Genomic DNA, 57,671 nt, shown 5'->3' with positions numbered 1-57,671 from the left:
GGTACGTGGACGGCACGCCGCACCTGATCAGCCTCAACGAGGACGGCTGGCAGCTGCGGCCCTACCAGAAACTGGCCACGGAGAACTTCTGGGCCGGCGGCAGCGGCGTCGTCGTCCTTCCCTGCGGGGCGGGCAAGACGATCGTGGGGGCGGCAGCCATGGCCACCGGTTGCACCACCACGCTGATCCTGGTGACAAACACGGTGGCGGCGCGGCAGTGGAAGGACGAACTGCTCCGGCGGACCACGCTCACCGAGGACGAGATCGGCGAGTATTCCGGCTCGGTCAAGGAGGTCCGGCCGGTCACGATCGCCACCTACCAGGTGCTCACGACCAGGCGGGGCGGGATCTACCCGCACCTGGAACTCGTGGACGGGCACGATTGGGGCCTCATCATCTACGACGAGGTCCACCTCCTGCCCGCGCCGATCTTCCGGATGACGGCAGATCTCCAGGCCCGGCGCCGGCTTGGCCTGACCGCCACCCTGGTCCGCGAGGACGGCCGGGAGGGCGAGGTGTTTTCGCTCATCGGGCCCAAGCGGTACGACGCGCCGTGGAAGGACATCGAAGCCCAGGGCTACATCGCCCCGGCGGACTGCGTGGAAGTCCGGGTGGACCTGCCGCGGGACGAGCGGGTTGCGTATGCGATGGCCGACGACGCCGACAAGTACCGGCTGTGCTCGACGTCGGAAACCAAGACCGCGCTCGTCGAACAGCTGGTTGCCGCTCACGTGGGCGAGCAGCTGCTGGTGATCGGTCAGTACATCGATCAGCTCGACGAAATCGGCCAGCGCCTGGACGCCCCGGTGATCAAGGGCGAAACCCCCGTCCGCATGCGGCAGAAACTGTTCGACGCGTTCCGGGCCGGGGAGATCAACACCCTGGTGGTGTCCAAGGTGGCCAACTTCTCCATCGACCTGCCCGAGGCCTCCGTGGCGATCCAGGTCTCCGGCTCCTTCGGGTCCCGGCAGGAGGAGGCCCAGCGGCTCGGCAGGCTCCTTCGTCCCAAGAAGGACGGCCGGGCGGCGCGGTTCTACGCCCTGGTTGCCCGGGACACCCTGGACCAGGACTTCGCCGCGAGGCGCCAGCGTTTCCTGGCCGAGCAGGGTTATGCCTACCGGATCATGGACGCTAAAGACGTCGGCGCGGCGGGCTGAAAGCCGGGCACGGCCAGTACGGTCAGATAACCGCAAAAGGGCGGGCATCGCCGATTGTCCGGCCGTTATCGCAACGCTATAATCGACCCGCCGGGGGGTGTGTCGCTGGACGGACTTGACTCAGAGGAGTCCGCCAGGCCCCGCCGACAGGCTGGGCCAGCGCCGCAAGGCGCCTTCTGCGTGCATTGCCACCCACTCATTCCGGCCGACGCCTGGCACTCTCTCCCCGTTTCTCCCCTCCGGGCACCGGCACGTCCGGCAATGTGCGCGGCCGCGGTCACGGACTGCGGCGCCCGGCCCCGCAAGGACCGGGCATTATGAAGCGTTCTCAATGTTGGGAAGCGATCACTATGCACAGAAAGACACGCGCACAAATCGGCGTCGGATTGGCCGTTTTTGCGCTGGCCTTGAGCGGCACCACCGCCGCCCAGGCAAACCTCTCCGGAAGCAGCTTCGATGCCGCGGACGGCAACCTCGTCGTCGATGACGAGGCCATGGACTGGGCCAACGCAGGCATCGACTGTCCGCCCGGAACCGTCCTCGGATGTGGGCTCGACAAGGACACGGGCCAGACCGATGATTCCTTCGGCAATGGCACCAAGGAAGACGACGCCGTACCGAGCGTGATCGACGGCTCCATTCCGAACAACAAGAGCGACCTGCTTCGCTTCTATACCCGGCTCATCCCGGAAAACGGCGATGACTTCCTCTACCTCGCCTGGGAGCGTGTCCAGGAACCAAACGGCACCACCAACATGGACTTCGAGTTCAATAAGTCCAGCGTCCTCTCGGGCAACGGCGTCACTCCGGTCCGCTCGGCCGGTGACGTCCTCATTAAGTACGATCTGTCCCAGGGCGGCGTGAACCCCATCCTCGGCTACCACCTTTGGGTAACCACCGGCAATCCCCGGACGGTGTGCGAAGCTTCGAACACCGTTCCTTGCTGGGACAAGGTCCACAGCCTGACAGGGTTCTTCGAAGGCTCAATCAACTCTGTTCCGGTCACGGACCCGATTGCCCCGAACGCCCCGCGCACCCTCAGCGTCCGGACCTTCGGCGAAGCCGCCATCAACCTGACCGATGCCGGCCTCATCCCGCCGGGAGCCTGCCTGCCGTTCGCATCTGCGTACCTGAAGAGCCGCTCGTCCGACTCCTTCACCTCGGCAGTGAAGGACTTCATCGCACCGATCAGCGCCGGCGAATCCCGGTGTGGAACGATCAACGTAGTCAAGCAGGATGACGACAGCCCGGCTTCACCGCTCCAGGGCGCCGTCTTCACGCTGTACAACGACAATGCCCCTGTGGGCGGAACCCTCGGTGCCGAGGACACAGCGACAACCACCACCTGCACCACCGGTGCTGACGGCAAGTGCTCCTTCACCAACATCCTGGTGGGCAACTACTGGGTGGTGGAAACCACGACGCCTCCGGGCCACGACACCGCAGCGCCGCAGGCTGTCACGGTGACGGGCGGTTCCACGGTGACCCTCACCTTTGTCAATCCACGCGACTTCAAGATCATTGTCCTCGTGTGCAAGGAAGCCGATAACTCGCTCTACTCCAGCACGGTGACCGTTGACGGCGTGGACAAGGCCTCGCTCGCGGCGGCGCCTTCCGGCCTGACGGCTGCGCAGCTGTGCGGCCTCGGCGGAGCGGCCTACGACGACAAGAGTCATGGAAACCACCCGGCGAACGTCAACATCCCGCAGTAGGCACCACCTGAACCGCTGATACGCGGCTCGCAACAAATACCGGCTCGCAACAAGCCGCGCAATGAATCCGAGGGACTCCGGCCGCAGGCCGGGGTCCCTCGTTTGCCGGGGGCTTCATCGGCGGCGCGGCCCGGCGGCTTCAGGACCCAGCAGGTAGTCGGCCGCGGTGGCCCGCACCACCTGGCTGACGGTGTCCAGCAGCGGCGACGACGTGCGCCAGCGCTGCCAGTACAGCGGAACGTCGAAGGGACGTTCCGGTGCCAGCTCCACCAGGCGCCCTGCATCCACCTCCGGCAGGCATTGGATTTCGGGGACGAGGGCCCAGCCGAGGCCCAGGCGGACGGCGTCGAAGAAGTCCTGCGACGCCGGAACGTAGTGCCGCGGCCCCCGCGCCGGCCGCGCCGGCCGCGCCGCACGGCTGCGTGATTTCCTGAACAGGCCGTCGAGGAAAACGTCCTGGTAGGTATCCTTCCGGTCGAAGTCGACTGCGGGAGCAGCATTGAGCTGCTGCGGATCCAGCGGGCTCCCATCACCGACGTCCGGCAGCCATTGTTCGACGAAATCCGGCGCGCCCACGGCCCGGTAGCGCATGGTGCCCAAGGGTTCCACACGGCACCCCTGCACCGCTTCGGGGGTGGCCGTCACTGCCGCCATCACATCGCCCGAGCGCAACAGGCCCGCAGAATGCTGCTCGTCGTCCCGGCGCAGATCGAAGGCCACGTCCAGCCCGGCGGGCATCCTTGCCAGTGCGCGCAGAAACCAGACAGCGAGGGAGTCCGCGTTGATCGCGATGGGCATGCTGTGATGCTCCGGGGACCCGGCAGTGAGCCCCAGCTCGCGTGCTGCGTCCTCCTCAAGCTGCGCCATCTGCCTGGCCAGGCGCAGCACCACTTCCCCGGCCGCTGTCGCCTCGACCGGATTGCTGCGCCGCAGCAGGACCTGGCCGGCGCTGTCCTCCAGCGACTTGAGGCGCTGGGAGACGGCCGAGGCCGTCACGTGGAGGTGCCGGGCGGCGGCTTCGAGGGTGCCTTCGCTGACGACGGCGGCAAAGGTGCGCAACTGCTCGGAGGAAAAGCGGCTCATAAGATCATCTTAGGGATGCTAAGAATCTTTAGCTGGTCTAACCACGTGGGCGACCGTAGCGTCGATGGGGTGGAAATCAGCGGAATCATTCATGCAATCGTCCTGGGCCTCGGCACCGGACTCGCCCTCATCGTGGCCATCGGAGCCCAGAACGCCTTTGTGCTGCGGCAGGGCCTCCTCGGCCGGCATGTGGCCGCCGTCGTTGCGGTGTGCGCGGTCTCCGACGCTGCGCTCATCGCCGCCGGGATCCTCGGCATGGGGGGCTTGGTGACTGCCGCGCCGGCCGTAGTGGTGGCACTGCGGTACGTCGGTGCCGCGTTCCTGTTTTGCTACGGGGCCATGGCGGCACGGCGCGCCTTCCGTCCGCAGTCCCTGCTTCCCGGGGAAGACGACGGCGACGGGCGGGCTGATGGCGGACTGACTGCGGGAACCGGGCCTGCAGGGGCGGGGTCCGCCGCGCCGGGGTCGACAGCCCTCGCGACCAAGACCCGCGCCACGGGCCTGGCCCCGGCGCTGGCCACCATCCTGGCCCTGACCTGGCTCAACCCCCACGTCTACCTGGACACTGTGGTCCTGCTGGGCTCGGTGGCCAATGCCCAAGGCGAAGGGCTGCAGTGGTGGTTCGGCGCGGGAGCGGTGCTGGGCAGCATCCTGTGGTTTTGCTCGCTGGGCTTCGGGGCCCGCCTGCTCCGGGGGTTCTTCGCCCGGCCGGCCTCGTGGCGGATCCTCGACGGCGGCATCGCCGTGACGATGACCGCGCTGGCGGCGGGGCTGGTGCTGGGAAACTAACGCGCCGGGAAAACCAACGCGCGGAAAACCAAGGCGGTCTTCAAGCCACCAGGCGTCCCGCACGGGCCGCCGGAACGGCATCCACCGTAGCCCAGGATTCCGGGGCGGACAGCTTCGAGTCCGCGAAGCGCTCGGCCTCGGCCAGGCCGTCGAAGGTCTCATGCCCGAGGCGTCCAGACTCCGCGTCAAGGTAGTGGACGTGGTATTCGGTGGTGGAACCGGTCTTCGGTGCTGCTTGCTGTGTCATGGCTCCAGTGTGGAACCGGGCACTGACATTTTTGCCTTCCCGCCCCGGCGTGTCCGTATCCAGGCGGCAGGCCAGGCGGCAGTCCAGGCGGCCCGCAGTCCAGGAACCTGGATGTTCCTCACAACAAGCGTCCAGCAAACTCACAGTTACTGGGAGCACCATGAATGCATGAAGAAGAACGGTCCTGAAGCCAAGCTCCTTGTTGTCGACGACGAACCGAACATCCGCGAATTGCTCTCCACCTCGCTGCGGTTCGCAGGTTTTGACGTTGTCGCCGCAGCCAACGGACGCGAGGCGCTGGCCGCCGTCGAGCAGCATGCCCCGGACCTCGTGGTCCTGGACGTCATGCTCCCGGACATGGACGGTTTCACCGTCACCCGCCGCCTGCGCGCCTCGGGCAAGCACTTCCCGGTGCTGTTCCTGACCGCCAAGGACGACACCGAGGACAAGGTCACCGGACTCACTGTCGGCGGGGACGACTACGTCACCAAACCCTTTAGCCTCGACGAAGTGGTAGCCCGGATCCGCGCGGTGCTGCGCCGGACGCAGCCGCTTGAGGACGACGACGCCGTCCTCCGGGTGGACGACCTGGAGCTCGACGACGACGCCCACGAGGTGCGCCGCGGCGGCACCGTGATCGAGCTGTCGCCCACCGAGTTCAAGCTGCTCCGCTACCTGATGCTGAACCCGAACAGGGTCCTGTCCAAGGCCCAGATCCTCGACCACGTCTGGGAATACGACTTCAACGGCGACGCCTCGATCGTGGAGTCCTACATCTCCTATCTGCGCCGCAAGGTGGACATCGATCCGGACTCGGCAGGCCTCATCCAGACCAAGCGCGGCGTAGGCTACGTGCTGCGGACAGCGGAGAAGCGCTGACCTTGAGCGAACGTTGGAGGTCGGCCTCCCTGAAGTCACAGCTCGTGGCGATCATCATGGGCCTGCTGCTCCTGGCACTCGCCGCGACGGGCGCCGGAACCCTGACCCTGGTGCGGAGCTACCTGCAGGACCAGGTGGACGACAAGCTGCGGGCCGCCGTCGAACTCGCACGGCAGCAGCGTTCCTTCGACAAGCTCGAACCCAATCCCGCCGTCCCCACCGACTACTCCCTCATGCTTTTCAGCCCCGGGGCCGCCCCGTACCCCTTCGGCGGCGACAAGGACATCCACCCGGCTATCACCAGCTTCTCCCCTGATACTGCCCGCAGCTACGGCCTCCAGCCCTTCCAGGTGCGCGGCACGGACGGGAACAACTGGCGCGTGGTGGCCGTCGTCGTCGTGGACACCAGCACCGGGCAGAACGCGGTGGTAACCGTGGGCCTGCCGCTGACCCCGGTGGACAAGGTCATGGAGCATGCCACGCTGGTGGTGGTCGGCGTCGGGCTGCTGACGCTGGTGTTGGCATTCTTCATCGCCACGTGGACGGTGGGCCGGTCCTTCCGGCCGTTGGTGCGCGTGGAGAAGACTGCCGCGGCCATCGCCGCCGGGGACCTGTCCCGCCGCGTGGAGATCGAAAACCCCGCCACGGAAGTGGGCCGGCTGAGCGCATCACTGAACGCGATGCTCGCCCATATTGAGACGTCCTTCGCCGCACGTGCGGCCTCGGAGGGCCGGATGCGGCGCTTCGCCGCCGATGCCTCCCACGAACTGCGTACTCCCCTGGTGACCATCCGCGGTTTTTCCGAGCTCTACCGGCACGGCGCCCTGGCCACCCCCGAAGACGTCGGCACTGCGATGGGCAGGATCGAAAGCGAAGCCAAGCGCATGGGATCGATGGTCGAGGACCTGTTGATGCTTGCCCGCCTGGACGAACAGCGGCCGCTGCAGCTCAACCCCGTGGACCTGCGGCTGCTGGCCAACGACGCCGTGCTGGACTCCCGGGCGAACTCCCCCGGCCGGGCGTTCTCGCTCACCGGGATCGACGGCGGCGCGGCGGTTGCGGCTCCGGTGCTCGGCGATGAGGCGAAACTGCGCCAGGTGCTGGGGAACCTGGTGGGCAATGCCCTGCGCTACACGCCCGAAGGGACGCCCGTGGAGATCGGCGTCGGGGTACGGAACACCGAAGCCGGCGAGATTTCGGTCCTGGAGGTGCGGGACCACGGCGCCGGCATCCCTGTGGAGGAAAGGCCGCGGATCTTCGAGCGTTTCTACCGTGCGGACACGTCCCGGACCCGGGAGACCGGCGGAAGCGGGCTGGGCCTGGCGATCGTTTCAGCGATCGTCGCCTCCCACGGCGGTACCGTCCGGGTGGAAGACACCGACGGCGGCGGGGCCACGTTGGTGGTCAGCCTCCCCCGCCGCGACGGCCTGTCCGGGCAGGAACTTTCAGAGCGGGGACTTCCTGGCGAAGGCCACTCCGGTCGAGGCCAGGACGCCGCCGACGCCGCAACCGGGCCCGTTTCCTAGCCGATACGGCGCCCGGATCGGCGGAATTGCGGCAGTTGTCCACATAGCGGCTCCGGGCACTGGAGGGCTGCAATGCCCGGACCTAGGCTCATTGGCGTGGACCACAGCCAGCCGCATCAGCGGACCCGCCAGAGTCGAAAGGCAACGCCATGAGCGTCATTTCCGTCGATACCGAACTGCTCCAATTGAAATCAACCAGCGTCAAGGCGACTGAGGACCGGATCAGGGCAGACGTCCAAGCCATGAAGCGGGGGCTCGACGAGCTCAACGCCACGTGGAAAGGCACAGCTGCCAACAATTTCCAGAGCCTCATTGCCGAATGGACGCTGACGCAGAACAAGGTGGAAGCGTCCCTGGCCTCCATCAACCTCGCGCTGTCCATGGCCGCTGCCGCCTACCTGCAGACCGAGCAGGGAAACACCCAGAGGTTCACCTACTGACAGGGGCGCACCGCCGGCGCGGACTCCGTCGGCAACCCACGACGTTCCGCCAACAAAGCCCTGCGGGGCCGGCCATCCCCCAGGCAGGCCCCGCAGCTCCCCCGTAAGCTCCCGGACGTCCCCTTAGCTCTCGGGCGTCCCCTGGTGGAAGCGGAGCCGCCACTGGCCCCGGTCGAGCAGCCAGAGCGAGCTGCGCAGGGACGCACCGGCACGTGAACGGCTGCGGTAGTTGAGCAGCATCGAGTTTTCGCTGAGCCGGTCGGCGCTCAGCAGTTCCACCTCGATGGCCTCCCCGGGATCCTCCTCGAGGGCCATCAGCATCGCATCCCTCGTCCAGTAGCGCCCGGAGCTGCCGATCTCGGCGAAGTCCGGGTGCAGGAGGACGCCCCTCCTGCCGATGTCTGCGCGGACGTCGGGGCGCAGCAGTTCCCGCTCCAGGCCAAGCACAATGTCCTCGGCGGGGACTTCGCCGGACGAAACGATCTCGTCGTCGAGTTCGCTGAAGAGATCCGCCTGGCCGAAGAGGCCGGACTCACCAAAGAGGGCCGGCTCCGCGTGCAGGCGGGCAGGAGCGGCAGTCCGGGCGGCGGCTGCGGGCGCGGCAGTTCGGGTTGCGGCAACGGTGGCTGCACCGCCTGCACCTGCGGCGGCATCCGGCACGGCACCGCCGGCGGGCACCTTCTGCGCGGCGCCGGGGAATCCGGGGCCGACGGGCGCGGCGGTTCCCTGCTGGTAGGCGAAGGCCACGGCGCGGGCGCGTTCGTCAGCGGCCTCGTTGAGGTCGTGGCCTGCGTGCCCCTTGACCCATTCGAAGGTGTACTTGCGGCCTGCGATGGCCTGGTCGATTTCCTTCAGCAGGTCCACGTTGAGCACGGGCTTGCCGTCAGCCTTGCGCCAGCCTTTGCGCTTCCACCCTGCCATCCATTTGGTAATGCAGTTGATGACGTACTGGCTGTCGCACAGGATCCGGAGGTCCTCCTGGGGCAGGTGGGCGGTGGACCTGAAGAGGTCCAGCACCGCCATCAGTTCACCTTGGTTGTTGGTGCCGTGCGGCCAGCCCCCTGCCTGCCAACAGGAGTCGTCAACGTACCAGGCCCAGCCAGCAGGCCCGGGATTGCCGAGGGCGGAGCCGTCGGCGGCAGCAATAATCGTCATGCCTTCAATCCTGCCAGACGGGACTGACAGCGAAACCCGCTGGGGAAAGGCGGCCCCGGACAGCGGACCGGCAAAACGCCGACGGCGGCCCCCACCGAAGTGGGAACCGCCGTCGTGCGTGGTGCGCGGAAGGCGCTGGGGGCCTAGAAGCCGCCCATGCCGCCCATCTCGTCGGCGCCGGGGCCGGCCGGGGCAGCCTTCTCAGGCTTGTCGGCAACGACGGCCTCGGTGGTCAGGAACAGACCGGCGATGGAGGCAGCGTTCTGCAGGGCAGAGCGGGTGACCTTGACCGGGTCGTTGACGCCGGCAGCCAGCAGGTCTTCGTAGACCGTGGTGGCGGCGTTCAGGCCGTGGCCCGAGGGCAGGCCGCGGACCTTGTCCACCACAACGCCCGGCTCGAGGCCGGCGTTGAAGGCGATCTGCTTCAGCGGAGCGTCGATGGCAACGCGGACGATGTTGGCGCCGGTTGCTTCGTCGCCTTCGAGCTGCAGGTTGGCGAATGCCTTGGCACCGGCCTGGATCAGGGCAACGCCACCACCGGCGACGATGCCTTCCTCAACGGCAGCCTTCGCGTTGCGGACGGCGTCCTCGATGCGGTGCTTGCGTTCCTTGAGTTCGACCTCGGTTGCGGCACCGGCCTTGATGACTGCAACACCGCCGGCCAGCTTGGCCAGGCGTTCCTGCAGCTTCTCGCGGTCGTAGTCGGAGTCGGAGTTCTCGATCTCGGCGCGGATCTGCGCCACGCGGCCGGCGATCTGCTCGGCGTCGCCGGCACCTTCGACGATGGTGGTCTCGTCCTTGGTGACGACAACCTTGCGGGCCTGGCCCAGCAGTTCGAGGCTGGCGTTCTCGAGGCTGAGGCCGACCTCGGAGGAGATGACCTGGCCACCGGTGAGGATGGCGATGTCGGCCAGCTGGGCCTTGCGGCGGTCACCGAAGCCCGGGGCCTTGACGGCGACGGACTTGAAGGTGCCACGGATCTTGTTGACGATCAGGGTGGCCAGGGCCTCGCCCTCGATGTCTTCGGCGATGATCAGCAGCGGCTTGTTGGACTGCATGACCTTCTCCAGGACCGTGACGAGTTCCTTCACGTTGGAGATCTTGGAGTTGACGATCAGGATGTACGGGTCTTCGAGGACCGTTTCCTGGCGCTCTGCGTCGGTGACGAAGTAGGCGGAGATGTAGCCCTTGTCGAAGCGCATGCCCTCGGTGAGCTCGAGCTCCAGGCCGAAGGTGTTGGACTCCTCGACGGTGATGACACCTTCCTTGCCGACCTTGTCCAGGGCTTCGGCGATGAGGCTGCCGATTTCGGAGTCGCCGGCGGAGATCGATGCAGTGGCGGCGATCTCTTCCTTGGTCTCGATTTCCTTGGCGGAGTTCAGCAGTTCGGCGATGACGGCGTCAACGGCCTTCTCGATGCCGCGCTTGAGGGACAGCGGGTCGGCACCGGCGGCAACGTTGCGCAGGCCTTCCTTGACCAGGGCCTGAGCGAGCACGGTAGCCGTGGTGGTGCCGTCGCCAGCGACGTCATCCGTCTTCTTGGCAACTTCCTTGACCAGCTCGGCGCCGATCTTCTCGTACGGGTCGTCGAGTTCGATCTCCTTGGCGATGGAAACACCATCGTTGGTGATCGTGGGGGCGCCCCACTTCTTTTCCAGGACGACGTTGCGGCCACGCGGGCCGAGGGTGACCTTGACGGCGTCGGCGAGGGTGTTCAGACCCCGCTCGAGACCGCGGCGTGCCTCTTCATCAAATGCAATGATCTTGGCCATAACGGCGGTAGTCCTTTCGGGACAGTCGTTAAGAAGGAGCCCTGCAGCGGTGCCCGCGACGGACGGCCAGTTCCTTGCGGCCTCTGTACGCCGCGCAGTCCGGACCTCACCTCGGCAAGGTTTTCTTGATCCCTGGCGACTGCGGCTCCATCGACGGCGTCAACCGGCGAGGATTAGCAGTCAGTGCCAGTGAGTGCTAAGTCAATAATTAGCACTCACCCGGGGAGAGTGCAAGCACAAGGCCGGACGGATCGGGCCTGGCGGGGCCGTGTTCGCCAGGGGTGATCATCCGCAGATCAGGACGCGGCGGAGCGTGCGGCCGTTTCCTTGCCCACCATCTTGGCCGTATTGTCCGGGCCGTAGCCGAAAACCATGTAGTTCGCCGAGGTGATGTCGCCGTTGGCATCAAAGGCGATGGCACCGGATTCGCCGTCGTAATCCGGCGTCTTGCCCGCCTTCAGTGCAGTCACGCATTCCCCGTACGTGCCGCACGTGGTCCGGTCCTTCCCGGTGGCGGCCTTCGGCAGCACCCCGCCGGACACCGTGGTGAGGGACGCGGCGATGGAGGCTCCGGCGTCGTCCTCCGCAGCGGAGGCGGCAATAGCCGCCAGGTTCACGGCGTCGAACGTCTCGGCGGCGAAGGTCATGTCCTTCAGTCCCGGGTCGATGCCCACCAGTTCGTTCTGGAAGTCCGTCCCCGGGGAGGTTCCCGGCAGCACGCCGCGGGCGCCGTCCAGTCCACCGGCGCCCACTTCGCTGCCGTATTGGCGGATGGCGCCGTCGCTGAGGAGCAGTTTCTTCCCGGAGATGCCCGCGTTGAGCAGTTCCGTGAGGGCTCCCTGCGCACCGCGGCGCGCAACCACGACGACGGCGTCCGGCGCAGCGTCCCTGAGCGTCGCCACTGCGGATCCGGCCTTGCCGTCGGCGAAGCCCGCCGCGGGCAGCGCCTCCATGCCAAGCCGCCGGGCAGCATCCGACACTGCCGCGGAGACCTCCTTGCCGTAGTCGCTGTCTTCGTGCAGCACGGCAAGGCGCTTCGCACCGCCGTCGTGGGCAAGCTTCGCGAGCACGCTCCCCTGCGCGGAGTCGGCAGCCGAGGTGCGGAAGTAGTATCCGCCGCTCCGGTAGCTGCTCAAGGCTGTCGCCGTGTTGGCCGGCGAGATCACCGGCACTTTGGCGCGGGAGAGGACGTCGATCGCTGCCGGGGCGTGGCTGGAGTCGCTGGGTCCGATGACGACGTCGGCGCCGGCATCGAGCAGGGAGTGCGCTTGGGCCCCGGCGTCGCGGCCGAATTCTGCGGAGTCCGCCGTGGCGTTTGGCGGGAGCAGCTCTACGGGCTGGCCCTTGTGCCCGCCCGCCGCGTTGATCTGCTTGACGGCGAGCTTCGCGGCGGCGAGCTCCGACTCGTTCAGGAACGCTGAGTCACCCGTATTGTCCAGGAGCAGGCCGATCCGCAGCGTCCCGTCGCCGCTGGCTTCCACGGAGTCCAACCGGGCATTTCCGATCGGCGCGCAGGCGGAGACGGCAAGGACAAGGCCGGAAGCAAGTGCCAGGGCCCACATTCCACCGTTGGGCGCTGGACGCCGGCCGAGGGCTGACTGCACTAGATCAACCGGACGCTCTCTGCCTGCGGCCCCTTCTGGCCTTCGCCGAGCTCGAATTCCACGCGCTGGCCTTCTTCAAGGGCGCGGAAGCCGTCCATCTGGATGGCGGACCAGTGCACAAAAACGTCGTCCCCGGTTTCATCGACGGTGATGAAGCCGTACCCCTTTTCGGCGTTGAACCATTTGACGGTTCCCAAAGCCATGTTCCCCACACTTTCAGTTTGCGAGCCGCCTCCGGGATCTCCGGAGCGGCTTCATCCACTGTAACCAAGGTCACCGCCGCGGGGAGGTGCCAGGCCGGTGTCGGGAAGCAATGTTATTCAGGCGTAACCGGAGTGCCCGTGGGAGCCGGTGGTGGGCCCACGCCGGCGAGGGACCCGCATCGAGCGAAGCGAGATGTGGGAGCCGGTGGGGATTAGTTATACCCGGGGCCGAGGACGACGACGACCGGTACCTGGTACTCGGCGGTGTCGAGTAGCGCTGTGATGCCCAGGAGCTTGCCGAGGGCTTCGGCGTTGCCCTTCTGTTCCGGGCCGTTGTAGAAGATCGCGGAGGCCTGCTGCGGGGCGCCCTGCCAGTTGCCGACGTCGGACAACGCCCAGCCGTCGTTCTGCACCGTAGTGGAGACCCTGCTGGCGAGGCCGCTGACCCCGGCCCCGTTGTAGACCGCCACCGGGGTGGTCTTGTCGACAGGGTCGGTGCTCGTCGGCGTCTCGCTAGGCGTCGGGGTCGCGCTCGGGCTTGCGCTGGGGGCGCTACTCGCGGAGGGCGACGCCGTGGGCTGCTGCGAGGCGGCCTCCTGGCTCGGCGAGGCCGTGGGCGCGGATTTCGGCAGGAACATGAACGCCGTCAGGCCGACCACCAGAGCCAGGGCTCCGAGGACCAGGACCGGCCACAATGCCGGGCGGGAGGCCGGCGTGATGACGCGGTGGACACCCTGGCGCGAGGAGTTCTGCGGCACACGGTCGAATTCATCGCGGGGGAATTTGGTCATGATGAAGCGGTGTCCTTGCTGCTTGCTGCGGGAATCAGCCCTGCACCCAAGCGGCGGGGCTCAGGCGTCGGATCCGAGGCGGCGGGCCGTGCGGGCGCGCTGCCGTGACGTACGTAGTCTACGCAATCTCTTCACGAGCATCGGGTCGTGGGCCAGCGCATCCTCGGAGTCGATAAGGGCGTTGAGGAGCTGGTAGTAGTGCGTCGCCGAGAGGTCGAACAGCTCCCGGATGGCCTGTTCCTTGGCGCCTGCGTACTTCCACCACTGGCGTTCCAGGGCCAGCATCTGCTGCTCCCGCGAGCCGAGCGGAGAGTCGCTGCGGACTTCTGCGGTGAGGTCATCCAGCGCCCATGCACCGGCTCCCGGCGCCATGGGTTCCTGCGCGGGCTCTGCCACGACACACTCCTTCGACGCTTGCCAACACAATCCCTCCCCATGGTAACGGGCAAATAACAGGCATGTCATTTGCCGGGCCGTTTCGCCGCCGGTCCCTGCGCGGGAAGAATGGAGGCGTGGGAAGCGATGAAGCGCTGTTTGAACTCGACGCCGGAAACAGCTCCGCGGATTTCGAGGAGCTCCGCGGCCTGCCGCTGTCCGCGCTCGTGGCCCCGGACTGGGCGGAGGCGCTGGCAGGGGTGGAGCCGGAGCTCCGCGCCGTGCTGGGCTTCGTCGCGGCCGAATCGGCCCGCGGAGCCGAGGTGCTCCCGGCCGCAGCCGACCTGCTCCGTGCCTTCCGCCAACCCCTTGCCGGGGTGAAAGTGTTGATCCTCGGCCAGGATCCGTACCCGACGCCGGGCCACCCCATCGGGCTCTCCTTCGCGGTCTCGGGGGCTACCCGGCCCATTCCCCGGAGCCTGACGAACATCTACCGCGAAATGGAATCCGATCTGGGCCTGCCGCCGCGGACCCACGGCGACCTCAGCGCCTGGAGCAAGGAGGGCGTGCTGCTGCTGAACAGGGTCCTGAGCGTCACCGCTGGCAGTGCCGGATCGCACCGGGGCAAGGGTTGGGAGGCAATTACGACGGCGGCCGTCATCGCCGTCGCCGGCCGCCGCACCGCGGACGGGAAACGCAAGCCGCTGGTCGCCATCCTCTGGGGGAAGGACGCCGCCGCGGTGGGGCCGCTCCTGGACGGGACGCCGTCGATCTCATCTGCACACCCGAGCCCCCTGTCCGCCTCGCGCGGATTCTTCGGCTCGCGGCCCTTCAGCACGGCCAACGAGCTTCTTGCCGACCAGGGCGCCGGGCCGGTCAACTGGGAACTGCCCCCGCGGCCCTAACCGCGCAGGTCCTTCCGGACAGCCCTTAGGCTTAACGGGTGACTTTCCTTCCGGCCACCTCCTCCGCGAACCGTACCTCCCGCCCGCAGGTCAACCTGACCGTGCTGCGCACCGAACAGCTGTCGCCGCACTTGGTGCGAGTCATTGCCGGCGGTCCCGGATTCGCCGGCTACGTGAACAACGACTTCGTGGACCGCTACGTCAAGATCGTGTTCCCGCAGCCCGGCGTCGCCTACGAAGAACCGCTGGACCTGTGGAAGATCCGGGACACCATGCCGCGGGAGCAGTGGCCCTACACCCGCACCTACACCGTGCGGTGGGTGGACGAAGAGGCACAGGAACTGGCAGTCGACTTCGTGGTCCACGGCGACGAGGGACTGGCCGGGCCGTGGGCGCTGCAGGCCAAGCCCGGCGACAGCCTGGTCTTCACCGGCCCAGGCGGCGCCTACAACCCGGATCCCGCGGCGGACTGGCACCTCTTCGCAGGAGACGACGCCGCGCTGCCGGCCATCGCCGCCTCGATCGAGTCCCTCCCGGCCGATGCCAAGGGCCTGGCGTTCCTCGAAGTGGACAGCGAACGCGACGTGCTGGAGATCAAGGCGCCGGCCGGCGTCGAACTTTCCTGGCTCTTCCGCGAGGGAGTACCCGCCGGCTCCGGCAGCTTCCTGCTCGATGCCGTGCGCAACGCCGAGTGGCTGCCCGGACGCGTCCACGTCTTCGCCCACGGAGAGCGCGGCTACATGAAGGGCCTGCGCGACATATTCTTCCGCGAGCATGAATTGGAGCGCGGCCAGGTGTCGCTTTCCGGCTACTGGGCTCAGGGCCGGGTAGAGGACCAGTTCCAGGCTGAAAAGAAGCTCCCGGTAGGCCAGATCCTCTAGCCGTCCGACGGCGGTTGGCGGCGGCTCACCACCGCTGTGGCACCGCTGCGCGCCTTACCGGCGACGGCGGACCCTGCGCCGCTCGTTGCTGGCCAGGTTCCTGGTCAGCGGACGCGCGAGGTTGTCGCCGAGCACGATTCCCGCGGCGGTTGCCAGGACGATCGCCCCGGCATTGAGCATGCCCCCGGTCCCGGCAAGGATGTCCGCTTCCTCGATCGTCAACACATACATCGAACGGAATATGGTCAGGCCGGGCAACAGGATCAACGCGGCCGGAACAGCCACCACCAGCTGCGGCGCACCGAGCCGGAGGGCCACAATGCGGGCCAGCAAGCCGATCACCACGGCGGACAGGGCCGGCGACAACCGGCCCCCGAGCCCCAGCGCCGTGGCGCCCCACAGCACGAAGAAGCCCACCAAGCCAACTGCCGCCGTCGGCAGCAGCAACTTCAGCTGGGTCTGTTCCGTGATGCCGATCGCCACGACCGCGAGGCCGATCAGGAGCGCCTGCGCCCACAAAGGATAGGCGTCCGGGAAGGTTTGGGTGACGTCGATCGCCTGGCTGCCGAGGCGGTCGCCCAGGACGAGGGCGACGGCGATGCCGGCCACGATGGCGCCGAAGGTCAGGATCGTGGATAGGAAACGCCCGGCCGCCGTGACAGGAAAGCCGTTGATGGCGTCCTGCACCGAGGAGACGAGCCGGCCCGTGGGCAAGAGCAGCAGGATGCCGCCCGCCACCACGATCGAGGGGGCGATGTCCGCCCCGGCCCAGCGGAGCATGACGGCGATGAAGGTCACCAGGAAGGCACACGCCGCCGTCACATAGAAATCGGGAGTCCGCCAGCGCCCGAGCTGCCGGGCAAGGAGGCTGACGAGCAGGTTCGAGAGGAAGGCGAGCGCTGAAGCCCCGGGCCCCCCGCCCAGCACTCCGACGAAGGCCGCTGCGAACACACCGAAAGCCACAGTGACCATCCAGCGCGGGAAGGGCTTGCTCTTGCGGATGATGTCGTTCAGGCGGCGGACAGCTTCGTCGCGGCCCACGCCCCCGGCCACGATGTCGGAGACCAACTGGTGCACTTGGGCCAGCCCGGCATAGTTGTTGGTCCAGGAACGCACCACCCGGATCAGGGTCAAGGGGGTCTGGTCCTTGGGCGAGTAGTTGATGGCCACCGACTGGTTGGTGATATCCACCTCGATGTACTTCAGGCCAAGGGAGGCGGTCACAGCGATGATGCTGGTTTCCACTTCCAAGGCGCCGGCACCGTAACGGAACATCGTCTCGGCCAGGTGCAGCGCGAAGTCGATGGTCTTCCGGGCGGAGGCATCCACCCCGCCCACCTGGATGGTCGGGTTCGCATACGGGCTGCCGGCGAGCCGGTCCACGATGCTCAGCGGAGCAGTGGGCGGGTTTTCGCCCTGCACCAGCCGCCGGAGCATCCGCCGGGCGCTGATGTTCTGCTGGACCTGCGAGGGGCGGATCGGCTGGGTCTTGGGCAGTCCGTCCGTCTGGGGCCGGCTGCCTGCGTCCGACTTGTTTTCAGGGCGGTCGGTCAAGCGGGTCTTCCTCCAGGTTGTGCGGCCATCAAGGCCATGCAGCGGCTTGCTGCTGCGATTCTAGTAAAACTGCTGCCCGGTGCGGCGCGTGTAGAGCTGGCGGGCGATCCGCTCTCCTGCAACGGTCCAGAGTTTGTATTTCAGGGGGCTGAGGACCTGGTCGTAGCATCCCACGAAGTCCGTGACCGTCTTGCTGAAGCTGGTCTTGAACAGGCCCAGGCCGTGGAAGGGGTGGGAGCTGTCCTTGACCTTGTCCGCCGGCGGCGTGCCGCAGAAGTCGTACTCGGTGCAGCCCAGCTCCTTGACCTGGTTGATGGCGGTCCACTGCACCAGGTGCGAGTCGCCGTACTGGCCGCGCTGCTGCAGGGACCCGCCGTCCTTGTAGGTGCCCTTGCGGCCGTAGTTGATCACGAAGGCACCCACGGAGGGGACGCCGTTTTCATAGACGAACAGCAGCCGGCCCTGGTCGCGCTTGATGAAGTTGGTCCAGAAGCGGTTGTAGTAGTCGAACTCGCGGACCCGCACCTGGGACTTGGCTTCCACTGTGTTGGTCATGAGCCCGTACATGGCGCGGAAGTTCTCCTCCGTGGGGTCCATGTTGAGCACCTCGACGCCTTCGCGGATGGCCCGGCGCACGGCGTTGCGGCCGCGGGAGTGGAGGGTGCGGAGCAGCGGCTGCTCCTCAAGGGAGATGTCCAGGAGCGCCGTGGAATCGTTCGGCTGCAGGTTGGGCGTCTTGACGAGCCCGGTGGCATCGATGGCCGAACGGGCCTCGTCGGTGAGCACGATGTCCGGTTCGATCTTGATGGCGAACACTCCGGCCTTGCTGCGCTTCACGAACTCCGCGTTGGCATGGACGATGCCGGCGATGTCCGCCACTTCGGCAACGTCGGGGCCCTTGATGAGGTACCAGAGCTTGCCCAGCACCGGGAAGGACTTCTCCAGGACCAGGTTGTAGCTGGTGTAGTCCGGGCCTTCGTAGGCCAGGTGGAGGGGCTTCCAGCCGTAGTGCTGCTTCACCTCGGCGAAGGCCTCGGACTGCAGGAGGTTTCCGCCGTTCGGGTTGGCTGTCACCAAGGCATCCCAGTTGGCAATTTCCTCGGCAGTGGCAAAGCGGGCGGTGAATTCTCGCAAGGGGGCCGTGTCCAATCAGTCGCGTACAGGAGAAGCGCAGCCACAAGTCTATCGGCACCCGACGACGCCGCCCGCCGGGCGTCCCGCCTACAGCCTGATCTGGGCGGCGCTCTCCAGGAACACGGCCTTGGGCTTCTCGCCCAAGGCGCGCTGCCCGCGGGCGAGGCGGTCGGCGTCGACGAGCCCGTCAAGGGACAGGCCGGTCAGGTCCGCGATTTCCTGGATGGGCACCTGGAACGTGCGGAAAGGACCGAGCGGGGGCGGCTCGTCCTCCAGCAACCGCTTGCGGGTGGCTTTCTCCAGCTCCACTTTGTCCAGCAGGGAGGTCTGGTCCACCACGAAACCGACGGCGCCGAGTTCGGCCTCGTTGGTCCATGCGGCGATCTTCCAGAACTTCCGGGGCACGTGCACCCCGCGGTACGGCGGATCGTCGTCCCGGAAGACCGGTCCGGTGAAGACGCTCAGCCTGGCGTCGTAGGTGTCCGCGTGCCCCAGCACATGGTCTTCAAGCCCCACCCACAGCTGCTTGCCCTGGTTGAAGTCGTCGATCTGCGGGGCCGCGTTGGTGAATGCGAAGGTGTCCTGATTGGCCGTCCGGGCCGTGGCCTCGTCGCCCCACACCGGGTCCAGGCGGCGCACCAGGTGGCCGCGGTCGAAGGCGTTGTTCTTGTAGACCTCAGGGCCGGCCTGTTGTTCCTTGGGCACCCTGGAATCGAAGTGCCAGGTTCCTTCCCGGGCCAAGGCCTCCAGCTCCTTGCCGTTGATGTTGACCCCGACAATCGCCGCAAGTTTCCGGTCAGGACGGAGCCGCACCGAGAAGTGCGTGTAGTCCAGAAGAATCGTCGTCACCGACGGACTGGGCAGCTCAAGGCCGGCCCGCAGGAACCCGCTGTCGTATCCCCCGCTCATGGGAAAAAGCATGGCACCCACCCCTGACAATAAACAGGGGTCAGGCGATAAACAGCGTCAGCACTCCACCACGTTGACGGCCAGGCCGCCCATCGCGGTTTCCTTGTACTTGGAGCTCATGTCCTTGCCGGTTTCCCGCATGGTGACGATGACCTCGTCCAAGGACACCCGGTGCGAGCCGTCGCCCCACAGAGCCATCTTGGCGGCGTTGATGGCCTTCGCCGCGGCAATCGCGTTGCGTTCGATGCACGGGATCTGCACCAGGCCGCCGATGGGGTCGCAGGTCAGGCCCAGGTTGTGCTCCATGGCGATTTCGGCGGCGTTTTCCACCTGCGCCGGGGTGCCGCCCATGACCTCCGCCAGGCCGGCCGCAGCCATGGACGACGCCGAACCGACCTCGCCCTGGCAACCCACTTCTGCCCCGGAAATGGAGGCCTGCTCCTTGTAGAGCACACCCACGGCACCGGCAGCCAGCAGGAACTTCACGACCACGTCGTCGCGGTCCTCCTGGCTGGCTTTGTCCATGCCCGGGGCGAAGTGCAGGGCGTAGTAGAGCACCGCAGGGATGATACCCGCGGCACCGTTGGTGGGCGCGGTGACGACCCGGCCGCCCGAGGCGTTCTCCTCGTTCACGGCCAAGGCGATCAGGTTGACCCATTCCTGCCAGTACTTGGGGTCGTTGTCCTTGTCCTCCTTCAGGAGGCGGTCATGCCAGTCGGGGGCCCGACGGCGGACCTTCAGTCCGCCGGGCAGCACGCCTTCGCGCTTGATCGACTTTTGGACGCAGCCTTCCATAACGGACCAGATGTGCAGCAGGCCTTCACGGATTTCCTCCTCGGAACGGGAGGCGAGCTCGTTGAGGAGCATGATTTCGGAAATGCCCAGGCCCTTGGAGGCGCAGTGGCCGAGCAGTTCAGCTGCGGTGCGGAACGGCAGCGGGAGTTCCTTCTTGGACTCGTCCAGCTCCTTCTGCGCGGCGTCCTCCTCACCCTCGCGCACAATGAAGCCGCCGCCCACGGAGAAGAACGTGGCGGCGTGCAGCACCTCGCCGTCGGCGTCCCTGACCGTGAAGGTCATACCGTTCGTGTGGCGGGGCAGCACGGTGAGGGGGCGCAGCACCATGTCGGACACGCCGTACGGCAGGGCCACGCCGCCGTCGGGATCCTGGGAGCCGGCCAGGTGCAGGGTTCCGGTGTCCGCGATCGCGGCGAGGCGTTCCTCGACCTCTTCGGGCAGGATCACCTCGGGGTAGTAGCCCTCCAGGCCCAGCAGGATGGCCGTCATGGTTCCGTGGCCATGGCCGGTGGCGGCGAGCGACCCGTACAGGTCCACCCGCAGCGAGGCGACCTGCGCGAGCTTGCCGCTGTCCTTCAGTTCCCCCGCGAACACCGCGGCAGCCCGCATCGGCCCCACGGTGTGGGAACTCGAGGGCCCAAGGCCAACAGTAAAGAGGTCAAAGACGCCAACAGCCATGTCGGTTCCTAACTAGATGGTTACTTCTCGGGTTCCGTTGGAACCGGCATCCTCCGCGTGCTCGGTCGCAAAGACGCCCGCTGCGCGGACGTGATGCTCCCTTGGACGCACGCTTCCGGATACCGGCCCCAACGGTTGCCAACAGCACGTCGTGTGGAACGGCATGCTGTTGGCTTGGAAGGTCGTTGGTTGTCAGCCGAGGTTGGCGACAGCCGGGTAAAGCGGGTGTGCTTCGGCGAGGACCTCGACGCGGTGGCGCAGGGCCGAAAGGTCTGCGTCGGCGTCGGCGATCAGCGCTTCGGCGATGATGTCCGCGACTTCACGGAAGGCTGCTTCGCCGAAACCGCGGGTGGCCAGGGCCGGGGTGCCGATCCGCAGGCCGGAGGTGACCATCGGCGGGCGCGGGTCGAAGGGCACGGCGTTGCGGTTGACCGTGATGTCGATCGCGGCGAGCCGGTCCTCGGCCTGCTGGCCGTCGAGTTCGCAGTTGCGCAGGTCCACCAGGACCAGGTGCACGTCGGTGCCGCCGGAGACCACGGAGATCCCCTTGGCTGCGACGTCCGGCTGGACCAGGCGCTCGGCCAGGATCCGGGAACCGGCCAGCACGCGGGCCTGGCGCTCCTTGAACTCTTCCGAAGCGGCGATCTTGAAGGCCACGGCCTTGCCGGCGATGACGTGCTCCAGCGGGCCGCCCTGCTGTCCCGGGAAGACGGCGCTGTTGATCTTCTTGGCGATCTCGGCGTCGTTGCTCAGGATGATGCCACCGCGCGGACCGGCAAGGGTCTTGTGCGTGGTGCTGGTGACGACGTGGGCGTGCGGCACCGGGCTCGGGTGCAGCCCTGCGGCAACCAGGCCGGCGAAGTGCGCCATGTCCACCATCAGGTAGGCACCCACCAGGTCCGCGATGCGGCGGAACTCGGCGAAGTCCAGCTGGCGGGCGTAGGCGGACCAGCCGGCGACGATCAGGGCCGGCTTGTGCTCCAGGGCCAGGGCCTCGACTTCGGCCATGTCCACCGTGTGGCTGTCTTCGCGCACGCCGTAGGGCACCACGTTGTACAGCTTGCCGGAGAAGTTGATCCGCATGCCATGGGTCAGGTGGCCGCCGTGGGCCAGGTTCAGGCCCATGATGGTGTCGCCCGGCTTGATGAGGGCGTGCATCACGGAGGCGTTGGCCTGCGCACCGGAGTGCGGCTGCACGTTCGCGTACTCGGCACCGAACAGGGCCTTGACGCGGTCGATGGCCAGCTGCTCGATGACGTCCACGTGCTCGCAGCCGCCGTAGTAGCGCTTGCCCGGGTAGCCCTCGGCGTACTTGTTGGTCAGCACCGAGCCCTGGGCCTGCATGACAGCCACGGCGGTGTGGTTCTCCGAGGCGATCATTTCCAGGCCGCCGCGCTGGCGGCCCAGTTCGTCGTCGATCTTCGCGGCGATTTCCGGGTCCAGCTCGGACAGCAGGGCGTCCAGGGACGGGGAAACGACCTGTTCGAAGGCGGCGGTTCCAGCAGCGGTGCTCACAGTTCGCCTCCGTTCTTGGCAGCGTATTCCTCGGCGGAGAGCAGGGGGCCGTCGGACACGGCCGCCACCTTGAAGAGCCAGCCGGCACCGTAGGGGTCGCTGTTGATCACGGCAGGATCGTCGACGGCGGTGGTGTTCAGTTCAGTGACCTCGCCGGTCACCGGGGAGTACAGGTCGGACACGGACTTGGTGGACTCGACCTCGCCGCAGGTTTCGCCGGCGGTGACGGTGGAGCCGACCTCGGGCAGGTCCACGTAGACGATGTCGCCGAGGGCGTCAGTGGCCACGGCGGAGATCCCTACGGACACAACGTTGCCGTCTTCGCGGGCAACCCATTCGTGTTCCTCCGAGTACTGGAGTCCAGCTGCAACTTTTGCCATGTTCATTTTCCTTTACGTTCGAAACTTGTGGTCTAGGTCGGGTCTACTTGGCGCGCTTGTAGAACGGCAGCGCGACGACTTCGAAGGGTTCCGCCTTGCCGCGAAGGTCCGCTTCCAGGGCGGTGCCGATGGCGGAATGCTCGACGTCGACGTACGCCAGGGCAACCGGGTAACCGAGCGTCGGGGACGGCTGGCCGGAGGTCACCTCGCCGATCACGGCGCCGTCCTTCAGCACCGGGTAGTGGCCGCGGGCGGCGCGCCGGCCCAGGCCCTTCAGGCCAACCAGGCGCCGGCCCGACGTGGTCCCGGCACCGGCAGCCTTGAGCGCCGCGAGGGCCTCCTTGCCGACGAAGTCGCCTTCCTTGGACAGCGCCACCACCTGGCCGAAGCCCGCCTCGAAGGGGTTGCCTTCGAGGGAGAGCTCGTTGCCGTACAGCGGCATGCCGGCTTCCAGGCGCAGCGAGTCGCGGCAGGCCAGGCCGCACGGGATCAGGCCCAGGCCGGCGCCGGCCTCGGTGATGGAGGCCCACAGGGCCGCGGCTTCCCCGTTGGGCAGGAACAGCTCGAAGCCGTCCTCACCGGTGTAGCCGGTGCGGGCCAGGATGACGTCGTGGCCGGCAACGGTGACTTCGGTGAAGGCGTAGTACTTCAACCCGGTAACCAGGTCATGCTGGGAGTCGCCTGTGATTTTCAGCAGGATGGCTTCGGCGTTCGGGCCCTGCACGGCGATCAGGGAGGTGGTATCGGAAGCGTCCTCCACCACGACGTCGAAACCTTCGGCACGGGCGGCGAGTTCCGCCGCGACAGTCGGGGCGTTGCCCGCGTTGGGGACCACGAGGTACTTCTCCGCACCGAAACGGTACGTGATGAGGTCGTCGATGATGCCGCCGTCGGGGTTGCAGATCAGCGAGTACTTCGCTTTCCCGTCCACGACGGCGGACAGCTTGCCCACCAGGGCGTAGTCCAGGAACGCGCCGGCGTCCGGGCCGGTGACCCAGACCTCGCCCATGTGGGAGAGGTCGAACAGGCCGGCGGCCTGGCGGACGGCGTGGTGCTCGGCCAGTTCGGAGGTGTACTTCAGCGGCATCTGCCAGCCGCCGAAGTCCGTGAAGGAAGCCCCAAGTGCTTCATGGGTGCCGTAAAGGGCAGTGTGCTTGCTCATGTGAATGTCCTTTGCGGTTCCGGCTTAGTTCTCGAACTCGGAGATCGGCGGGCACGCGCAGACCAGGTTGCGGTCACCTGCGGCACCGTCGATGCGTCCGACCGGCGGGAAGTACTTGTCCTGCTTGAGCGACTTGACCGGGAAGACGGCCTGCTCGCGCGGGTATTCGCGCTTCCAGTCCGAAGACACGACGGCGGCCGCGGTGTGCGGGGCGTTACGCAGCGGGGAGTCCTCCACCGTGAAGTCGCCGGCGGCGACCTGTTCGATCTCGGCGCGGATGGTGATCATGGCCTCGATGAAGCGGTCGATCTCGCCCAGGTCCTCGGACTCGGTGGGTTCGACCATCAGGGTGCCGGCCACCGGGAACGCGAGGGTGGGTGCGTGGAAGCCGAAGTCGATGAGGCGCTTGGCCACGTCCTCGGCGGTGACGCCGGTGCGGGAGGTCAGTTCGCGCAGGTCCAGGATGCACTCGTGGGCCACGAGTCCGCCTTCGCCGGTGTAGAGGACCGGGAAGTACTCGTTGAGGCGGGCGGCCACGTAGTTGGCGGCCAGCAGCGCGGACTTGGTGGCTTCGGTGAGGCCTTCGCCGCCCATGAGCTTCACGTACGCCCAGGAAATCGGCAGCACGCCGGCGGAACCGTAGCGCGAGGCGGAGATCGCCACGCCGTGGCCGTCCTCGTGCGCGGACTTGTTGGCGTCGCTCGGCATGAACGGTGCCAGGTGGGCCTTGGCTGCGACCGGGCCGACGCCCGGGCCGCCGCCGCCGTGCGGGATGCAGAAGGTCTTGTGCAGGTTCAGGTGCGAGACGTCGCCGCCGAACTTGCCCGGCTGGGCAAGGCCGACGAGGGCGTTGAGGTTGGCGCCGTCGACGTACACCTGGCCGCCGGCCGCGTGCACGGCGTCGCAGACTTCGCGGACGTCGCCGTCGTACACGCCGTGGGTGGACGGGTAGGTGATCATGATGCAGGACAGCACGTCCTTGTTGGCGTCGATCTTGGCCTGCAGGTCATCGTGGTCGATCAGGCCCTCGGCGGTGGTGGCCACAACAACCACCTTCATGCCGGCCAGGACGGCGGACGCGGCGTTGGTGCCGTGGGCCGAGGCCGGGATGAGGCAGACGTTGCGCTGTTCGTCGCCGCGCGACAGGTGGTAGCCGCGGATCGCCAGCAGGCCCGCGAGCTCGCCCTGGGAGCCGGCGTTGGGCTGGATGGAGACCTGGTCGTAGCCGGTGATGGTGGACAGGTCCGCTTCCAGGCCTTCGATCAGTTCACGCCAGCCGGCGGTCTGGGATTCCGGGGCGAAGGGGTGGATCGAGGCGAATTCCGGCCAGGAGATGGCTTCCATCTCGGCGGTGGCGTTCAGCTTCATGGTGCACGAGCCCAGCGGGATCATGGTGCGGTCCAGCGCCAGGTCGCGGTCGGAGAGCTTGCGGATGTAGCGCAGCAACTGGGTTTCGGAGCGGTGGGTGTTGAACACCGGGTGCTGAAGGTAGTCGGAGCTGCGCACGACGGCGGCCGGCAGCTCGAGCGCGGACGCATCACTTTCGGTGGCGGAAACCAACGGGCCGGCACCGAAAGCGACGGCGACCGCGGAGAGGACCTCCGGCGTCGTGGTCTCATCCACGGAGACACCCACGGTGTCGGCGTCGATGCGGCGCAGGTTGATGCCGCGTGCCTCAGCCGCGGCGATGGCCTGCTCGGCCTTGCCCGGCACCTTGACGGTGATGGTGTCGAAGAAGGACCCGCTGACCAGTTCGCGGCCGGCGGCCTGCAGGGTGGCGGCCAGGGTGCGGGCGTTGCCGTGCACGGTTTCGGCGATGGCCTTCAGCCCGTCCGGGCCGTGGTAGACGGCGTACATCGAGGCGGTGATGGCCAGCAGCGCCTGCGCGGTGCAGATGTTGGAGGTGGCCTTCTCGCGGCGGATGTGCTGCTCACGGGTCTGCAGGGCCAGGCGGTAGGCCGGGACTCCGGCGTTGTCCTTGGACACGCCGACGATACGGCCCGGGAGCTGGCGCTCGAGGCCCTTGTGCACGGCCATGTAAGCGGCGTGCGGACCCCCGAAGAACAGCGGGACGCCGAAGCGCTGGGCGGTGCCGACGGCGATGTCCGCGCCCTGCTCGCCCGGAGGGGTGATGAGGGTCAGAGCCAGCAGGTCGGCTGCGACGGTGACAAGCGCACCACGCTCCTTGGCGGCGGCGATGACCTCAGTCTGGTCCCAGACCCGGCCGGACACGCCGGGCTGCTGCAGCACGATGCCGTTGATGTCGCCGTCGGGCAGGCCCTTGGAGAGATCGGCGACCTCAACCTCGAAGCCAAGCGCCTCGGCGCGGCCCTGCACAATCGCGATGGTCTGCGGCAGGACGTCCGCATCCACGACGGTCTTGCCGGCTGCTGCGGCCTTGTTCTTGTTGGCGCGGCGCATGAGCAGCACGGCCTCGGCGACGGCGGTGGCTTCGTCCAGCAGCGAGGCGTTGGCGATGGGCAGGCCCGTGAGGTCCTCCACCATGGTCTGGAAGTTCAGCAGGGCTTCGAGACGGCCCTGGGAGATTTCCGGCTGGTACGGGGTGTAGGCCGTGTACCAGGCCGGGGCTTCGAGGATGTTGCGGCGGATCACCGGAGGGGTCACGGTGTCGTAGTAGCCCTGACCGATCATCTGCACGGCGGTCTTGTTCTTGGCGGCGAGCTTGCGCAGCTCGGCCAGCACCTCGACCTCGCTCAGGGCCTTCCCGAGGGAGAGGGCGGTTTCCTGGCGGATGTCATTGGGAACTGCGGTGTCCACGAGCGAGTCGACGCTGTCATAGCCGACGGTCTTGAGCATGTGGTCGATATCGGCTTGGCGGCGGGCGCCGATATGCCGGTCCACGAAGGTGGTTGATGCTGAACTAACAGTCACGAAGGAACTCCATTGACGAAGAGGGCGCTGGGTACGCCACAGTGGTTGGGTTCCTCCCCGCTCTGTCTTGGACCTGAGAGATTCCGCAGACGAATCTGCTTGCACCGTCGGTGAGCCCTTTGTCCCGCAGGGACAGCGTGCTGCTTTCCAGAGTTGCCTTGCTGCGGCGGTACATGGGCCTGAGAGATTCCTGGGGAGGATTTGCTCCTACGGCGCCTGCATCACGTGTCTGCAGGACTCTCCCGCCGCAGATCAGAGGCGTATTCACTTGTGTGTCTTGCTACGCGCAGCAACCGGTGATGGTTGCCACAGGGCTCAATTGTCCTATGGAGCGGACCGGTTCGCAAATGTCTTCCGGGGCCGCCGTGACGGGGCAGCGGCCCGCGGCCCGTTCAGCCCTTGCGGAGGATCTCGACGGCGGAAATCAGGGCCTCGACATCGGCCTCCCGGTGGGCGGCGGCTTCCCCGTGGCTGCCTTCGAGCATGGCGTTGAAGTACAGCCCGTCGCCCATATAGCGGACGGCCTTGGCCAGGTCCGGGCCGATCTCTTCGGCGAGCACGTCCAGCCATTGCTGCTGGATCCCCGCGAAGCGCCGGCGGGTTTCCTCGTGGGCGACTTCAGCCAGCCGGGTCGCCGCCACGAACACCCGGTCCATGGGAGTGTCGTCCCAGAGCGACGACTTGACGAAGTACACCGCCGCACCTTCCGGGGCGGACTTCATCGCGTTGATGTCCGCCTCCGCCAGCCGGTCGAGCCGTTCGAGGAGGGCGCCGATCATCGCCTCCTTGTTGGGGAAGTGGTAGAGCAGGCCGCCCTTGGAGACGCCGGCCCGCTTGGCCACGGCGTCCAGGGTGGCGGCCCGCTCCCCCTCGTCGATCAGGAGGGCTTCGAAGGCATCCAGGACGGCGTCCCGGGCAACAGGTTTACGCGGCATGTTCTCCATCATCCCCCACACCCCTTGATCGGACGCGCGGTTCTTGCTCCACTGGCACCATGAGCACCGAACAGCTGATCATCATCGGGTCCGGCCCCGCCGGCTACACCGCCGCCATCTACGCGGCCCGCGCCGGCCTTGAACCCCTGGTGGTTGCCGGCGCCGTCACCGCCGGCGGCGCCCTCATGAACACCACCGAAGTGGAGAACTTCCCCGGTTTTCCGGGCGGCATCCAGGGCCCCGAACTGATGGACGGGCTCCAGGAGCAGGCCGAGAAGTTCGGCGCCAAGATAGTGTTCGACGACGCCGTGTCGGTGGAGCTGAAAGGCCACCTCAAGCGCGTGGCCATCGGAGCCGGGGAGACGTATGCGGCGCCCGCCGTCATCCTCGCCACCGGGTCGGCGTACAAGGAACTCGGCCTCCCCGAGGAAAAGAAGCTCAGCGGCCACGGCGTCTCCTGGTGCGCCACCTGCGACGGCTTCTTCTTCCGCGAGCAGGACATCATCGTGGTGGGCGGCGGCGACTCCGCCATGGAGGAAGCGACGTTCCTGACGCGCTTCGCGAAGTCCGTGACCGTCGTCGTGCGCCGCGAAGAGCTGCGCGCCTCCCGGATCATGGCCCAGCGCGCCAAGGACAACCCCAAGATCAGCTTCGCCTGGAACTCCGCCGTCACCGCCATCCACGGCAACGCCAAGGTCACCGGCGTCACGCTGCGCGATACCCGCAGCGGGGAGAAGCGGGAACACGCGGCCACCGGGATCTTCGTGGCCATCGGCCACGTGCCGCGCACGGAACTGCTCACCGGGCAGGTGGAGCTGGACGACGAGGGCTACATCAAGGTGGCCTCCCCCACCACTGTCACCAACCTGCGCGGCGTCTTTGCCTGCGGCGACGCCGTGGACCACCGCTACCGGCAGGCCATCACCGCCGCGGGCAGCGGATGCGCCGCAGCCCTCGACGCGGAACGGTACCTCGCGGCGCTCGAGGACGCGGACAGCATCGCCACGGCACTGGTGGAGGAACCCACGCATTCCTGAGGCGACCACCCAACTGGCTGGCAATAGTTGTCGTTTTGGGCGCTGAAAACGACAACAACTGCGAGTTAGTTGGGCCGGCAAACCACCCCGCGAGCTATTTACGTCACATTGGCTTTGCGTAATATGTGCGATTCCGGCGAACTTGGGGCATGCTTGATGGGTTCAAAGGTTTGGCTACCCTAATCTCCGGTGGCCTCCTTGGCTCTTCAGCCCCCGGCTCCTGTTCGCAGAAAGTAGCATCCATGATCCGCAAGAACGCGCTGGCCGGCATTGCCCTTGCCGCCGCCGCTGCCCTCAGCCTGGCCGCCTGCGGCGGCTCCACCCCGTCTGCAGAGAGCAGCAGCCCGGCCGGTCCCACCGACATCACGGTCTACAACGCCCAGCACGAGAGCATGACCAAGGACTGGATCGAGGAGTTCACCAAGGAGACCGGCATCACGGTCACCCTGCGCCAGGGCTCGGACACGGAGATGTCCAACCAGATCATCCAGGAAGGCGCCGCGTCGCCCGCGGACGTCTTCCTCACGGAAAACTCCCCCGCCATGGCGCAGGTCGAGAACGCCGGCCTGTTCGCCGACGTCGACAAGGCCACCCTGGCCCAGGTCCCCGCCGGGTTCCGCCCTTCCACGGGCAAGTGGACCGGCATCGCGGCACGCTCCACCCTGTTCGTCTACGACAAGAACAAGATCAGCGAGGACAAGCTGCCCAAGTCGATGCTCGACCTGGCCAAGCCGGAGTGGAAGGGCAAGTGGTCCGCGTCCACCTCCGGCGCCGACTTCCAGGCGATCGTCTCGGCCCTGCTCGAGCTCAAGGGTGAGACCGTCACCAAGGAATGGCTCAAGGGCATGAAGGAAAACGCCAAGGAGTACAAGGGCAACCGCACCGCGATGAAGGCGGTCAACACCGGCGAGATCGATTCCGCCCTGATCTACCACTATTACTACTACGGCGACCAGGCCGGCACGGGTGAGAACTCCAACAACGTCACGCCGTACTACTTCAAGAACCAGGACCCGGGCGCGTTCCTGTCGGTCTCCGGCGGCGGTGTGCTGAAGTCCTCCAAGAACGCCGAAAAGGCCCAGGCCTTCCTGAAGTTCATCACCGGCAAGAAGGGCCAGGAGATCCTCCGGGACGGCACGTCCTTCGAGTACTCCATCGCTTCCAAGGTGGATGCCAACGAGAAGCTGGTTCCGATCAAGGACCTCCAGGCACCCACCGTCGATCCGGCCAAGCTGAACTCCAAGAAGGTCACCGACATGATGACCGAGGCGGGACTCCTCTAATTCCGTGAGCACCGTTCCATCGGCTTCCGCTTCCCAGGGGAGCACGACGACGGCGGGCAAGGGCAAGCGTCCTCGCCCGCCTTTCGGCGTTCCAGCCCTTTCCGTCACCGCGGTCCTGATCGCACTGTTCTCGCTCCTGCCGCTGGGCTACGTCGCCTACATGACGGCGGCCACCGGCTGGGACACGGCCGCCGGACTGATCTTCCGGCCGAGGGTGGGTGAGCTGCTGGGGAACACCATCCTGCTGATCCTCTTCACGGTTCCCCTGTGCGTGGTGCTGGGTGTCGGCGGGGCCTGGCTGGTGGAGCGGACCGCGCTGCGCGGCCACCGGGTGTGGGCCGTCGCCCTGGCCGCGCCGCTCGCGATTCCGGCGTTCGTCAACAGCTACGCGTGGATCTCCGCGGTGCCCTCGCTGGAAGGCATCTGGTCCGGCGTGCTGATCGCCACGCTGTCCTACTTCCCGCTGGTCTACATTCCGGCCGCTGCGATGCTGGGGCGGCTTGACCCCGCGATCGAGCAGTCCGCAGCCTCGCTGGGCCTCGGACCCTGGGCCGTGTTCTTCCGTGTGGTGCTGCCGCAACTGCGAATCGCCATGACCGGCGGTGCCCTGCTGGTGGCCCTCCACCTGCTGGCGGAATACGGTGCGTTCGCGATGATCCGCTTCGACACCTTCACCACGGCGATCATGACCCAGTTCCAGTCGACCTTCAATGGCACCGCGGGGAACATGTTGGCGAGCGTCCTGGTGCTTTTCTGCCTGGGCCTGCTGGTGGTGGAGGTCCGCAGCCGCGGCACCGCCCGCTACGCCCGCATCGGTTCCGGCGCCCAGGCCAAGGCCACCCGCCTGCCGCTCGGTGCCTTCCAGCTGCCCTCGCAGCTGGCCCTGCTGGCCCTTACCGTGCTCGCCTTCGGCCTGCCGTGCTGGCTGGTGCTGCGCTGGGTCCTGCTGGGCGGAAGCGCCATCTGGGATGCAGCCGAGTTCATCCCCGCCCTGCTCCAGACCCTCGGCTACGGGCTCGCCGGCGCCCTCGTGACCACAGTGGTGGCGTTCCCCCTGGCGTACCTCGCGGTCAGGAACCCCGGCTGGTTCAGCAAGACCCTTGAGCTCTCCAACTACGTCACCAGTTCGCTGCCCGGAATCGTGGTGGGCCTGGCCTTCGTGACCATCAGCATCCGGCTGCTGCCCGGCGTCTACCAGACCTCGGGGCTGCTCATCGCCGCCTACGTGCTGCTGTTCCTGCCGCGCTCCCTGGTGAACCTGCGCTCCGGCCTGGCCCAGGCGCCCAAGGAACTCGACGAGGCAGCCCGTTCGCTCGGCAAGTCCCCATGGGTGGCGTTCCTGAAGGTCACCCTGCGCCTGAGCGCGCCGGCCGCTGCCGGCGGCGCCGCGCTGGTGTTCCTCGCGATCGTGAACGAACTGACCGCAACCCTGCTCCTGTCCCCCAACGGCACCAGCACGCTGGCCACCGAATTCTGGAGCAAGAGCAGCGAGATCGACTACTCCGGCGCCGCCCCCTACGCGCTGCTGATGATCCTGCTCTCGGCACCCATGACCTACCTGCTTTTCCAACAGTCCAAGAAAGTGGCCGGACAGTGACCGAACAATCCCCTTCCCGCCTTCCCGCTCCGCGCATCGCCCCGGCCATCGCTTCGACCACGGACCCGCACCTGGACATCACGGATGTCACCAAGAACTTCGGCACCCAGTCGGTGCTGAAGGGAGTCAACCTCTCGGTCGCGAAGGGCGGCACCACCGCGATCGTCGGGCCCTCCGGATCGGGCAAGACCACCCTCCTGCGCCTGATCGCGGGCTTCGAGCACCCGGATACCGGCTCGATCGGCCTCAACGGCCGGCAGGTGGCCGGCAACGGCGCCTGGCAGCCGGCCCACAAGCGGCACGTGGGCTATGTGGCGCAGGACGGCGCGCTGTTCCCGCACCTGACGGTGGGGCAGAACATCGCCTTCGGCCTTGACCACTCAGCGCTCGACGGCGGCCGCCGGGCCGTGCGCGCCCGGGTCGCCGAGCTGCTCGAGATGGTTTCCCTCGACGCCGCCATGGCGAAGCGGCGCCCGCACCAGCTGTCCGGCGGGCAGCAGCAGCGCATCGCCCTCGCCCGGGCGCTGGCACGCAAGCCCGAGCTGATGCTCCTCGACGAGCCGTTCTCGGCACTGGATGCCGGCCTCCGGGTAGCCACCCGCCGGGCCGTGGCCAACGTCCTGAACGAGGCCGGAGTCACCACCATCCTGGTCACCCACGACCAAGCCGAAGCGCTGTCCTTCGCCGACCAGGTAGCGATCATGCGCGGCGGAAAGCTGGCCCAAATCGGCAACCCCTTCGTGGTCTACACCCGGCCGGCAGACCGCGCCACCGCGGAATTCCTCGGGGATGCGGTCATCCTGGACGCCTGGATGGAAGGCTCGCTGGCGACCTGTTCACTGGGCGGCATCCCGGTGCGCCGCCCGCCGGCGCAGGGCGCCGTGCAGCTGATGCTCCGGCCCGAACAGATCCGGATCGCCCCGGACGGCCCGATCCGCGGCGTGGTGGTGGACACCGACTACTTCGGCCCGGAAACCACCGTCCGGATCCGCCTGGCTCCGAAGTCCACCGCCGCCTCCGACCACCGCTTCCCCGGTGGCGGGGAAGTCATCACCATCCGGCACTGGAACGCATCCATCACGAAGCCGGGCACGGAACTGTGCCTGCGTGTGGTGGGCGAAGGCGTGGCCTTCCCGGTCGAAAACTAGGCGCAGCCTCCGCGGCGGAACCCCGCCCCGGAGGCCGTTCGGCAATCCTGCACAGGCCAAACAAACAAGCAAAAAAGTGATCCAGCTTGCATTGGGACTCCTCTGCGTCCATACTAAATGAACGCTATTCATTTAGTGATTCCTATCTCAATGGCTGCGCGGCAACCCAACGTCCTCCCCGACGACGCCCGGCCAGCTAGAAAGGGCCCATATGAGCCAGACAATCAACCGGGGCGGCAGCGCCGCCGGCTCCGAGCACAAAATCAGCGGCAAAGGACTGAAGACGGGGCAGCTCGGCCTGCTCGCCGTCGTCGTCCTCGGCATCTCCACCATCGCCCCCGCCTACACCCTGACCGGCGCCCTCGGCCCCACCGTGGCAACCGTAGGCCTGCAACTTCCCGCCATCTTCCTCATCGGTTTCATCCCGATGATCCTCGTCTCCCTCGCGTACCGCGAACTCAACGCCGACTCGCCGGACAGCGGCACCACCTTCACCTGGGTCACCAAGGCCTTCGGACCATGGGTGGGCTGGATGGGCGGCTGGGGCCTGCTGGCCGCCAACATCATCGTGCTGTCCAACCTGGCCGGCGTGGCAGTGGACTTCTTCTACCTGTTCCTCTCGCAACTGCTGGGCAATCCGGGCATCGCCGACCTCGCTTCGGACAAGCTGCTCAACGTCATCACCTGCCTGGTGTTCGTGGGACTGTCCGTGTGGGTCAGCTACCGCGGCCTGCACACCACCAAGATCGTCCAGTACGGCCTGGTGGGCTTCCAGGTCCTCGCCCTCGGCCTCTTCGCCGTGATGGCCTTCGCCAACTGGTCCGCCTCGGAAACCGCCATCGCCTTCAGCTGGGATTGGTTCGATGTCAGCAAGGTTGAAAGCTTCGGCCAGATCGCGGCCGGCATCTCCCTGTCGATCTTCGTCTACTGGGGCTGGGACGTCTGCCTCACCGTCAACGAGGAAACCGCCAACGGCAAGAAGACCGCCGGCCTCGCCGGCACCCTGACCGCACTCGCCGTCCTGGGCATCTACCTCGTGGTGACCATCGCCACCATGATGTTCGCCGGCGTCGGCGACTCCGGCGTGGGCCTGAACAACGAAGAGAACCACGCAAACATCTTCACCGCGCTGGCCTCCCCCGTCATGGGCCCGCTGGCCATCCTGATGTCGCTGGCCGTGCTGTCGAGCTCCGCGGCCTCCCTGCAGTCCACCATGACCGCCCCGTCCCGCAGCCTGCTGGCCATGGCGCACTACGGCGCCCTGCCCAAGCCGTTCGCCCACATGAGCGGAAAGTTCTCGACGCCGGGATTCGCCACTATCGCCGCTGGCGTCCTCTCTGCGGGCTTCTACGCGATCATGCACGTCATCAGCGAGAACGTCCTCAACGACACCATCCTGGCCCTGGGCCTGATGATCTGCTTCTACTACGGACTCACCGCGATCGCCTGCGCCTGGTACTTCCGCAACAGCATCTTCAGCAGCGCACGCAACTTCGTGCTCCGCGGACTCTGCCCGGTGCTCGGCGGCATCGGCCTGTTCGTGGTGTTCTTCCAGACTGCCATGGACAGCTGGGCGCCGGAGTTCGGCAGCGGTTCGGAAGTCGGCGGCGTGGGCCTGGTGTTCATCCTCGGCGTCGGCATCCTGGCCCTGGGCGTGGTCTGCATGCTCATCCAGGCCCGTCTTCGCCCCGGCTTCTTCAAGGGCGAAACCATCCGCAAGGACACCCCCGCGCTGGTGGTTCCAGAGTGACTTTCGACGTCTGAGCCGCGCGTCTGAACAGCACAGCGTCGGAAAGAGCGGCGCAGCCTGAGCGCTTGCTCGCAGAGAAGCCCTGGTCCGGATATCCGGGCCAGGGCTTCACTGTGTCATTCGTCCAGCGTCACCTTTTCAGGGGCTTGGCGGCTCACCAGAAGTGCGCCACGTCCACCACCAGCCGTGAACCGGTTCCCGGCCCTGCCAGGGTGAAGACCCGGAACGGGAGCCGTGCCCGGACGCCCAGGCCCAGCGAGGTATAGCCTTCGAAGCTGCCCGCCCATGCCACCTGCCGGAAGGTCTGGTACCCGGAGACGTTGCTCAGTTCCTTCTTGTTGGCAGGGTTGTACGTGGCCTGGCCGCTGGTGTTGTACGCAGGAGCGTTCACCGTGACCTGGATGAAGGCGCCGCCCCGAAGTGGAACGGGAAACCCCGAGCCGTCCTGGACCACCTGGGAAACATACCTGACCGTGTAGCCGGCGACTTTGCCGTTGAGGTCGATTACCAGGCGGTCGAAGCAGGGCTGCTGACCTGTTCTGACATTTGTTACTTGTGCACCGGACATCGCGGCGTTGGTCTTTGCCAACGACCCCCAGGTGATGCCGCAGTATGAGGCCGCCGAAGCGGGCCCCGGAGCGATGAGACCAAGACCGGCAGCCATGGCCAGTGCTGCGAGCCAGGTGTAAACCTTTTTCATTGTGGGCCACCTCCCTTGAGTGATTGATACCTCAAGGTTAGGAGCGTTTTGGCCCGTAAAGACGGCTCGTATCCGCTTCGGCGCACAACTGTTAAACGGCCCGCGGACGGGTCACGGAGTGTCATCCCGGAGGCTTTATTTGGCCGTTTTCCGGGCTGCTGCGGGGCTTTCGAGACCCCGTTCGTTATGCGGGATAACGACGCCGGCCCGCCGGTTTTCGGGGCGGCTCTCCTTTCTCCTTAAGTTGGCCGTCCATGTCTCGCCGTCGCCGGTGAGGGGGCCCCGTCCCCCAGCAACGGGGCCACCTCCCGGACCGGCTACTGGAGGTGGATTACCGGGCTGCCTTGGCGACGCCCGCGAACGGCTTCACGCGCTTTGCCAGTGCGCTCAGCACCACGAACCCGACAAGCAGGCCCATCAGCACCACCCAGAGGTCGGCGCCGAGGGGCCGGGCAATCGAAGCAGCGAGCGCTGTGCACAGGCCGAGGGGCGTTGCCACGCCTGCGCCAGGGACCACCGCAAGGGTGGCGGCCCCGGTGCCGTTCGCGGCGCCCGAACCCTTCGTGCCGCCGTCGGCTACAACATCAATCCCCGGAGCAGATCCGCTGCCGGATCCCGGGTCTCCGCCGGTGCCGCCAGCGCTCCCACCATCACTACGCCCTGTGCTGAGACCCCCCAGCAGGCCGTTGAGGAACCGAACCACCGTGGGAACGGCTCTGTTCGTGTTGTCAGCGCCATTTTGAACATTGCTTCCACCGTTCTGTTTTCCGCCGGAGTTGGCGGTGCCAAGGAGTCCTGTATTGCCAAGGACGCCTGTGTTCGAAAGGACGCCGGCTCCGGTTCCGGCCAGAACTCCGGTTGCGGATCCGCCGGAATTGCCGAGGACGCTTGTCCCCGTGCCACCGACGGCGCCAAGCGTCCCCGTGCCAATCGCGGGTACCCGCGGCGTGCCAGCGGTGGGCGCCGCCACGCTACCGAGCGAGACTGTTGCCGTCCCGGCTGTTGGAGCCGCCGCTGCGGTGCCACCCGCCGCCGGACCCGCCGTCCCGGCGTCCTGCGAACCAAGCGACACCGCCGCGTCAGCGGGCCGGGTCTGCGTCCCGGATGTGGTGATAGCCGGCGTGCCGGTAGGCGCTGCCAGGCCATCGAGCGAGACCACCGCATTTGTTGGCTGGCTCGTCGACGACGATGACGTTCCCGTCCCGAGGGTTCCGAGCTGGACGCTCACAACGCCGTCGGACTGCTGTTCCGGAGCCGCTGTGCCAAGGGTTATTTGCAGATTTCCCCCTTGGCTGTCGGACGTGTCCGCAGCGGATGCCGCGGCGGCCCCGACGAGCATGACTCCGCCTGCAAGCAGGGCACCATAAAGGCCCCTGCGCATGAAGTTTTGCATGTCGTTCTTCTCCTGAAATGAGCTTGAATGATCGTCCGCCTTGTTCAGGCAGACATGGCTGATGCGGTCACAGCGGACCGCGGGTGATCATTCAGTCAGGAGAAAAACCAGGGTGGCGATTGAGGGCTTGGGGGTCAGGTCCGCTTGAGCCGGTCCTGAGCTCGCTGGCCGCGTTAAACGGCACGGCGAAAGTATCGAAGGTCGCGGCGGCCTGGGCGGTGGGCGTTCCTCCGGAGTTTGCGCTGCCCGCCGCTCCCGCGGGCGGTGACGACGGCAGGGAAGGGCCGTCCGGGCGGCTCGAAGGATCCGGCGCTGCCATTCCGGACGGCTGCCCGGAAGTAAAAGGCGCAGGGATCCCGACGAGCCGTGTGCCCAAGGAGCGGGATTCGGAGGACTCCAAGCCCGGGCCTTGCTCCGCGCCGAACGCAGGACGCGACGCCGGGCCAACGTTTCCCGAAGCCCCGGCGGCCGATTCCGCTGCGGGCTTGGCTGGAACCGCGGGCAAAGCCGGCACCGTCACCACGCCCGGCACAACACCGCTGACAACGCGGGCCGGCAAGGACGCCGCCTTCGTGAGGACCGGTTTCACAGCCGTGGCCGTGTCATGGACGACAGAACGTACGACGGCGGCAACCGGCTCGGCGAGAGGCTGCACTGCTGTTGGGGTCACCGATGTCGCGCTGGAGGCCAGATTCCGGGTGGTGGTTTCGAGTGCTGCCAGCGAACTGTCCGCCACGGATGACGCACGGGCTACGGATTGGCCGGCCACGCCGGTCACCGTCGCCGCGACGTCGGCGACGGTCCGGGGCTCGACGGTCCGGGGCTCGACGGTCTGGGGCTCGACGGTCCGGGGCTCGACGGTCTGCTCGAGGACCGCTCCCGCGAGAGAGTCTGTGGAATCCACGGACACAGGCCCTTGGTCCTGAACTATCCGGGTCGTGTCGGAGACCAAGGAAGAAAGGTCCGAGGCGAAGCTTGAGGCGGCGCTGGCGAAGACCCAGGCGACAGCTAAGAAAAGGGAACCGAGGAGAACCCGCAGGGCGCGCTGGAGGACGGTCATGGGCACGATGTTCTGCCACATGGCGGTCACCCCCACTGTGAAACCTCGAACGATCGTGTACCGAGGGTAGGAGCCTGCCCTGGGTAATACAAGACCCCGCTGCTAATGGATCCGTTCCAGGAAAGGAACCCCGGCAAAAAGAAACCCCGCCTGGCCGGCAATTCGGCAGGCGGGGCCTGTTAAGTGCATGCGGGAGCTTAGCCTTCGCAGTCGTGGCAGTACTTGAGGCCGTTCTTCTCCAAGGCGATCTGCGAGCGGTGACGGACCAGGAAGCAGGACGAACACGTGAATTCATCGGACTGTTCCGGGACAACCACAACGGTCAGTTCTTCGCCGGAAAGATCGGCGCCCGGAAGGTCGATGCCCTCAGCTGTGTCGTTCTCGTCAACATCGATGACAGCAGTCTGGGCACCGGAGCCGCGCGACGCCTGAAGGGCCTCGAGCGATTCGGCGGGAGACTCTTCTTCAGTCTTGCGTGGGGCGTCGTAATCGGTAGCCATTAGTGTGGTTCGCTTTCGTTGCTGCACAGTGCCATTCCGGCACCTCAGTGAAGGAGTTTAGGGCATAGTACACGGCTTCAACGAATAGTGTGTCCAAGAAAACATTATCGTTTCCCGGGCGGCAGTTCCGGCCCCGAATCAGGCCCTTTTAACCCATCCGGGTTAAAAGCAGGAAGCTTCCACGGGCATGCCCGCGGAAGCTTCCTCTTTCCCTCAGTCGTGTCCGCCTAGCTGGAGGGACCGCCGGGACCGTACATGACTGAGTAGTGCGACAGATCCTTGCCGGAGGTGTGCCAGACGGTCACGCTCGTGACTCCGGGATCGTAGTAGGTGATCTCAGCGCCGAGGCCCTGGTTCGCGGAACCCGCCTTGACGCAGGTCGCGGTGATGACCATGCCGGCCGGCGCCGTCAACGTGATCGACGTGTGGTCGCCGGTCACGTCAATCCGGCCCGAGTCCCATTCCGGACAGAGTTGTCCGTCGGGAGGGGCAGCGCTGGCGGGCATGGCCCCGCCGAGGAAAACCATGCCCGCAACAGCAGCCGCGGCCAGTATTCGCTTCATTCTTCACTCCTCAATGAGTTATGGAAATTCCGATCCCGGAGTCCCTGTAGTCCCCAAGACCTCTGCGTTCTGGCCGGCCATTTCAACTGATGAAATCCGCGCACTCGGATCGTTGGCACATGACGCGCCCCAACTGTGCACCATCTCCACCGCCCAGCTCGTGACAGATGGCATCCCGTGATGCCTACACGCTTCCTGCGTGCTGCTAGAAACAATAGGGACGCGTGGGAACATACGCCCGAGTAGTTTGTACTCGTTTTTCGGTGCCCTGCCAGCTGTCATTACCTGCGCGATACTTGTTCCCTTTACCTGTCCTACCCGTGCACCATGGAGTGGTCATGGAATCAAGGGATATGCAGGCAGTCCGCTACCTGCCGTGGCTGCTGGGCCCCGTTGCCACCGGGATGGGGCTGCTGGCCCATCTGGCTTCCGGCGGGGCACTGCCCTGGCCGCCGGCGCTCCTTGCCTTGGCTGCGCTGCTGAGCATGTTCGCTTCTTTGTTGTCCCGGCTGCGGCTGCCCGTGTGGGTGCTGCTCCTTCTCTGCGGACTGGCGCAGCAGGGACTCCACGTGGCGTTTCTGCTCTTCGCCGGCGTCGCTGCGGACCAGCAGCCGTCGCCGCATTCCCACGTGATGCTCCAGCCGTCGTTTCCGGACGCGGTCGCCCCGGCGGCCCCGCACGACTTCCAGGAGTTGATGCTGGTCAGCCATGTCGNCCCGCACGACTTCCAGGAGTTGATGCTGGTCAGCCATGTCGCCGCGGCCTTGCTGACCGCCCTGGTCATGGCCCGGGCCGGCCGCCGCTTCGCGCAGCGGCCGGCCCCGGGCAGCCGGGCTGTCAGGGAATCGGCACCGGATCGCCGTCGCTGAGGATAAGCTTCAGCGAGCGCCCGTCCGCCAGCACACCGATGTCCGCGAGCGGATCCCCTTCCACCGCGATCAGGTCCGCGTAGCCGCCTTCGGCCACCACCCCTGCCTTGCCGCCCTCCCCCACGATGTCCGCGCCAACGAGCGTTGCCGAACGGAGCACCTCCAACGGTGTCTGCACCCGGGCACGGAGGCGGAATTCTTCGAGCTGATGGGCCAGCCCGGCACCGTGCAGGTCCGTCCCGTAGCCGATCCGGACACCGGCCGCCGATGCCTTGGCCAACGACTCGATGCCCCGTTCGAAGATCTCCTCCACCGCAGCCTTCTTGACCGGGTCCAGTCCATGTCCGCTGGCTCCAGACAGGATGGCCCAGTACGTGGCCAGGGTGGGCACGTAGAAGGCCCCCTTTTCCAGGAACAGGTCGATGCATTCACCGTCCAGGAGGTTGCCGTGCTCGATGGTGCGCACGCCAAGCCGCAGGGCCCGCGAAACGGCCTCCGCCGTGTAGACATGCGCGGCGATGTAGCGGTGCGCCAGCCGGGCCTCGTCGACGGCGGCAACCACCTCCGCGTCCGAGAAGCCGAGCGCCTCGAGCCGCATCTTCGAGACCACCCCGCCCGAGAGGGTGAGCTTGGCATGGTCCGCGCCGTCGCGGAACTCCGCACGCAGGGCCCGGCGGAGGTCCACCTCGCCGTCGCACACCTTCGTGAGGACGTGCCCGCCGGTGGGGGCGAAGATCGGTCCGCCGGCCTTGAGCCGCGGCCCAGTGACTAGCCGCTCCTCCACCGCGCGGGACAGCCCCGTGTCCGCCCCGCCCATGTCGCGGACCAGCGTGAAACCGCGCAGGAGCATCTGGTGCATCACCCGGGCGGTGCGGGCCGCATGGTACGACGGCGTCCAGGACAGGATTTCGTTGAAGTCGCCCGACGCCTGGGTGACGTGGGCATGCGCATCGATCAGGCCGGGCAGCACCGTCAGGCCACCGAGGTCGATCTCGACGGCGTCCGCGACCGTCCGGCTGCTCTCCGAAATTTCGGCGATCCTTCCGTCGCGGGCCACGACGGTCCGTGGCGCCCCCAGCTCGCCGCTTTCGACGTCGAGGATCCGTGCATTGCGAAGGACGACGGACTGGGAGCGGGACTGCCCCGGGTCGGTCCTAACGGGCATGGTGCTTCCTTTCCCCCGCCGGCGCCGCCGGGCTGGCGGGGTCGAGCGGACTGGCGGGGTCGAGCGGGCCGGCTACTGCCGCCGTCGCCATTCCCGCCTTCCCGGAGGCGCGCTGGTCGATTTCCTCAAGGGAGCGGCCGCTCGTGGAGACACCGAAGACGAGGACCACCAGAGCCGCGCCGCCCAGGACCGCCATGACCATCGTGAACACGCCGCCGAAACCCAGCACCGGGTAGGCCGCGCCGATGAGGATCGGTGCGGTGATGCCGCCGATCCGGCCGAAGGCCGAAGCGCTGCCCATGCCGGTGGCGCGGAGCCTGGTTCCGTAGACCTCGGGAGTGTAGGCGTAGAGGCCGGCGTAGCAGCCGTTCATGAAGAAGGAGAGCAGGGATCCGAAAGCCAGGACCGCGCCCTCGGCCGGCGCCTGGGACAGCAGGAACGCCGAGACCGCGCCGCCGGTCAGGTAGATTGCGATGGTCACGCGGCGGCTGAGCCGTTCATTCAGGAACGCCGCGCTGTAGTAGCCCGGAATCTGCGCGATGGTGATGATCAGGGAGTAGGTGAAGCTGCCCGTGATTGTCATTCCCTTGGCGACGAGGAGCGAGGGAATCCAGACGAAGAATCCGTAGAAGGAGAAGGTGACCGAGACCCAGAGGAGCCAGATGACCGCCGTGCGGCGGGCGTTGCCGTGCCGCCACAGGTCCGCCTGCTGGAACAGCGGTGGTGCCTTCGGCGTCTCTGCCTTGACGGCGACCACACCGGAGCCGCTGGTGCGGACGAGGCGTCCTTCTTCGAGGCCTTGGACGATCTGTTCGGCTTCGGCGTCGCGACCCCGGGTGAGGAGCCAGCGCGGGGACTCGGGAAGGACCCGCCGCCACCAGAGGAGCATCACGATCGGGACCGCAGTGATGAGCTGGCCGATCCGCCATCCCTCGGGAGAACCGGCGACGACGGTGGTGCCGATCAGCGCTGCGCTGACGTAGCCGAGCGCGAAGAACCCGGCCACCGCGCCGACGAAGAAACCGCGCCGCTTCTTCGGGATGAATTCGGCGATGAAGGTGGGAATGATGGCGGCCTCGGCGCCGATGCCGATGCCTGCGATCACCCGCATGATGAAGAAGAACTCCCAGTTCTGGGAGAACGCGGCAACGACGGTTGCGGTGGCGTAGAGGGCCAGGGCATACATCATCACCTTGCGGCGGCCGATCCGGTCACCAAGGGCGCCTGCGCCGATCGCACCGATGAAGATACCGATCAGCAGGGAGCTGCCGATGAGTCCGGCCTGGGCGCCGTCCAGGTGCCAGAGCGGTTTGATGATCGGCATGATGTAGGAGACGAGCGAGCCGTCCATGCCGTCGAAGAGCAGACCAAGGCCTCCGATGAACGCCAATTGGATGTGCGGTTTGCCTACCGGCATGCCGTCCATGCGTTCAAGGAGTGACCGCGTCGTTGCCATCACATTGCCTTTCTATTGGGGAGAACGGGAATCCTGTTTGGGGAGCTAGAGCGTCCATTCACCGCCCTTGGCATACAGGATTCCATTATTTGTGTGCAATGTCACTAGTAAAAGGTGACATTTTACAGTTTTGGCATGCCAGGCAGTTGAACCGCCTAGGCGGAGAGGTCGACCTTGAGGCCGAGGCCGCGTTCCACGGCAGCGTCGTAGAGAAGCCGCCCGATGGCCAGGTCCTGCAGCCCCATGCCGACCGAGTTGAAGAGGGTCACCTGCTCGCGGTTTTCGCGTCCGGCCACCGAGCCGGCGACCACCTGGCCGAGCTCGCCGGCCACGTCCTCGACCCGCATCGCCCCTTCCTCGACCGCGAGGAGCAGGTCGCCGGACTTGGCCAGCGCCGTTTCCAGGCTGTCCACCACCACCCGCGAACGCGCCATCGCCTCGGCATCGACCTCGCGGTGGTCGGGGCGGGGGCGGGCGCCGACCGCATTGACGTGCAGGCCTTCACCGAACCAGCGGCCGAAGACGATCGGTGACACTGACGGCGTCAGGGTGCACACGACGTCGCTGGCGTCCATGACCTCGGGCAGGCCTTCCGCGCGGACAACCTCGACACCGTGGAGTTCCACGGCCCGGCGGAAGGAGTCCACGGTGGCGGCCGTGCGGGACCAGACCACCACGGTGTCAATCGGGAGCACCGCCCGCATTGCTTCCACGTGCGCCACGGCCAAGGCGCCCGCGCCGACCAGCCCCAGGACGCGGCTGTCGGGCCGGGCGAGGTGGCGGGAAGCCACGGCCGTCATGGCCGCGGTCCGGATCCGGGTGGGGACGCGCCCGTCGAGCAGGGCAAGGGTCTCGCCCGTTGACCGGTCTGCGAGGACAATGGATGAGCGCTGGGACGGCAGCCCCATCCGGGCGTTGTCCGGGATGTCGCTGAGCAGTTTCGAGGCGACCAGGCCGCGCGGCGCCGAGGCCGCGGCCATGACCAGATAGCGGGAATCGGCGTCTGGAAGCTTCATGGAAAGCGGGGCGGGCTGGGCGGCCGCACCGGTCGCCTGGTCTACCAGGCTGCTTTCCAGCGCCTGGATCGTCGCTTCCATGTCAACCGCTGCAGCCAGCTCTGAAGCGCTGAGGATAAGGGCCAAAGGAGTCTCCTTCCATAGTGTTATCAAGATCACGATAGAACACTTCTGGCATGCCAAACAGAGATCGTGCTGATAAAACTTGCCGGATTCACCGCCTCGGGTGGATTATTGGCATGCCAAAGGAAGTGCCGCGCCGTCGAGTACATAGCGGGACGCGTGCAGTGAGCAAAGGAGTCCCTGATGAGCGCAGAGGCGATGGAGACCGGGCCTTCGGCGTCGCGCACCGGGAGCGTCTACGAGTGGATCCGCGAGCGGATCATCGATGGCACCTACCCGCCCGGGCAGCGGATCCGCGAGCGCGACGTCGCCCTGGAACTGGAGGTGTCGCGCGTCCCGGTGCGGGAGGCGCTCCCCCAGCTCGAGAGCGAGGGCTACATCGAAACGCTCCCCCGGCGCGGCGCCGTCGTGACCCACCTGACCGTCCAGGGCGTCACGGAACTGTTCGACGTCCGGGCCAGCCTCGAAGTCCTCGCCGCGCGGCTGGCGGCCGAGGCCTGTGCCGCGGGAGCGGACGCGGAGCGGCTGACGGGCCTGCTGGCCGACGCAGGCAAGGCCCTTATGAAGGGCGACGAAGGGCTGATTGCCGACCTCAACGCCCAAATCCACGAGGACATCCTCGAACTGAGCGGCAGCCGCCTGCTCAAGCGGCTGATGTCGCCGGTCAACGGCCAGCTCCGACGGCTCTTCCACGTGGCCGCGGACCGGGACCAGGCTGTGCAGCACGACGAGCACAGCACCATCGTCCAGGCGATCCTGGGCGGGCATGCCGAGCTCGCGGCCGCGCTGGCGTTCGCGCACGTGGAGCACAGCCGCAACGAGTGCCTGCCGATCGTGGAGAAGAGCCTTAAATGACCATGCACCCCGGGGATACCGGAGTGCATGGTCGGGGTTGCGGCCGGACTCAGCCGCGGTTGTACATGACGTGTTTGGTGCGGGAGAAGTCCTCCAGGGCGTAAATGGACAGGTCCCGGCCATAGCCCGACCCCTTGAAGCCGCCCCACGGGACCTCGTTGGCAATGACCAGGTGGGAGTTCACCCAGACCGTGCCGAAGTCGAGGCGGCGCGGCACGGACAGCGAGCGGGAGGCGTTGCTGGTCCAGACCGAGGCGGCCAGGCCGTACACCGTCTCGTTGGCGCGGGTGATGGCCTCCTCGTCGTCGCTGAAGGTTTCCACGGACACCACGGGGCCGAAGATCTCGGTGTAGGTGATCGGGGCACCGGCCGGCACATCGGTGACGACGGTCGGCTCGATGAAGTAGCCCGGGCCCTCCATCGCGTTGCCGCCGACGGCGATCGTGTGCCCGTCCTTGCGGACGTCCTCGAGCGCGGCGAGCACCCTCTTGTAGTGCGCTCCCGAGATCATCGAGCCGATTTCGACGTCGGCCCCGGCACCGGGGGTGCCGACCGAGATTTCGCTGACCTCCCGCACCAGCAGTTCGGTGAACTTCTGCGCGACCGACTCATGGACGAGCACGCGGCACGCCGCGCCGCATTCCTGGCCGCCGTTCCAGAACCCGGCACTCCGGACGCCCTTCGCCGCGGCCTCGAGGTCGGCGTCGTCGAACACCACCACGGGTGCCTTGCCGCCCAGCTCAAGGTGGACGCGCTTCACGGTGCCGGCGGCGCTGGCGGCCACCTTCTGGCCGCTGCCGACGCTGCCCGTGATGGCGACCAGGTCCACGTCCGGGTGCTCGGAGATACGGTTGCCGACCACCCCGCCGGAACCCGTCACCACGTTCAGCACGCCGGCGGGCAGTTCACCGGCGACGAGTTCGGCGAACTTGAGCGTGGTCAGCGGCGTCTCGCCCGAGGGCTTGAGGACCATCGTGTTGCCGGCGGCCAGGATCGGGGCGATCTTCCATGCGGCCATCAGCAGCGGATAGTTCCACGGGGTGATCACACCGACGACGCCCACGGGTTCGCGGAAGATCACCGAGGTGTGGTTCTCGGCGTAGTCGTCCGCGCCGAGGGTGGTGTAGGCGCGGGCGGCACCGGCGGAGAACCGGAAGGTGTCCACCGCGCTGGAGATGTCGTCCTCGGCGACGGCGGCCGGCTTGCCGGTGTTCGCCGATTCGAGGGTTTCGAGGAGTTCCCTGTTGTCCTCGATGATGTCGGCGAGCCGGAGCAGGACGGCGGACCGTTCCTTGGGCGTCTTGGCCGCCCACTCCGTCTTGGCTGCCACGGCAGCCGCAACGGCGGCGTCGACGTCCTCGACGGTACCGGCCGGGACCTGCGCCAGGACTTCCCCGGTGGCGGGGTTTTCCACGGCGGTGGTGCCGGACGACGTCGACGCGACGAACGTTCCGCCGATGAACTGGCCGAACGGCGGCAGGGACGGCGCGGGCGCCTCGCCGATGCGGCGGACGGTGAACGATGCTGTTTCGGTGGTCATGGTTCTCCTTTGGAAGTAGTGGCTACTTGACGGCCGCGGCCGCTTTTTCGTTTTCGTGTTCCCAGAACTCAGCGCCCTCGATCCCCAGCGCCTTGGGATCGAATGTGGGGTCGAGGCCCAGCTTCCGCTGCCGTTCGTAGTCCTTGTAGATCTTGCGGACCAAGGGGAAGAGGAACACCAGGCAGATCAGGTTGACCCACGCGATCAGGCCGAGGCCGATGTCGCCCGCGGCCCAGATGAGCTTCGCGTTCACCACGGATCCGAAGAAGACGATCGCCATGGTTCCGATCTTCAGGACGTTCTTCCAACCGTGGCCGGTCCTGCCGTCCAGCAGGTACAGGAGGTTGGAGTTGGCCACGTAGAAGTAGGCCAGGAGGCAGGTGAAGCCGAAGAGCAGCACCGCGACAGCAACGAAGCCGGCGCCCCAGCCCGGGATGAGGGTGTCGATGGCGGCCTGGACCCAGTTGGCTCCGACGGGCACGCCTGGCAGGTTGTTGACAAGGAAGCCGCCGGAGCCGTCGGTGACGTTGAACTTTCCGGAGACCACCATCATGAGGCCGGTGGCCATGCAGATCAGCAGCACGTCGATGTAGATGCTGAACGTCTGGACCAGGCCCTGCTTGCCCGGGTGGGAGGTGCGGGCCGCCGCGGCGGCGAAGGTGGCTTCACCCAGGCCGTTTGACGAGGCGAAGACGGCGCGGCGCACGCCCCAGGCGACGGCAGCGCCGGCGATGCCGCCAAGGAGCGGGTGGACGCCGATGGCCGACTGGAAGATCAGGGAGACCGCGGCCGGCACACTGCCGATGTTGATCCCGATGACGGCGAGGGCCAGCAGCAGGTAGCCGATGGCGAGCACCGGCACCAGGGCCTGGGTGACCTTCACGAGGCGGGTGGTGCCGCCGAAGATGACCAGGGCGATCAGGACCGTGACGAAGACGGCGGGGATCCAGCTCGGCAGGTCGAAGGCCAGGTTGGCGCTGGCCGCGATGGTGTTGACCTGCAGGCCCGGGAAGACGAAGCCGTAGCCGATCACGCCCAGGACTGCGACCAGTGCGCCCACCTTGGGCAGCTTCAGGCCGTACTTGATGTAGTACGGCATGCCGCCGATGTCCTCGTTGGCGTTGCGGCGGTCCTCGTCCTGAACCTGGCGCTTGAAGGCCTGGGACAGGGTGGCTTCCGCGTAGCCGACCGTACAGCCGACCAGGCCGGTGACGGCCATCCAGACCAGGGCGCCCGGGCCGCCTGCGCTGATGGCCGTGGCCACGCCGGCGATGCTGCCGACGCCGACCCGGCTGGCCAGGGCGAGCACCAGGGCCTGGAACGAGGAGAGGCCGCCGCTTTCGCTGCCTTCGGTTTCCTTGAGTTGGCGGAGCATGTCCGGGATCCGCCGGAACTGGACGCCCTTGGTCGCCACGGAGTATATGACGCCAAGGCCCAGTACTACATAGGCCATCGGTGCCCAGATTGCGTCGGAAATTCCGGAGAGCAGTTCACCGAAGTCCATGGTTATCCCACCTTGTGTTCGAGGACGGTCAGGTTCTGTTTCAGGGCAAAGAGTGCGTTCTCGACGCGGGCGCGGTCTTCGGCGTTGAGGTCGGCCGTGGGTCGGCGGGGCGATCCGGCGGGCAGGCCCTGCAGGGCCAGGCCGGCCTTGACGGACGGGATGAACGGCACGGACAGGAGCGCGTCGATCACCGGGTACACGGCGTTCCAGAGCTCCCGGGCGCCGTTGAGGTCGCCCTCTGCGATCCGGGCGCTGACGGCCACGATTTCTTCCGGCACCACGTTGGCGGTGCCGGCCATGACGCCGGCCGCACCTTCGACCAGGGCGCTGTAGATGTAGGCGTCCCAGCCGATGAAGGTGCCGATCACGTCGGAGTGGTGGTGGATCAGTTGGAGGGCCTGTTCCCAGTTCGCGCTGGAGTCCTTGATGTACTTGATGTTCGGCACGTCCTCGGCCAGCGAGCGCACGGTGGCGGGGTCCAGGTTGACGCCGGTCACCGCCGGGATGTTGTAGAGCATGATGGGAAGTTCGACGGCGGCCGCGACGTCCTTGAGGTACGTCACCGTTTCTTCCAGGGACAGCGGCTCGTAGTAGGGGGTGATGACCATGAGCGCGTCCGCGCCGGCCTTCTCGGCGGCCTTCGACAGGCGGATGGCTTCGGCCGTCGAGGTCGCGCCGGTCTGGGCGATGACCGGGACGCGGCCGCCGGCCTGGTTGATGACCGTTTCGATGAGGAGCAGGCGCTCTTCGGAGGAGAGCGCGCCGACCTCGCCGGTGGAGCCGGCGGCCACCACGCCGTCGACGCCGCCGTCGATGGAGCGGTCGACCACCTTCCGGAGGGTCTCGACGTCGATGGTTCCGTCTTCGTTGAACGGGGTGGAAAGTGCGGTCAAGACGCCGCGGAGTTCTTTGGCCATGGGATGTTCCTCTTTCAGTGGGTGTTACAGGTAGGTAGGTGGGGCCGTCAGGCGACGGCCGAAATACCGGGCCGGCCCGGGTTGTCCCGGGCCGGAGCCTGGCGCCGGGTGGCCAGGACGCTGGCGGCTTCCTGGGCTGCGGAGAAGCCGGTGGTGATGGAGCTCTCGGTGTAGAGGGTTCCGAGATAGTCCCCGGCGAGGAAGACCCGGTCGGTGCCGCGCATGAGCGTGGACTGCAGCTTGGCCCGGCCCGGGAAGCAGTACGGGGAAGCCACTTTCCAGCGGTCCACCTTCGCCTCGACCACGCTGCCGGCGAATCCGTGGCCGAGCACCTCGTCCAGATCCTTCAAGTGGGTTTGGATGACTTCTTCCTCGGGCTTGTCCAGCAGCGCCTTGCCCAGGCTCGCCGGGGAGAAGGTCATGAAGCTGCCGCCGGGCTTGCGCACGGTTTCGGAGCCGCGGACGATGCTCGCCTGGTTCAGCGCAATGGCGAAGGAGCGCTTGGGGGCTGCGATGGCGTAGATGTCGTCCCACGGGCGGGCCGAGGTTTCATCCGTGAGGAACGCGGTGCTGACGTGCGGGCCGTACTTGATCTGGCCCAGCGCGCCGCGCAGTTCCTCCGGCAGGTCCACGCCGATCTTCTGGGAAACGTCCGCGGTGGTCGCCAGGATCACGGTGCGGGCCTCGACTTCCCTCTCGACGCCGCCTTGGGTGTAGCGGACGAGCACGGATTCCTTCTTGTGCACGACTTCCCGCACCACGGCGCCGAGCTGGACGCGGTCACCGAGCGCGACGGCGATGGATTCAGTCAGGGTGGACGGGCCGCCCACGATGCCTTGGCTCAGGCCCTGCCCGAAGCCGAGCACGAGGCTGAAGTAGCCGATGCCGGCGCCGGCGGAGATCTGGTCCATGTCCCCGGCCGAACGGGTCACGGTGGTCTTGAACAGCGCGGCTGCGTCCTCGGAAATGTCCCCGATCAGGTTCTCGAAGGTGCTGCTGTTCTCGAAATCGTAGATGCGCTGCTGCCGCTGCGCGCCGGACTCCCCCGCCCGCTTCCGTACGACGCCGGTGTACTTGGCGACACCGCCCACGACCTTCAGGCCGGCACGGAAGGTGTCGATGCGGGACTGCAGGGACATGGGGATGCGGAACGGGTAGGTGGCGATGTGGCCGCTGCGGATGAACTTGCCGTTCATGGACAGGGCCTGGAGGGAACCGGGGATCTGCACCGCCGATACACCGACCTCGTTGAGCAGCGCATCAGTGGAGGATCCTGCACCGGCGAAGACATGCCCGCCCCAGTTCAGCCAGTACGCACCGCGCCGTTCCGAGCGGATCCGGCCGCCCACGCGCTCGTTGGACTCCAGCAGGAGGGTGTCCCAGTGCCGCAGGCGCCATCCGGCCGAGAGACCGGCCAGCCCTGCGCCGACGATGACTACATCTTTCATCTGTTTGAACTTTCCTTTTCGAACCGGCGCTCCGGCAGGGAGCCGGGGACCGTTGACTTGCTACGTGGAGGAGGGGCGCTGGGACGCTGGTACGCGCTATGACCAAGGTCCGGCACGCGGGTTACGCGTGGTCCGGCGAGGGGAGTTTCAGCATCTGTGGGTAATGCCCGTCACACAACTCTAAGATGTGATCATCGATCACGCAATAGATGATCTTGGATCGCTTTCTAGCTGGCTTCGTGGGCCGAGGCCTCCTGGGGCGTCACGCGGCGCAGCTTTTCAGCGTGCCCGACGGCGGTCTTCCGCGGTTTTACGGGGGTGCCGTGGCCAGGTCGGGGGTCAAAGCCTGCTGCGCGTGACAGTGCGGCCGGACCGAGGCGGCCGCGCGGCGGGCAAAGGAAAACCCCGCCTGCACCTGCGTTTCCGCAGGTTCAGGCGGGGTTTCGTGGGCACTGAGGCCGGGGACCCAAAGTCCCCGGCCTCAGTCCTATTGGTGAATCGAGGTCCGGCCACGCAAACTTCGCGCGGGCGGTGGATTCACGGCCTACTCGGCGCCCGACGCTTTGTCGAAGTCGCGCTGCCAGTCATCCATCGCCTTGCGTGGGCCAATGAGGCCGCCGAGCGCGACTTGGAACACCAGCGCGCGGTGGGCATTCAGCTGCCTGATGTTGGCCAGAAGCTGGGCATCCACTGCCTCGATGGCCCCTTGCACCTCGCGGATGTGTTGGTCCGGATTTTCCCAAAGACGGGGGTTGGCAAGCACGTCCAGAAGGTAGTCACGATCAAGAGCGGCGGCGAGTTTGCTGAGTTTGTCTTCGTACTCGACCGCGGCGCGATCCCGCTGTGCCTTGTCAGCCTTGACGCCCAGCCGACGGAACAGCTCGCTCGCATTCCCGACGACTGAATCGACCCGCACGATCAGCCCCGGCGCCACTCTGTCGCCATTCGCCGCACGCATCAGATACAGCTGCCGGAGCTCCATGAGTTTCGAGATGTGGGCACGGATGAGCGGTGGTGCCGGGTCAACCTCGCGTGTTGCAATCGCAGCCTTGCCACGTGAACGACGGCGGAGGGCCCAGACCGTACTGCCGGCGCCTGCCGCGAGGATTGCCAGGAGCACCCAACCAAACGCCGTCGGACCCTTGCTGTCGAAGGCAGCCATGATCGTGGCGGCACCAATACCGAGGAAGATGCCGGAACCGAAGATCGCCCCGATGACGATCCAGACTGTTTTCTTATGCTTGCCATATCCCGCCAGGCGGAAGCCCCATACATCGCGCTGACCGCCGAAGAGCGTGATCAACAGGTCGATGACAACCCAGTAGCCGAAGCCACCGAAGGTGAAGAGCTTCAGCAAGGCCGAGCGGGTCTTTCCGAGGTAGAACCGGTCCGCGCCGAACCAACCGAGAAAGTAAGCAAGCAGCAACGTCACGATGAAGCTCTTGCTGCCTTCGGGCGGCGTCGGTGTTCGTTCCCTGCCGCCTGACAGAGGCGGGGGCGGGGGCGGCGAAGGGTTGCTGGACAAGTCTTCCCCCTTGATGGCATGCGTTTGGCACTCGGGCACGATCAACTCTTCGTCCAGTTTCGCATTGTTGGTGGCTGGTTTGTAGGTGACTTTGCCGTCGAGGTACTTGGCGATTTTGGTCCAGCTGAACGGTGTCGCGCGTGGTTGTTAAATGACCGCGTGAGGGGCCTCGATGCTGGCGGTCTCGCCGAACGGGAACCAAACCCCCACCCGACTAGGGCGAGTTAAAGAGGTGAGTCCGGCCCCAAAGCGTTCAAGAGAACCCGTCCCGAGTTACTAAACCCGCAGGTCAGAGCCATATTCGGAGCCCCCTGCCGGATTCGAACCGGCGACCCCCTGTTTACAAGACAGGTGCTCTGGCCAACTGAGCTAAGGAGGCGTGCCCCGGGAATACCCGGGACGATGCGTCAAAAAAGAACGCTCAACAAGGGTAGCCCATCGCGAGGGCTACGTCCCAAAACGCGGCTGCGGGCCGCGCGCTGAAACCAAAAGCGCACGGCCCGCATGACGCGCCAGGAACTACTTCTTCGCAGCAATCACCTTGTTCAGCTCGCCGACGAAGTCCGGAGTCGCCTGGCCGTTCCATTGCTTGCCGTCGATGAAGACGGTGGGCGTGCCGGTGACGCCGACGTTCAGGGTTTCCTGCGTGATGACCTTGACGTAGGGACGGTAGGTCCTGTTCTCCACGCAGGAATCGATGCTGGCAGCACCCACCTCCGTGGCCATCTTCTTGAGCTCGTCATCGGAGATTCCGGCACCACCCTCAGCAGGCTGGCGTTCGAAGAGCAGGTTCACGAAGTCCGAGTACTTGTCCGGCGAAGCGTTCACCACGCAGGCAGCGGCATTGGCTGCGCGGGAGGAGTAGTTGGTGGTGGACTGGCGGTCCAGGAAGCCCAGGGGGCGGTATTCCAGGGTGATCTTGCCTTCGTTACGCAACTTGGTCAGCGTCTCGTTGTACGCGGTTTCGAACTGCTTACAGATGGGGCAGATGAAGTCGATGTACACCACGACCTTGACCGGCTTTCCGGCCTCCGCCTCCGCCCCGGGTGCGACGACGGTGGCGGGCTTGGTCGCGGGAGCCGACGGAATGGAGGCGAGGTCGACGCTGGCGGCCTCGGACTTGGCCACTTCGGAGCCCTTCAGCAGCGTCACGCCGCCGTGCACATTGCCGTTGGCCGGCGTCGGGCCCTTGTCCGCGATGGGGGCGCTGTTCTGGATGCCCTGCATGACGGTCACCGCGATGATGCCGATGATCACCACAACGGCAACCACGATGCCCCAGCCGATGAGCAGCTTGTTCCGTTTGTCCCTCTTAAGCTGCGCTTCGCGGATCTCGCGGGCGCGTTCCCGGGCCTGGGCGGTGCGCTCTGCCTTGGACAGGCGTGGTTCGTTTGCGGGGCTCATCAGTTCCTCGTCGCTCGGTGGCTGTTACTGGGGTATGGCACTGTGGCCAGTTTACGGGTGAAGACCACCGGTAAAGCTGAGGGCACCAACCCCCGTCCAATGAACGAGCGGATGTGGGTGATGATTCCCGCCGGTAGGGTGGGATGTGAGTCACAAGCCATCCCAGGGGGCAGCAATGCAGAAACCGGCAAGCGAAAAACTCACGGCCAAGGCGAAGGAAAGACCGTCGCCGGCGCCGGCCAAATACGACTTCATGGTGGTCTCCAACCGGCTGCCGGTTGACCGCTGTTCCGCTGAAGACGCGGCGAACGACGGCGACGGCTGGCGGCGTTCGCCCGGCGGCCTGGTGACGGCGCTGGCCCCGTTGATGGCAAAGAGCGACGGCGCGTGGGTCGGCTGGCATGGCGCCCCGGACGAAGCGGTGGAACCGTTCAGCCACGATGACATGGATCTGGTCCCCGTACAGCTCAGCGCGGACGATGTTGAGCTGTATTACGAAGGCTTTTCCAACGCCACTCTGTGGCCGCTCTACCACGACGTGATCGCCACGCCGGAATTCCACCGGACCTGGTGGGACGCCTACCGCCGCGTGAACCAAAGGTTCGCCGACGCCGTCGTGCAGTCCGCCGACAAGAACGCCACGATCTGGGTGCAGGACTACCAGCTTCAGCTGGTCCCGCAGATGCTGCGCAGGGTGCGGCCTGACCTGAAGATCGGCTTCTTCAACCACATTCCGTTTCCGCCGCCGGAAATCTTCGCCCAGCTGCCCTGGCGGCAGGCGATACTCGAAGGCCTGCTCGGCTCGGACCTGGTTGGCTTCCAGCGCCCCAGTGACGCCGCGAACTTCATGCGCTCCGCCCGCCGCTTCCTCGGCGCGAGTGTCAAGCAGCAGCAGGTGCAGGTCCGGGATTCCTCCGGCGAGGTCACGCACATCGCCCGGGCCCAGGCCTTCCCCATCTCCATCGCGGTGGACCAGATCAGCGAGCTGGCCGAACGCCCGGACATCGTCGAGCGCGCACGGCAGATCCGCCAGGACCTCGGCAACCCGCGGACCATCCTGCTGGGCGTGGACCGCCTGGACTACACCAAGGGCATCCGCCACCGGCTCAAGGCCTTCGAGGAACTGCTGCAGGACGGCAGCCTGAAAGTCACGGACGCCACCCTCATCCAGGTGGCCAGCCCCAGCCGTGAGCGCGTGGAACAGTACCGCATCCTCCGCGAGGAAATCGAAGGCACGGTGGGCCACATCAACGGCACCTACGACACCATGCAGAACACCGCGGTGCGCTACCTCCACCACAGCTACCCGGTGGAGGAAATGGTGGCGTTATACCTCGCCGCGGACGTCATGCTGGTCACGGCGCTGCGGGACGGCATGAACCTCGTGGCCAAGGAGTACGTCGCCGCGCGGACCAACCACACCGGCGCCTTGGTCCTGAGCGAATTCACGGGCGCGGCGGACCAGCTCAAGCAGGCCCTGCTGGTGAATCCGCACGACATCGACGGGCTCAAGAACACCATCATGCGGGCGGTCGACTTGCCGGCAAACGAGTCCCGGCGCCGGATGCGCACCATGCGCAAGCAGATCCTGGACCACGACGTCGACCACTGGTCCTCGGAGTTCCTCGCCGCCCTGGCAGAGAAGGTGGTCCGTGATGACAGCTGAGAACAAGCCGCCCCTGAGCCTCTCTCCCGGCCTCCTCGACGCCGTGCGCACCATCGCGGAAACCGAGCAGTTGCTGGTGGCCATGGACTTCGACGGAACGATCTCGCCGATCGTCGACCACGCAGGCGAGGCCCGCCCCCTTCCGCGCTCGGCTGCGGCTTTCGCTGAGCTTGCCGCCCTGCCCCGCACGACGACGGCGCTCATCTCCGGGCGGGCCCTGTCCAGCCTGCGGGCGGTCGCCGCCCCTCCTGCCGCCACCCTGCTGATCGGCAGCCACGGCGCCGAGGCCTGGCTGGGGCCCGGCTCCGCCGGGCTGCGGCTGGACCCGGACCAGGAGGCGCTGCTGGCGGAGGTCCGCGGAATCCTGGCCGAAATCGTGGCCATCGCCCCGGGGACCCTCCTCGAGGACAAGCCGGCCGGCGTCGTGCTCCACACCCGGCTGGCCGACGACGACGTGGCCGAGGACGCCGTCGAGGCGGCCCGCACTGTGCTGCAGGACAAGCACGGCGTGTACCTGAAGAACGGCAAGCGGGTGCTGGAAACCTCCGTGGTCCACGCTTCCAAGGGCGAAGCGCTGGCCTTCCTGCGCCAGGCCACCGGCGCGACGGCGGTGCTGTTCGCCGGGGACGACGTCACGGACGAGGACGCACTGGCCAGGCTCCACCCGGGGGACATCGGCGTCAAGGTGGGGCTGGACTTCACGCAGGCCGAATTCCGGGTCGAGGCGCCGGTCCACGTGGCAGAACTCCTCGAAGCCGTGCTCCGGGAGCGACGCGAGAACGTCAGCGCGGAACGCCCGGAAGTGTGACCGACGTAACATTTGCTTCGCCTGGGTCGATTTCTGGCATACTCTCTTTTGTGACGCGGCGCACAGACACCGTGCGGCGTCGCATGAGCTCCCCGCCCCGAGCGCCCCAGGCGCGAGAAGGCGGGGAGTCCAACTGAATAAAAAGAACCATTCACAACGGATCGTCCGGCACGTACCTGCCGGTGAAGGGAAATGAGAACTGTGGCTACAGTTACTTTTGACAACGCTACGCGTCTGTACCCGGGCACAGACAAGCCCGCCGTCGATAAGCTCAACATCGACATCGCCGATGGCGAATTCCTGGTCCTCGTCGGACCCTCCGGTTGCGGTAAGTCCACCTCCCTGCGCATGCTCGCAGGCCTCGAGGACGTCAACTCCGGCCGCATCCTCATCGGCGACCGCGACGTCACCGACGTTCCGCCGAAGGACCGCGACATCGCAATGGTCTTCCAGAACTACGCCCTCTACCCGCACATGACCGTTGCGGACAACATGGGCTTCGCACTGAAGATCGCCGGCGTTTCCAAGGAAGAGCGCGCAGAGCGCGTCCGCGAAGCCGCAAAGCTCCTTGACCTCGAGCAGTACCTGGACCGCAAGCCGAAGGCCCTCTCCGGCGGCCAGCGCCAGCGTGTTGCCATGGGCCGCGCGATCGTCCGTAACCCGCAGGTCTTCCTCATGGACGAACCGCTCTCCAACCTGGACGCCAAGCTCCGTGTCCAGACCCGTACCCAGATCGCTTCCCTGACCCGCCGCCTCGGGGTCACCACGGTCTACGTGACCCACGACCAGGTCGAAGCCATGACCATGGGTGACCGCGTCGCAGTGCTCAAGGACGGCCTCCTGCAGCAGGTCGACACCCCGCGCAACCTCTACGACCGCCCGCAGAACGTCTTCGTGGCCGGCTTCATCGGCTCCCCCGCCATGAACCTGCTCGAACTTCCGGTCGTCGGCGACGGCGTGCAGTTCGGCGGCGCTGTCTACCCCGTCAAGCACGATGTCCTCGAAGACGCCACCGGCAAGACCGTCACCCTCGGTGTCCGTCCGGAAGACCTCGAGACTGTCGGTGCCGGCGAAGGCCTCCAGGTCGAGGTCGACGTCGTCGAAGAACTCGGCGCCGACGCCTACGTCTACGGCCACACCACGCTGGACGGCAAGGACCACGACATCGTGGCCCGCGTCGACGGCCGCCGCCCCCCGATGAAGGGCGAGGCCATCTTCGTCCGTCCGCAGCAGGGCCACGTGCACCTGTTCGACACCAAGACGGGCCTGCGCCTGGGCGACTGATCCCCACCGGCACCCACAAAGCAACAACCGCATAACCGACGGCGGCTCCTCCACACGGATGGGCCGCCGTCGGCGTTAGCCGCACACTTCATACGGAAGAATTGACACCATGACCGAGCAAAGCGGAGCCCAGTGGCATGACGAACCGACCGACTACGCGCAGATCGGCAAGCTGCCGCGCACCGAGGCCGCCAGCGCCAAGGACACCGCTCCCCCGGCGAGCGTAATCGGCTCGCTCAACATCACCGCGGCCGCCGCCGATCCTGAGCTGCTGGACCTCCCCTGGCACATCGCGCTGGAGGACTGGCCGGCGGAAAACCTCGCCGCGCTGCCCCGCGGCATCTCCCGCCACATCGTGCGTTTCGCGCACCTGGGCGGCTCGGTCATCGCCATCAAGGAAACCTCCGAACACGTGGCGCGCCACGAGTACCACATGCTCCGCAAGCTCGCCCGGCTGGACGTGCCCTGCGTTGAGCCGGTCGCCGTAATCACCGGCCGCACCACGCCCGACGGCAAGCCGCTGAACCCCGTGCTCGTCACCCGGCACCTGAAGTTCTCCATGCCGTACCGCGCCCTGTTCTCGCAGATGCTCCGCAAGGACACCCTGACCCGCCTCATCGATGCCCAGGCGCTCCTGCTGGTGCGCCTGCACCTGATCGGCTTCTACTGGGGCGATGTGTCCCTCTCCAACACCCTGTTCCGCCGTGACGCGGGCGCCTTCGCCGCCTACCTCGTGGACGCCGAAACCGGCGAACTGTACCCGGACTTGTCCACCGGCCAGCGCGAGTACGACCTGGAGATCGCCCGTGTGAACATCGCCGGCGAGCTGATGGACCTGCTGGACGGCGGGCTGATCGAGGAGAAGGTGGACCCCGTGGCCACCTCCGAGCTCATCATGGACTCCTACCGCCGGCTCTGGGCCGAGCTCACCGGGAAGGAATCCTTCGAACTGGGCGAACGCTGGCGCGTCGGCGCCCGCATCCGGCGCCTGAACGAACTCGGCTTCGACGTCGAGGAATACGCCATCAAGACCACCGCGGACGGTTCCACCATCCAGCTGCAGCCCAAAGTGGTCGACGCCGGACACCACCAGAGGCGGCTGCTGCGCCTCACCGGGTTGGATGCCCAGGAGAACCAGGCCCGCCGCCTGCTCAACGACATGGACCAGTTCCGGGCGGACAACAACCCGGAAATGGACGAGGAGTACAGCGCCCACATGTGGGTGAGCCAGATCTTCGAACCGATCGTGCGCTCTATCCCGCGCGAACTGGCGGGCAAGCTGGAACCGGCCGAGGTGGTCCACGAAGTTCTCGAACACCGCTGGTACATGAGCCAGAAGCAGGACCGCCACATCCCCTTGGCCGAAACCGTGCAGTCCTACCTGGACACCGTGCTGCGCCACCGCCGGGACGAGGCCGCGATCATGCTCAACCCGGACACCGAGCTGCTGAAGATCCTGGAGGTCGAAACCGAGGAGTCGCGGTACAGCGACCTTGAGGACTATCCGGACGCGGACGACTGACGGACCGCTGGCAACAGGCCCTGATCACGACGACGGCCGGGTTGCTGCCTGCGGGCAGCAACCCG

49 protein-coding genes, 1 tRNA gene and 2 riboswitches (1 of these 52 running past the window's edge) are annotated in these 57,671 nt (G+C 66.8%); of the genes, 18 read left to right on the top strand and 32 right to left on the bottom strand.

Features of this window, described 5'->3' with window-relative positions:
• Positions 1–1,157 carry the 3' portion of a DNA repair helicase XPB gene (locus D3654_RS09180; RefSeq protein ID WP_120521194.1) on the top strand. The gene continues 490 nt to the left of window position 1, outside the view, so 1,157 of the gene's 1,647 nt are visible here — the last part of the coding sequence; its start codon lies off the left edge, out of view; its stop codon occupies positions 1,155–1,157.
• 350 nt (positions 1,158–1,507) lie between these two features.
• Positions 1,508–2,869 (top strand): prealbumin-like fold domain-containing protein, encoded by a 1,362-nt coding sequence (locus D3654_RS09175; RefSeq protein WP_162943691.1) that lies wholly within the window; start codon positions 1,508–1,510, stop codon positions 2,867–2,869.
• A 114-nt stretch (positions 2,870–2,983) separates the two neighbouring features.
• On the opposite strand, the gene D3654_RS09170 is transcribed toward D3654_RS09175, so the two are convergent.
• Positions 2,984–3,952 (bottom strand): LysR family transcriptional regulator ArgP, encoded by a 969-nt coding sequence (locus tag D3654_RS09170; protein ID WP_120521192.1) that lies wholly within the window; start codon positions 3,950–3,952, stop codon positions 2,984–2,986.
• A gap of 45 nt (positions 3,953–3,997) precedes the next feature.
• Between D3654_RS09170 and D3654_RS09165 the strand changes: the two genes are divergently transcribed.
• Positions 3,998–4,741, top strand: coding sequence for a LysE/ArgO family amino acid transporter (locus D3654_RS09165; RefSeq protein WP_245413159.1), 744 nt, complete (start codon positions 3,998–4,000; stop codon positions 4,739–4,741).
• Positions 4,742–4,781: 40 nt separating this feature from the next.
• Here D3654_RS09165 and D3654_RS09160 read toward each other — a convergent pair whose 3' ends face one another.
• Positions 4,782–4,988, bottom strand: a complete 207-nt coding sequence (locus tag D3654_RS09160; RefSeq protein WP_120521190.1) for a hypothetical protein — start codon at positions 4,986–4,988, stop codon at positions 4,782–4,784.
• A 168-nt stretch (positions 4,989–5,156) separates the two neighbouring features.
• On the opposite strand from D3654_RS09160, the gene D3654_RS09155 reads away from it, so the two are divergent.
• The 3 genes from D3654_RS09155 (at position 5,157) to D3654_RS09145 (ending at position 7,833) form a co-directional block, all read left to right on the top strand.
• Entirely contained in the window at positions 5,157–5,867 is a 711-nt protein-coding gene (locus tag D3654_RS09155; RefSeq protein ID WP_120521189.1) for a response regulator transcription factor, read from the top strand.
• Positions 5,868–5,869: 2 nt separating this feature from the next.
• Positions 5,870–7,393, top strand: a complete 1,524-nt coding sequence (locus tag D3654_RS09150; RefSeq protein WP_205571768.1) for a sensor histidine kinase — start codon at positions 5,870–5,872, stop codon at positions 7,391–7,393.
• A 149-nt stretch (positions 7,394–7,542) separates the two neighbouring features.
• Entirely contained in the window at positions 7,543–7,833 is a 291-nt protein-coding gene (locus D3654_RS09145; protein ID WP_120521188.1) for a WXG100 family type VII secretion target, read from the top strand.
• Positions 7,834–7,956: 123 nt separating this feature from the next.
• Here D3654_RS09145 and D3654_RS09140 read toward each other — a convergent pair whose 3' ends face one another.
• The 6 genes from D3654_RS09140 to D3654_RS09115 form a co-directional block, all read right to left on the bottom strand.
• A complete protein-coding gene (locus D3654_RS09140; RefSeq protein ID WP_120521187.1) occupies positions 7,957–8,988 on the bottom strand; it encodes a ribonuclease HI family protein in 1,032 nt (343 codons plus the stop codon).
• Positions 8,989–9,131: 143 nt separating this feature from the next.
• On the bottom strand, positions 9,132–10,760 hold the full coding sequence (gene groL, locus D3654_RS09135) for a chaperonin GroEL (RefSeq protein ID WP_120521186.1): 1,629 nt from the start codon (positions 10,758–10,760) through the stop codon (positions 9,132–9,134).
• A 296-nt stretch (positions 10,761–11,056) separates the two neighbouring features.
• Positions 11,057–12,322, bottom strand: coding sequence for an ABC transporter substrate-binding protein (locus D3654_RS09130; RefSeq protein ID WP_120521185.1), 1,266 nt, complete (start codon positions 12,320–12,322; stop codon positions 11,057–11,059).
• Positions 12,323–12,363: 41 nt separating this feature from the next.
• The gene (locus D3654_RS09125) at positions 12,364–12,567 is read right to left on the bottom strand and encodes a cold-shock protein (protein WP_115789218.1); all 204 of its coding nucleotides are present in this window, start codon (positions 12,565–12,567) and stop codon (positions 12,364–12,366) included.
• Between the two features lie 212 nt (positions 12,568–12,779).
• On the bottom strand, positions 12,780–13,358 hold the full coding sequence (locus tag D3654_RS09120) for a LytR C-terminal domain-containing protein (protein ID WP_120521184.1): 579 nt from the start codon (positions 13,356–13,358) through the stop codon (positions 12,780–12,782).
• A 60-nt stretch (positions 13,359–13,418) separates the two neighbouring features.
• Positions 13,419–13,754, bottom strand: coding sequence for a DUF3263 domain-containing protein (locus tag D3654_RS09115; protein ID WP_120521183.1), 336 nt, complete (start codon positions 13,752–13,754; stop codon positions 13,419–13,421).
• A 116-nt stretch (positions 13,755–13,870) separates the two neighbouring features.
• Here D3654_RS09115 and D3654_RS09110 point away from each other — a divergent pair, with 116 nt between their 5' ends.
• On the top strand, positions 13,871–14,638 hold the full coding sequence (locus D3654_RS09110; protein ID WP_245413158.1) for a uracil-DNA glycosylase: 768 nt from the start codon (positions 13,871–13,873) through the stop codon (positions 14,636–14,638).
• A gap of 38 nt (positions 14,639–14,676) precedes the next feature.
• Positions 14,677–15,519, top strand: coding sequence for a siderophore-interacting protein (locus D3654_RS09105; RefSeq protein WP_120521181.1), 843 nt, complete (start codon positions 14,677–14,679; stop codon positions 15,517–15,519).
• 54 nt (positions 15,520–15,573) lie between these two features.
• On the opposite strand, the gene D3654_RS09100 is transcribed toward D3654_RS09105, so the two are convergent.
• The 9 genes from D3654_RS09100 to D3654_RS09060 form a co-directional block, all read right to left on the bottom strand.
• Complete coding sequence (locus tag D3654_RS09100; protein WP_120521180.1) at positions 15,574–17,073, bottom strand: threonine/serine exporter family protein; 1,500 nt, start codon at positions 17,071–17,073, stop codon at positions 15,574–15,576.
• Between the two features lie 60 nt (positions 17,074–17,133).
• Positions 17,134–18,207, bottom strand: a complete 1,074-nt coding sequence (locus D3654_RS09095; protein ID WP_120521179.1) for a lipid II:glycine glycyltransferase FemX — start codon at positions 18,205–18,207, stop codon at positions 17,134–17,136.
• Between the two features lie 87 nt (positions 18,208–18,294).
• Positions 18,295–19,116 (bottom strand): DNA/RNA non-specific endonuclease, encoded by an 822-nt coding sequence (locus D3654_RS09090; protein ID WP_120521178.1) that lies wholly within the window; start codon positions 19,114–19,116, stop codon positions 18,295–18,297.
• A gap of 57 nt (positions 19,117–19,173) precedes the next feature.
• Positions 19,174–20,589, bottom strand: coding sequence for an L-serine ammonia-lyase (locus D3654_RS09085; protein WP_120521177.1), 1,416 nt, complete (start codon positions 20,587–20,589; stop codon positions 19,174–19,176).
• A gap of 192 nt (positions 20,590–20,781) precedes the next feature.
• On the bottom strand, positions 20,782–22,104 hold the full coding sequence (gene glyA, locus D3654_RS09080; protein WP_120521176.1) for a serine hydroxymethyltransferase: 1,323 nt from the start codon (positions 22,102–22,104) through the stop codon (positions 20,782–20,784).
• Positions 22,101–22,484: a glycine cleavage system protein GcvH gene (gene gcvH, locus D3654_RS09075; RefSeq protein WP_120521209.1), complete on the bottom strand. Its 384-nt coding sequence runs from the start codon at positions 22,482–22,484 to the stop codon at positions 22,101–22,103. Before gcvH ends, glyA begins: the two co-directional genes overlap by 4 nt.
• 43 nt (positions 22,485–22,527) lie before the next feature.
• On the bottom strand, positions 22,528–23,646 hold the full coding sequence (gene gcvT / locus D3654_RS09070; RefSeq protein WP_120521175.1) for a glycine cleavage system aminomethyltransferase GcvT: 1,119 nt from the start codon (positions 23,644–23,646) through the stop codon (positions 22,528–22,530).
• A 24-nt stretch (positions 23,647–23,670) separates the two neighbouring features.
• Positions 23,671–26,538: an aminomethyl-transferring glycine dehydrogenase gene (gene gcvP / locus D3654_RS09065; protein WP_120521174.1), complete on the bottom strand. Its 2,868-nt coding sequence runs from the start codon at positions 26,536–26,538 to the stop codon at positions 23,671–23,673.
• A 52-nt stretch (positions 26,539–26,590) separates the two neighbouring features.
• A riboswitch (glycine riboswitch) is annotated at positions 26,591–26,694 on the bottom strand.
• A 1-nt stretch (position 26,695) separates the two neighbouring features.
• Positions 26,696–26,793, bottom strand: a riboswitch (glycine riboswitch).
• A 137-nt stretch (positions 26,794–26,930) separates the two neighbouring features.
• Positions 26,931–27,473 (bottom strand): TetR/AcrR family transcriptional regulator, encoded by a 543-nt coding sequence (locus D3654_RS09060; protein WP_120521208.1) that lies wholly within the window; start codon positions 27,471–27,473, stop codon positions 26,931–26,933.
• A gap of 59 nt (positions 27,474–27,532) precedes the next feature.
• Between D3654_RS09060 and trxB the strand changes: the two genes are divergently transcribed.
• The 5 genes from trxB to D3654_RS09035 all read left to right on the top strand — a co-directional run bounded on the left by trxB (position 27,533) and on the right by D3654_RS09035 (position 34,288).
• Positions 27,533–28,510: a thioredoxin-disulfide reductase gene (trxB, locus tag D3654_RS09055; RefSeq protein WP_120521173.1), complete on the top strand. Its 978-nt coding sequence runs from the start codon at positions 27,533–27,535 to the stop codon at positions 28,508–28,510.
• A gap of 242 nt (positions 28,511–28,752) precedes the next feature.
• A complete protein-coding gene (locus D3654_RS09050) occupies positions 28,753–29,793 on the top strand; it encodes an iron ABC transporter substrate-binding protein (protein WP_120521172.1) in 1,041 nt (346 codons plus the stop codon).
• Positions 29,794–29,797: 4 nt separating this feature from the next.
• Positions 29,798–31,390 (top strand): ABC transporter permease, encoded by a 1,593-nt coding sequence (locus D3654_RS09045; RefSeq protein ID WP_120521171.1) that lies wholly within the window; start codon positions 29,798–29,800, stop codon positions 31,388–31,390.
• Complete coding sequence (locus D3654_RS09040; RefSeq protein WP_205571767.1) at positions 31,387–32,538, top strand: ABC transporter ATP-binding protein; 1,152 nt, start codon at positions 31,387–31,389, stop codon at positions 32,536–32,538. The genes D3654_RS09045 and D3654_RS09040 overlap by 4 nt, the downstream gene beginning before the upstream one ends.
• A gap of 211 nt (positions 32,539–32,749) precedes the next feature.
• The gene (locus tag D3654_RS09035; RefSeq protein WP_120521170.1) at positions 32,750–34,288 is read left to right on the top strand and encodes an APC family permease; all 1,539 of its coding nucleotides are present in this window, start codon (positions 32,750–32,752) and stop codon (positions 34,286–34,288) included.
• 154 nt (positions 34,289–34,442) lie between these two features.
• Here the strand turns inward: D3654_RS09035 and D3654_RS09030 are convergent, their stop codons facing one another.
• From D3654_RS09030 to D3654_RS08995, 8 genes are all read right to left on the bottom strand, one after another.
• Positions 34,443–34,988 (bottom strand): AMIN-like domain-containing (lipo)protein, encoded by a 546-nt coding sequence (locus tag D3654_RS09030; protein ID WP_120521169.1) that lies wholly within the window; start codon positions 34,986–34,988, stop codon positions 34,443–34,445.
• A gap of 331 nt (positions 34,989–35,319) precedes the next feature.
• Positions 35,320–35,487, bottom strand: coding sequence for a hypothetical protein (locus D3654_RS20455; protein WP_162943690.1), 168 nt, complete (start codon positions 35,485–35,487; stop codon positions 35,320–35,322).
• Between the two features lie 985 nt (positions 35,488–36,472).
• On the bottom strand, positions 36,473–37,471 hold the full coding sequence (locus D3654_RS20450; protein WP_162943689.1) for a hypothetical protein: 999 nt from the start codon (positions 37,469–37,471) through the stop codon (positions 36,473–36,475).
• A 167-nt stretch (positions 37,472–37,638) separates the two neighbouring features.
• Positions 37,639–37,941, bottom strand: a complete 303-nt coding sequence (locus D3654_RS09020; RefSeq protein WP_120521168.1) for a DUF4193 domain-containing protein — start codon at positions 37,939–37,941, stop codon at positions 37,639–37,641.
• Between the two features lie 227 nt (positions 37,942–38,168).
• A complete protein-coding gene (locus tag D3654_RS09015; protein WP_162943688.1) occupies positions 38,169–38,504 on the bottom strand; it encodes a hypothetical protein in 336 nt (111 codons plus the stop codon).
• An 837-nt stretch (positions 38,505–39,341) separates the two neighbouring features.
• Positions 39,342–40,538 (bottom strand): metal-dependent hydrolase family protein, encoded by a 1,197-nt coding sequence (locus D3654_RS09005; protein WP_120521165.1) that lies wholly within the window; start codon positions 40,536–40,538, stop codon positions 39,342–39,344.
• Positions 40,528–41,994, bottom strand: coding sequence for an MFS transporter (locus tag D3654_RS09000; protein WP_120521164.1), 1,467 nt, complete (start codon positions 41,992–41,994; stop codon positions 40,528–40,530). The genes D3654_RS09005 and D3654_RS09000 overlap by 11 nt, the downstream gene beginning before the upstream one ends.
• A 155-nt stretch (positions 41,995–42,149) precedes the next feature.
• Complete coding sequence (locus tag D3654_RS08995) at positions 42,150–43,136, bottom strand: ornithine cyclodeaminase family protein (protein WP_120521163.1); 987 nt, start codon at positions 43,134–43,136, stop codon at positions 42,150–42,152.
• Positions 43,137–43,316: 180 nt separating this feature from the next.
• On the opposite strand from D3654_RS08995, the gene D3654_RS08990 reads away from it, so the two are divergent.
• Positions 43,317–43,988 (top strand): GntR family transcriptional regulator, encoded by a 672-nt coding sequence (locus tag D3654_RS08990; protein ID WP_120521162.1) that lies wholly within the window; start codon positions 43,317–43,319, stop codon positions 43,986–43,988.
• Positions 43,989–44,037: 49 nt separating this feature from the next.
• Here the strand turns inward: D3654_RS08990 and D3654_RS08985 are convergent, their stop codons facing one another.
• The 7 genes from D3654_RS08985 to D3654_RS08955 form a co-directional block, all read right to left on the bottom strand.
• The gene (locus D3654_RS08985; protein ID WP_120521161.1) at positions 44,038–45,528 is read right to left on the bottom strand and encodes an aldehyde dehydrogenase family protein; all 1,491 of its coding nucleotides are present in this window, start codon (positions 45,526–45,528) and stop codon (positions 44,038–44,040) included.
• Positions 45,529–45,550: 22 nt separating this feature from the next.
• Positions 45,551–47,032: an alanine/glycine:cation symporter family protein gene (locus D3654_RS08980; RefSeq protein WP_120521160.1), complete on the bottom strand. Its 1,482-nt coding sequence runs from the start codon at positions 47,030–47,032 to the stop codon at positions 45,551–45,553.
• Positions 47,033–47,034: 2 nt separating this feature from the next.
• The gene (gene dapA, locus D3654_RS08975; protein WP_120521159.1) at positions 47,035–47,949 is read right to left on the bottom strand and encodes a 4-hydroxy-tetrahydrodipicolinate synthase; all 915 of its coding nucleotides are present in this window, start codon (positions 47,947–47,949) and stop codon (positions 47,035–47,037) included.
• Between the two features lie 47 nt (positions 47,950–47,996).
• A complete protein-coding gene (locus tag D3654_RS08970; RefSeq protein WP_120521158.1) occupies positions 47,997–49,397 on the bottom strand; it encodes a protoporphyrinogen/coproporphyrinogen oxidase in 1,401 nt (466 codons plus the stop codon).
• A gap of 544 nt (positions 49,398–49,941) precedes the next feature.
• A complete protein-coding gene (locus D3654_RS08965) occupies positions 49,942–50,922 on the bottom strand; it encodes a TM2 domain-containing protein (protein WP_245413157.1) in 981 nt (326 codons plus the stop codon).
• A 305-nt stretch (positions 50,923–51,227) separates the two neighbouring features.
• Positions 51,228–51,301 (bottom strand) — tRNA-Thr (locus tag D3654_RS08960).
• A gap of 140 nt (positions 51,302–51,441) precedes the next feature.
• On the bottom strand, positions 51,442–52,326 hold the full coding sequence (locus D3654_RS08955) for a DsbA family protein (RefSeq protein WP_120521157.1): 885 nt from the start codon (positions 52,324–52,326) through the stop codon (positions 51,442–51,444).
• A 175-nt stretch (positions 52,327–52,501) separates the two neighbouring features.
• On the opposite strand from D3654_RS08955, the gene D3654_RS08950 reads away from it, so the two are divergent.
• The 4 genes from D3654_RS08950 (at position 52,502) to D3654_RS08935 (ending at position 57,606) form a co-directional block, all read left to right on the top strand.
• The gene (locus tag D3654_RS08950) at positions 52,502–53,992 is read left to right on the top strand and encodes an alpha,alpha-trehalose-phosphate synthase (UDP-forming) (protein WP_120521156.1); all 1,491 of its coding nucleotides are present in this window, start codon (positions 52,502–52,504) and stop codon (positions 53,990–53,992) included.
• Positions 53,982–54,800 carry a trehalose-phosphatase gene (gene otsB / locus D3654_RS08945; RefSeq protein WP_120521155.1) on the top strand — a complete coding sequence of 273 codons (819 nt, stop codon included), beginning with the start codon at positions 53,982–53,984 and terminating at the stop codon, positions 54,798–54,800. Before D3654_RS08950 ends, otsB begins: the two co-directional genes overlap by 11 nt.
• Before the next feature lie 201 nt (positions 54,801–55,001).
• On the top strand, positions 55,002–56,084 hold the full coding sequence (locus tag D3654_RS08940; protein ID WP_115789250.1) for an ABC transporter ATP-binding protein: 1,083 nt from the start codon (positions 55,002–55,004) through the stop codon (positions 56,082–56,084).
• Between the two features lie 109 nt (positions 56,085–56,193).
• Positions 56,194–57,606, top strand: coding sequence for a DUF4032 domain-containing protein (locus D3654_RS08935; RefSeq protein ID WP_120521154.1), 1,413 nt, complete (start codon positions 56,194–56,196; stop codon positions 57,604–57,606).
• The last annotated feature ends 65 nt before the right edge of the window (positions 57,607–57,671 follow it).

Origin of the sequence: Arthrobacter celericrescens (assembly GCF_003614925.1) — a bacterium.
GTDB classification, from domain to species: Bacteria; Actinomycetota; Actinomycetes; order Actinomycetales; family Micrococcaceae; genus Arthrobacter; species Arthrobacter celericrescens.
This window is presented reverse-complemented; position numbering and strand designations above follow the sequence as displayed.

Coding starts and splice junctions, on each gene's coding strand:
- D3654_RS08990 (WP_120521162.1), top strand. CDS start 43,317: ATGAGCGCAGAGGCGATGGAGACCGGGCCTTCGGCGTCGCGCACCGGG.
- D3654_RS09035 (WP_120521170.1), top strand. CDS start 32,750: ATGAGCCAGACAATCAACCGGGGCGGCAGCGCCGCCGGCTCCGAGCAC.
- D3654_RS09175 (WP_162943691.1), top strand. CDS start 1,508: ATGCACAGAAAGACACGCGCACAAATCGGCGTCGGATTGGCCGTTTTT.
- D3654_RS09170 (WP_120521192.1), bottom strand. CDS start 3,952: ATGAGCCGCTTTTCCTCCGAGCAGTTGCGCACCTTTGCCGCCGTCGTC.
- D3654_RS09140 (WP_120521187.1), bottom strand. CDS start 8,988: ATGACGATTATTGCTGCCGCCGACGGCTCCGCCCTCGGCAATCCCGGG.
- D3654_RS09160 (WP_120521190.1), bottom strand. CDS start 4,988: ATGACACAGCAAGCAGCACCGAAGACCGGTTCCACCACCGAATACCAC.
- D3654_RS09125 (WP_115789218.1), bottom strand. CDS start 12,567: ATGGCTTTGGGAACCGTCAAATGGTTCAACGCCGAAAAGGGGTACGGC.
- D3654_RS09145 (WP_120521188.1), top strand. CDS start 7,543: ATGAGCGTCATTTCCGTCGATACCGAACTGCTCCAATTGAAATCAACC.
- D3654_RS09090 (WP_120521178.1), bottom strand. CDS start 19,116: ATGAGCGGGGGATACGACAGCGGGTTCCTGCGGGCCGGCCTTGAGCTG.
- gcvH (WP_120521209.1), bottom strand. CDS start 22,484: ATGGCAAAAGTTGCAGCTGGACTCCAGTACTCGGAGGAACACGAATGG.
- D3654_RS09085 (WP_120521177.1), bottom strand. CDS start 20,589: ATGGCTGTTGGCGTCTTTGACCTCTTTACTGTTGGCCTTGGGCCCTCG.
- otsB (WP_120521155.1), top strand. CDS start 53,982: ATGACAGCTGAGAACAAGCCGCCCCTGAGCCTCTCTCCCGGCCTCCTC.
- D3654_RS09000 (WP_120521164.1), bottom strand. CDS start 41,994: ATGGCAACGACGCGGTCACTCCTTGAACGCATGGACGGCATGCCGGTA.
- groL (WP_120521186.1), bottom strand. CDS start 10,760: ATGGCCAAGATCATTGCATTTGATGAAGAGGCACGCCGCGGTCTCGAG.
- D3654_RS08980 (WP_120521160.1), bottom strand. CDS start 47,032: ATGGACTTCGGTGAACTGCTCTCCGGAATTTCCGACGCAATCTGGGCA.
- D3654_RS09155 (WP_120521189.1), top strand. CDS start 5,157: ATGAAGAAGAACGGTCCTGAAGCCAAGCTCCTTGTTGTCGACGACGAA.
- D3654_RS09050 (WP_120521172.1), top strand. CDS start 28,753: ATGATCCGCAAGAACGCGCTGGCCGGCATTGCCCTTGCCGCCGCCGCT.
- D3654_RS09060 (WP_120521208.1), bottom strand. CDS start 27,473: ATGCCGCGTAAACCTGTTGCCCGGGACGCCGTCCTGGATGCCTTCGAA.
- gcvT (WP_120521175.1), bottom strand. CDS start 23,646: ATGAGCAAGCACACTGCCCTTTACGGCACCCATGAAGCACTTGGGGCT.
- D3654_RS09015 (WP_162943688.1), bottom strand. CDS start 38,504: ATGAAGCGAATACTGGCCGCGGCTGCTGTTGCGGGCATGGTTTTCCTC.
- D3654_RS08985 (WP_120521161.1), bottom strand. CDS start 45,528: ATGACCACCGAAACAGCATCGTTCACCGTCCGCCGCATCGGCGAGGCG.
- D3654_RS09130 (WP_120521185.1), bottom strand. CDS start 12,322: ATGTGGGCCCTGGCACTTGCTTCCGGCCTTGTCCTTGCCGTCTCCGCC.
- D3654_RS08935 (WP_120521154.1), top strand. CDS start 56,194: ATGACCGAGCAAAGCGGAGCCCAGTGGCATGACGAACCGACCGACTAC.
- dapA (WP_120521159.1), bottom strand. CDS start 47,949: ATGGCCAAAGAACTCCGCGGCGTCTTGACCGCACTTTCCACCCCGTTC.
- D3654_RS08950 (WP_120521156.1), top strand. CDS start 52,502: ATGCAGAAACCGGCAAGCGAAAAACTCACGGCCAAGGCGAAGGAAAGA.
- D3654_RS09005 (WP_120521165.1), bottom strand. CDS start 40,538: ATGCCCGTTAGGACCGACCCGGGGCAGTCCCGCTCCCAGTCCGTCGTC.
- D3654_RS08955 (WP_120521157.1), bottom strand. CDS start 52,326: ATGAGCCCCGCAAACGAACCACGCCTGTCCAAGGCAGAGCGCACCGCC.
- D3654_RS09030 (WP_120521169.1), bottom strand. CDS start 34,988: ATGAAAAAGGTTTACACCTGGCTCGCAGCACTGGCCATGGCTGCCGGT.
- D3654_RS09020 (WP_120521168.1), bottom strand. CDS start 37,941: ATGGCTACCGATTACGACGCCCCACGCAAGACTGAAGAAGAGTCTCCC.
- D3654_RS09120 (WP_120521184.1), bottom strand. CDS start 13,358: ATGACCAAATTCCCCCGCGATGAATTCGACCGTGTGCCGCAGAACTCC.
- D3654_RS08970 (WP_120521158.1), bottom strand. CDS start 49,397: ATGAAAGATGTAGTCATCGTCGGCGCAGGGCTGGCCGGTCTCTCGGCC.
- trxB (WP_120521173.1), top strand. CDS start 27,533: ATGAGCACCGAACAGCTGATCATCATCGGGTCCGGCCCCGCCGGCTAC.